Origin of the sequence: Sulfuritalea sp. (assembly GCF_031426875.1) — a bacterium.
Classification (GTDB): Bacteria; Pseudomonadota; Gammaproteobacteria; order Burkholderiales; family Rhodocyclaceae; genus Sulfuritalea.
Genome location: NZ_JASJPC010000002.1, coordinates 1 through 55102, shown reverse-complemented (window position 1 = coordinate 55102; position 55102 = coordinate 1). Strand labels below are relative to the sequence as shown.

At 62.4% G+C, this 55102-nt stretch carries 62 protein-coding genes (1 of these 62 cut by a window edge); 37 read left to right on the top strand and 25 right to left on the bottom strand.

Annotated features, from left to right (window positions below; all coding sequences use genetic code 11):
• Window positions 1-34 carry the 5' end (the start) of a hypothetical protein gene (locus RMO95_RS00930; protein WP_310448704.1) on the bottom strand. Its footprint begins 743 nt before the window's first position, so the window shows 34 of its 777 coding nt (coding positions 1-34); it begins with the start codon at window positions 32-34; its stop codon lies beyond the left edge, outside the window.
• Between RMO95_RS00930 and RMO95_RS00925 the strand changes: the two genes are divergently transcribed.
• Together RMO95_RS00925 and RMO95_RS00920 are read left to right on the top strand one after the other, a co-directional pair.
• Window positions 27-2084, top strand: a complete 2058-nt coding sequence (locus tag RMO95_RS00925; RefSeq protein ID WP_310448703.1) for an AAA family ATPase — start codon at window positions 27-29, stop codon at window positions 2082-2084. The genes RMO95_RS00930 and RMO95_RS00925 overlap by 8 nt on opposite strands.
• Window positions 2085-2225: 141 nt before the next feature.
• On the top strand, window positions 2226-3395 hold the full coding sequence (locus RMO95_RS00920; RefSeq protein ID WP_310448702.1) for a hypothetical protein: 1170 nt from the start codon (window positions 2226-2228) through the stop codon (window positions 3393-3395).
• Window positions 3396-3757: 362 nt separating this feature from the next.
• Here the strand turns inward: RMO95_RS00920 and RMO95_RS00915 are convergent, their stop codons facing one another.
• A complete protein-coding gene (locus RMO95_RS00915) occupies window positions 3758-4834 on the bottom strand; it encodes a hypothetical protein (protein ID WP_310448701.1) in 1077 nt (358 codons plus the stop codon).
• Window positions 4835-4878: 44 nt separating this feature from the next.
• Here RMO95_RS00915 and RMO95_RS00910 point away from each other — a divergent pair, with 44 nt between their 5' ends.
• The 15 genes from RMO95_RS00910 (at window position 4879) to RMO95_RS00840 (ending at window position 18283) form a co-directional block, all read left to right on the top strand.
• The gene (locus RMO95_RS00910; RefSeq protein WP_310448700.1) at window positions 4879-5769 is read left to right on the top strand and encodes a DMT family transporter; all 891 of its coding nucleotides are present in this window, start codon (window positions 4879-4881) and stop codon (window positions 5767-5769) included.
• Window positions 5766-6413: a cytochrome c biogenesis heme-transporting ATPase CcmA gene (ccmA, locus tag RMO95_RS00905; RefSeq protein ID WP_310448699.1), complete on the top strand. Its 648-nt coding sequence runs from the start codon at window positions 5766-5768 to the stop codon at window positions 6411-6413. The genes RMO95_RS00910 and ccmA overlap by 4 nt, the downstream gene beginning before the upstream one ends.
• A complete protein-coding gene (gene ccmB / locus RMO95_RS00900) occupies window positions 6410-7075 on the top strand; it encodes a heme exporter protein CcmB (protein ID WP_310448698.1) in 666 nt (221 codons plus the stop codon). Before ccmA ends, ccmB begins: the two co-directional genes overlap by 4 nt.
• A 65-nt stretch (window positions 7076-7140) precedes the next feature.
• Window positions 7141-7812: a heme ABC transporter permease CcmC gene (gene ccmC / locus RMO95_RS00895; protein WP_310448697.1), complete on the top strand. Its 672-nt coding sequence runs from the start codon at window positions 7141-7143 to the stop codon at window positions 7810-7812.
• On the top strand, window positions 7799-7993 hold the full coding sequence (gene ccmD, locus RMO95_RS00890; RefSeq protein WP_310448696.1) for a heme exporter protein CcmD: 195 nt from the start codon (window positions 7799-7801) through the stop codon (window positions 7991-7993). Before ccmC ends, ccmD begins: the two co-directional genes overlap by 14 nt.
• Window positions 7990-8457 (top strand): cytochrome c maturation protein CcmE, encoded by a 468-nt coding sequence (gene ccmE, locus RMO95_RS00885; RefSeq protein ID WP_310448695.1) that lies wholly within the window; start codon window positions 7990-7992, stop codon window positions 8455-8457. The genes ccmD and ccmE overlap by 4 nt, the downstream gene beginning before the upstream one ends.
• A 123-nt stretch (window positions 8458-8580) precedes the next feature.
• A complete protein-coding gene (locus tag RMO95_RS00880) occupies window positions 8581-10530 on the top strand; it encodes a heme lyase CcmF/NrfE family subunit (protein WP_310448694.1) in 1950 nt (649 codons plus the stop codon).
• Window positions 10527-11051, top strand: coding sequence for a DsbE family thiol:disulfide interchange protein (locus tag RMO95_RS00875; protein WP_310448693.1), 525 nt, complete (start codon window positions 10527-10529; stop codon window positions 11049-11051). Before RMO95_RS00880 ends, RMO95_RS00875 begins: the two co-directional genes overlap by 4 nt.
• Window positions 11052-11200: 149 nt before the next feature.
• Entirely contained in the window at window positions 11201-11647 is a 447-nt protein-coding gene (locus RMO95_RS00870) for a cytochrome c-type biogenesis protein (protein ID WP_310448707.1), read from the top strand.
• Window positions 11644-12939, top strand: a complete 1296-nt coding sequence (gene ccmI / locus RMO95_RS00865) for a c-type cytochrome biogenesis protein CcmI (protein WP_310448692.1) — start codon at window positions 11644-11646, stop codon at window positions 12937-12939. The genes RMO95_RS00870 and ccmI overlap by 4 nt, the downstream gene beginning before the upstream one ends.
• Window positions 12940-13171: 232 nt before the next feature.
• Entirely contained in the window at window positions 13172-13420 is a 249-nt protein-coding gene (locus RMO95_RS00860; RefSeq protein ID WP_310448691.1) for a chaperone NapD, read from the top strand.
• Between the two features lies 1 nt (window position 13421).
• A complete protein-coding gene (napA, locus tag RMO95_RS00855; protein ID WP_310448690.1) occupies window positions 13422-15971 on the top strand; it encodes a nitrate reductase catalytic subunit NapA in 2550 nt (849 codons plus the stop codon).
• Between the two features lie 83 nt (window positions 15972-16054).
• A complete protein-coding gene (gene napG, locus RMO95_RS00850) occupies window positions 16055-16915 on the top strand; it encodes a ferredoxin-type protein NapG (protein WP_310448689.1) in 861 nt (286 codons plus the stop codon).
• Entirely contained in the window at window positions 16912-17820 is a 909-nt protein-coding gene (gene napH, locus RMO95_RS00845; protein WP_310448688.1) for a quinol dehydrogenase ferredoxin subunit NapH, read from the top strand. The genes napG and napH overlap by 4 nt, the downstream gene beginning before the upstream one ends.
• A gap of 31 nt (window positions 17821-17851) precedes the next feature.
• Window positions 17852-18283 (top strand): nitrate reductase cytochrome c-type subunit, encoded by a 432-nt coding sequence (locus RMO95_RS00840; protein ID WP_310448687.1) that lies wholly within the window; start codon window positions 17852-17854, stop codon window positions 18281-18283.
• On the opposite strand, the gene napF is transcribed toward RMO95_RS00840, so the two are convergent.
• Window positions 18276-18749, bottom strand: a complete 474-nt coding sequence (gene napF / locus RMO95_RS00835; RefSeq protein ID WP_310448686.1) for a ferredoxin-type protein NapF — start codon at window positions 18747-18749, stop codon at window positions 18276-18278. The two genes, RMO95_RS00840 and napF, sit on opposite strands and share 8 nt — an antisense overlap.
• A gap of 175 nt (window positions 18750-18924) precedes the next feature.
• Between napF and RMO95_RS00830 the strand changes: the two genes are divergently transcribed.
• Together RMO95_RS00830 and glcF are read left to right on the top strand one after the other, a co-directional pair.
• The gene (locus RMO95_RS00830; RefSeq protein WP_310448685.1) at window positions 18925-19368 is read left to right on the top strand and encodes a hypothetical protein; all 444 of its coding nucleotides are present in this window, start codon (window positions 18925-18927) and stop codon (window positions 19366-19368) included.
• 121 nt (window positions 19369-19489) lie between these two features.
• The gene (gene glcF, locus RMO95_RS00825) at window positions 19490-20761 is read left to right on the top strand and encodes a glycolate oxidase subunit GlcF (protein ID WP_310448684.1); all 1272 of its coding nucleotides are present in this window, start codon (window positions 19490-19492) and stop codon (window positions 20759-20761) included.
• Window positions 20762-20818: 57 nt separating this feature from the next.
• Here glcF and RMO95_RS00820 read toward each other — a convergent pair whose 3' ends face one another.
• Entirely contained in the window at window positions 20819-21406 is a 588-nt protein-coding gene (locus RMO95_RS00820; RefSeq protein ID WP_310448683.1) for a TetR/AcrR family transcriptional regulator, read from the bottom strand.
• 128 nt (window positions 21407-21534) lie between these two features.
• Here RMO95_RS00820 and RMO95_RS00815 point away from each other — a divergent pair, with 128 nt between their 5' ends.
• Complete coding sequence (locus RMO95_RS00815) at window positions 21535-22002, top strand: nuclear transport factor 2 family protein (protein ID WP_310448682.1); 468 nt, start codon at window positions 21535-21537, stop codon at window positions 22000-22002.
• Between the two features lie 172 nt (window positions 22003-22174).
• On the opposite strand, the gene RMO95_RS00810 is transcribed toward RMO95_RS00815, so the two are convergent.
• The 12 genes from RMO95_RS00810 to RMO95_RS00755 all read right to left on the bottom strand — a co-directional run bounded on the left by RMO95_RS00810 (window position 22175) and on the right by RMO95_RS00755 (window position 31010).
• On the bottom strand, window positions 22175-22600 hold the full coding sequence (locus RMO95_RS00810; protein WP_310448681.1) for a hypothetical protein: 426 nt from the start codon (window positions 22598-22600) through the stop codon (window positions 22175-22177).
• Window positions 22601-22612: 12 nt separating this feature from the next.
• The gene (locus tag RMO95_RS00805) at window positions 22613-23746 is read right to left on the bottom strand and encodes an FAD/NAD(P)-binding oxidoreductase (RefSeq protein ID WP_310448680.1); all 1134 of its coding nucleotides are present in this window, start codon (window positions 23744-23746) and stop codon (window positions 22613-22615) included.
• 11 nt (window positions 23747-23757) lie between these two features.
• Window positions 23758-23988 (bottom strand): sulfurtransferase TusA family protein, encoded by a 231-nt coding sequence (locus tag RMO95_RS00800; protein WP_310448679.1) that lies wholly within the window; start codon window positions 23986-23988, stop codon window positions 23758-23760.
• A gap of 41 nt (window positions 23989-24029) precedes the next feature.
• Window positions 24030-24419, bottom strand: a complete 390-nt coding sequence (locus RMO95_RS00795; protein WP_310448678.1) for a DsrE family protein — start codon at window positions 24417-24419, stop codon at window positions 24030-24032.
• A 69-nt stretch (window positions 24420-24488) separates the two neighbouring features.
• Window positions 24489-25280, bottom strand: coding sequence for an ABC transporter permease (locus RMO95_RS00790; RefSeq protein WP_310448677.1), 792 nt, complete (start codon window positions 25278-25280; stop codon window positions 24489-24491).
• Between the two features lie 51 nt (window positions 25281-25331).
• Complete coding sequence (locus RMO95_RS00785; protein WP_310448676.1) at window positions 25332-26177, bottom strand: ABC transporter permease; 846 nt, start codon at window positions 26175-26177, stop codon at window positions 25332-25334.
• 181 nt (window positions 26178-26358) lie between these two features.
• On the bottom strand, window positions 26359-27696 hold the full coding sequence (locus RMO95_RS00780) for an ABC transporter substrate-binding protein (RefSeq protein ID WP_310448675.1): 1338 nt from the start codon (window positions 27694-27696) through the stop codon (window positions 26359-26361).
• Between the two features lie 167 nt (window positions 27697-27863).
• Window positions 27864-28787 carry an ABC transporter ATP-binding protein gene (locus RMO95_RS00775; protein ID WP_310448674.1) on the bottom strand — a complete coding sequence of 308 codons (924 nt, stop codon included), beginning with the start codon at window positions 28785-28787 and terminating at the stop codon, window positions 27864-27866.
• Window positions 28788-29007: 220 nt separating this feature from the next.
• Window positions 29008-29451 carry a hypothetical protein gene (locus RMO95_RS00770; RefSeq protein WP_310448673.1) on the bottom strand — a complete coding sequence of 148 codons (444 nt, stop codon included), beginning with the start codon at window positions 29449-29451 and terminating at the stop codon, window positions 29008-29010.
• Window positions 29452-29460: 9 nt separating this feature from the next.
• Window positions 29461-30183 (bottom strand): thiocyanate hydrolase subunit gamma, encoded by a 723-nt coding sequence (gene scnC, locus RMO95_RS00765; RefSeq protein WP_310448672.1) that lies wholly within the window; start codon window positions 30181-30183, stop codon window positions 29461-29463.
• Between the two features lie 40 nt (window positions 30184-30223).
• The gene (locus RMO95_RS00760) at window positions 30224-30586 is read right to left on the bottom strand and encodes an SH3-like domain-containing protein (RefSeq protein ID WP_310448671.1); all 363 of its coding nucleotides are present in this window, start codon (window positions 30584-30586) and stop codon (window positions 30224-30226) included.
• The gene (locus RMO95_RS00755; protein ID WP_310448670.1) at window positions 30570-31010 is read right to left on the bottom strand and encodes an SH3-like domain-containing protein; all 441 of its coding nucleotides are present in this window, start codon (window positions 31008-31010) and stop codon (window positions 30570-30572) included. Before RMO95_RS00755 ends, RMO95_RS00760 begins: the two co-directional genes overlap by 17 nt.
• A gap of 274 nt (window positions 31011-31284) precedes the next feature.
• On the opposite strand from RMO95_RS00755, the gene cynR reads away from it, so the two are divergent.
• The gene (gene cynR / locus RMO95_RS00750) at window positions 31285-32286 is read left to right on the top strand and encodes a transcriptional regulator CynR (protein WP_310448669.1); all 1002 of its coding nucleotides are present in this window, start codon (window positions 31285-31287) and stop codon (window positions 32284-32286) included.
• Between the two features lie 73 nt (window positions 32287-32359).
• Here cynR and RMO95_RS00745 read toward each other — a convergent pair whose 3' ends face one another.
• From RMO95_RS00745 to RMO95_RS00720, 6 genes are all read right to left on the bottom strand, one after another.
• Window positions 32360-33244, bottom strand: coding sequence for a PhzF family phenazine biosynthesis protein (locus tag RMO95_RS00745; protein ID WP_310448668.1), 885 nt, complete (start codon window positions 33242-33244; stop codon window positions 32360-32362).
• Window positions 33245-33287: 43 nt separating this feature from the next.
• A complete protein-coding gene (locus tag RMO95_RS00740) occupies window positions 33288-34436 on the bottom strand; it encodes a hypothetical protein (RefSeq protein WP_310448667.1) in 1149 nt (382 codons plus the stop codon).
• Window positions 34437-34484: 48 nt separating this feature from the next.
• A complete protein-coding gene (locus RMO95_RS00735; RefSeq protein WP_310448666.1) occupies window positions 34485-35306 on the bottom strand; it encodes a methyltransferase domain-containing protein in 822 nt (273 codons plus the stop codon).
• An 88-nt stretch (window positions 35307-35394) separates the two neighbouring features.
• Window positions 35395-35835 (bottom strand): cyanase, encoded by a 441-nt coding sequence (cynS, locus tag RMO95_RS00730; RefSeq protein ID WP_310448665.1) that lies wholly within the window; start codon window positions 35833-35835, stop codon window positions 35395-35397.
• Between the two features lie 277 nt (window positions 35836-36112).
• Complete coding sequence (locus RMO95_RS00725; RefSeq protein WP_310448664.1) at window positions 36113-36994, bottom strand: CbtA family protein; 882 nt, start codon at window positions 36992-36994, stop codon at window positions 36113-36115.
• Window positions 36995-37001: 7 nt separating this feature from the next.
• Window positions 37002-37187, bottom strand: a complete 186-nt coding sequence (locus tag RMO95_RS00720) for a CbtB domain-containing protein (protein WP_310448663.1) — start codon at window positions 37185-37187, stop codon at window positions 37002-37004.
• A gap of 579 nt (window positions 37188-37766) precedes the next feature.
• On the opposite strand from RMO95_RS00720, the gene RMO95_RS00715 reads away from it, so the two are divergent.
• From RMO95_RS00715 to RMO95_RS00640, 16 genes are all read left to right on the top strand, one after another.
• Window positions 37767-37901, top strand: a complete 135-nt coding sequence (locus RMO95_RS00715) for a hypothetical protein (protein ID WP_310448662.1) — start codon at window positions 37767-37769, stop codon at window positions 37899-37901.
• A gap of 94 nt (window positions 37902-37995) precedes the next feature.
• The gene (locus RMO95_RS00710; RefSeq protein WP_310448661.1) at window positions 37996-38229 is read left to right on the top strand and encodes a hypothetical protein; all 234 of its coding nucleotides are present in this window, start codon (window positions 37996-37998) and stop codon (window positions 38227-38229) included.
• A gap of 54 nt (window positions 38230-38283) precedes the next feature.
• Window positions 38284-38628 carry a hypothetical protein gene (locus RMO95_RS00705; protein WP_310448660.1) on the top strand — a complete coding sequence of 115 codons (345 nt, stop codon included), beginning with the start codon at window positions 38284-38286 and terminating at the stop codon, window positions 38626-38628.
• A gap of 40 nt (window positions 38629-38668) precedes the next feature.
• Window positions 38669-39577 (top strand): cation diffusion facilitator family transporter, encoded by a 909-nt coding sequence (locus RMO95_RS00700; RefSeq protein ID WP_310448659.1) that lies wholly within the window; start codon window positions 38669-38671, stop codon window positions 39575-39577.
• Window positions 39578-39864: 287 nt separating this feature from the next.
• Window positions 39865-40482 carry a TetR/AcrR family transcriptional regulator gene (locus RMO95_RS00695; RefSeq protein WP_310448658.1) on the top strand — a complete coding sequence of 206 codons (618 nt, stop codon included), beginning with the start codon at window positions 39865-39867 and terminating at the stop codon, window positions 40480-40482.
• Window positions 40479-40877 carry a hypothetical protein gene (locus RMO95_RS00690; RefSeq protein WP_310448657.1) on the top strand — a complete coding sequence of 133 codons (399 nt, stop codon included), beginning with the start codon at window positions 40479-40481 and terminating at the stop codon, window positions 40875-40877. The genes RMO95_RS00695 and RMO95_RS00690 overlap by 4 nt, the downstream gene beginning before the upstream one ends.
• Before the next feature lie 5 nt (window positions 40878-40882).
• A complete protein-coding gene (locus RMO95_RS00685; protein ID WP_310448656.1) occupies window positions 40883-42067 on the top strand; it encodes an efflux RND transporter periplasmic adaptor subunit in 1185 nt (394 codons plus the stop codon).
• A gap of 7 nt (window positions 42068-42074) precedes the next feature.
• The gene (locus RMO95_RS00680; protein WP_310448655.1) at window positions 42075-43268 is read left to right on the top strand and encodes an ABC transporter permease; all 1194 of its coding nucleotides are present in this window, start codon (window positions 42075-42077) and stop codon (window positions 43266-43268) included.
• 1 nt (window position 43269) lies between these two features.
• A complete protein-coding gene (locus RMO95_RS00675) occupies window positions 43270-43986 on the top strand; it encodes an ABC transporter ATP-binding protein (RefSeq protein WP_310448654.1) in 717 nt (238 codons plus the stop codon).
• A 105-nt stretch (window positions 43987-44091) separates the two neighbouring features.
• Window positions 44092-44427, top strand: a complete 336-nt coding sequence (locus RMO95_RS00670; RefSeq protein ID WP_310448653.1) for a metalloregulator ArsR/SmtB family transcription factor — start codon at window positions 44092-44094, stop codon at window positions 44425-44427.
• 14 nt (window positions 44428-44441) lie between these two features.
• Complete coding sequence (locus RMO95_RS00665; RefSeq protein ID WP_310448652.1) at window positions 44442-45374, top strand: sulfurtransferase; 933 nt, start codon at window positions 44442-44444, stop codon at window positions 45372-45374.
• Between the two features lie 13 nt (window positions 45375-45387).
• Window positions 45388-45879 (top strand): arsenate reductase ArsC, encoded by a 492-nt coding sequence (locus tag RMO95_RS00660; RefSeq protein WP_310448651.1) that lies wholly within the window; start codon window positions 45388-45390, stop codon window positions 45877-45879.
• A gap of 3 nt (window positions 45880-45882) precedes the next feature.
• Complete coding sequence (arsB, locus tag RMO95_RS00655; protein ID WP_310448650.1) at window positions 45883-46968, top strand: ACR3 family arsenite efflux transporter; 1086 nt, start codon at window positions 45883-45885, stop codon at window positions 46966-46968.
• 3 nt (window positions 46969-46971) lie between these two features.
• Entirely contained in the window at window positions 46972-47508 is a 537-nt protein-coding gene (gene sigZ, locus RMO95_RS00650; protein ID WP_310448649.1) for an RNA polymerase sigma factor SigZ, read from the top strand.
• 341 nt (window positions 47509-47849) lie between these two features.
• The gene (locus RMO95_RS00645; protein ID WP_310448648.1) at window positions 47850-48899 is read left to right on the top strand and encodes a Fic family protein; all 1050 of its coding nucleotides are present in this window, start codon (window positions 47850-47852) and stop codon (window positions 48897-48899) included.
• Between the two features lie 208 nt (window positions 48900-49107).
• On the top strand, window positions 49108-49302 hold the full coding sequence (locus RMO95_RS00640; RefSeq protein ID WP_310448647.1) for a hypothetical protein: 195 nt from the start codon (window positions 49108-49110) through the stop codon (window positions 49300-49302).
• Between the two features lie 190 nt (window positions 49303-49492).
• Here the strand turns inward: RMO95_RS00640 and RMO95_RS00635 are convergent, their stop codons facing one another.
• Genes RMO95_RS00635 through RMO95_RS00625 form a run of 3 tightly spaced genes read right to left on the bottom strand, consistent with a single transcriptional unit; the run spans window position 49493 to window position 54986 of the window.
• Window positions 49493-52180 carry a DEAD/DEAH box helicase gene (locus tag RMO95_RS00635; RefSeq protein WP_310448646.1) on the bottom strand — a complete coding sequence of 896 codons (2688 nt, stop codon included), beginning with the start codon at window positions 52178-52180 and terminating at the stop codon, window positions 49493-49495.
• Window positions 52177-53430 carry a YhcG family protein gene (locus tag RMO95_RS00630; RefSeq protein WP_310448645.1) on the bottom strand — a complete coding sequence of 418 codons (1254 nt, stop codon included), beginning with the start codon at window positions 53428-53430 and terminating at the stop codon, window positions 52177-52179. The genes RMO95_RS00635 and RMO95_RS00630 overlap by 4 nt, the downstream gene beginning before the upstream one ends.
• A gap of 2 nt (window positions 53431-53432) precedes the next feature.
• The gene (locus RMO95_RS00625; protein WP_409574915.1) at window positions 53433-54986 is read right to left on the bottom strand and encodes a site-specific DNA-methyltransferase; all 1554 of its coding nucleotides are present in this window, start codon (window positions 54984-54986) and stop codon (window positions 53433-53435) included.
• Window positions 54987-55102 lie beyond the last annotated feature (116 nt).

The window sequence follows — 55102 nt, the reverse complement described above, 5'->3', positions numbered from 1 at the left end:
CCTGGAACAGCAACGGCACCAGAGCAATGAGCATGGACAGGTCAGCGGAGGATAGTTTTCCAAGTTGCATAAGATGTCTAAGGTATAGAATTGGCCGACAAGGCTTGTTGAGCCTGGCGGGCTCAACAAATGCTGGCTGCGCTACAGCAACGGGCGAGGGAATAATGCTACTGACAAAAATTCAAATTGCAAACTTTCGGTCTATCAAAGATCTAACTCTTACTCCTAATGGGTACTCCACTCATGTGTTAGTTGGCATGAATGAGTCCGGTAAGTCTAGCGTCTTGCGCGCGTTATCAATGCTGTCCCCAGAGTACCCTGTCTCACCAAGTGATGTCCGGATTGAGCGTCCCGACGACGACCCAATTAGTGACGCTTATGTAAGATTTGTCTTCAAACTTGATGAAGATAGCAAACAGGCTATTTACGAACACGTCGCCAGTAAATTCCACCCCGACCAGTTAGCAATCCCGCTTTTTACTGACGGCAAGAAGTCGTACACGCTCAGTCAGTTTTGCAATAGCAGGAACGAGGGGCTGTACATCGCTGACCTAACAAATAGCAGTAAGAGCGCCTCATATTGGGGGCTCCCAGCGACATGGACAGTATTGCCAAATTGGTACATGGTTCCTGCACCTCAACAAGTCTTGCCGATCTCATCAACTAACGTTGACGGCGCCTCGATTACGATTACTGGAGCCGACTTTATCTATTCGACATCTTCTCAATCTGCGCTGTCAGCGCCAAAGCCTGCTGAGCTTCTAAAGTTGGTTGGAACTCAGATCATGGACGTTGTAAACAGAATGTTGCCTAAATGCATATTCTGGCAATACAAAGAAGCGAATCTTTTACCTGGACAGGTTAACGTGACGACTTTTGCCGCCAATCCGGACACCTGTATTCCGCTTCGCAGCATGTTCGAGTTGGCTGGCTACTCGGTTAGCGAGATCGCGGGTGTAATTGCCAATGCACGAAGTAAAGCACCTCACTATTACACCAACCTGCTCAACAGAGTCGCCGCAGCTGCAACAGCGCACATACGAGATATCTGGAGCGAATACGCTACGCTGACCATAGACTTGACGAAAAACGGAGACCTTATTGAGCCAACTGTAAAAGACAAGCAGCTTCCAGTTGCTTTTAGCAATCGCAGTGACGGTTTCAAACGTTTCGTTAGCTTCCTTTTACTTATATCGGCGAAAGTTCGCACTGATGACCTACGAGACACTCTCATTCTTGTAGATGAACCGGAGATCGCGTTACATCCTTCCGGAGCACGAAACCTGCGAGATGAATTAATTGAGGTAGGTAAGTCGAACTATGTTTTCTTCTCTACTCACTCAATCTTCATGATCGATCGGGAACAGATTGACCGGCACATAATCGTCGAAAAGAAGAATGAAATCACCGAATGCCGAACCGCGTCAAAATCGCTGATCCAAGATGAAGAGGTGTTATTCAATGCCATAGGATTCTCGATGTTTGAAGTTCTTCATCCACGAAACGTCATCTTTGAGGGTTGGAGAGACAAGCTTCTTTTCAAGGTGGCTATTGCGAAACGCGGTCCAGCTCATAAGGAACTGAGAGAAAGCTTGGGGTTAACCCATGCTGAGGGTGTTAAAGATGTAAAGCATCTAACGAGATTTTTGGAGCTTGGGAATCGGGGATGCTTGATCATCACAGATGCAGACAATGTCGCAAAGCAACATAAAAAGATCTATACGGAAGACCGCGGATATGGCACATGGGCTACCTACGAAGACATCCCTGGCCTTCTCAGAAAATACATTACAGCCGAAGACTTCCTAGTGAATAATTATCTCGTCGAGACAGCAAACTCAGTAAGGACTGACTACCCTGCGCTCCCAATTTTCACGGCAGATCAACTCGTAAATCCAGGGGGAAAACTTAAAGCTATTCAGCAGTGGATTGACGGGGCCAATACTGACCTAACGCAACAAATCGCAGACCGTATAAAGAATGAGTTGTTCGACGAGAAGTTAAGCCATCAATTGATCATCGACGACTATAAATTTGTAGTCGATTTTGTACAAAGGCATTTTGGTCTGGGTGCAGAAGAATGATCGGCTATCCACCGCTGGAACATTTAATGACGCGCGCAGAATCGAGTTCTTAGAAACACGCCTAGCTCTAGTACCTCAACCCTTCTAGGCGGCATTCGGAGGGATCGCAATGTCACCAACTCGGCCATGCCTTTACTCAACATGAGCGCACCGACGAACCGCCATGCACAACTATTGGAGCGGGTCGCTTCGCATTGGTCATTTGCCGGGGCAACGGCAGCCATGGGTGCATTTGCCGGCCTGTTGGGGTCTGTCTATACCGCAGAGATCAAGAACGCGTTCCCGTTTGGTTGGTGGCCGGATGACCCCGTCGTTTGGGTAGCCGTTAGTTTCTGGGCTTCTCTAGTGGGATTCGGAATCATGTTTGGCTTAAACATCCGGGGCCAAGCCCGGGCGGCAGAACGCCAGATAGATAGGTTGCGTGACGAGACTCGGGTCTTGGAAGGTTTGGTCCGAACGTTGCCGCCCGAGAACTTTCTTGAGCGATTCCAGAGTGTTCTGGAAGAGACTTATACATCGGTCCTGCAATCACGACAGCAGGGCCCTGATCAGCAACGCCTCGTCGACGAGATCCAAACAAACGTTGGGGCCATAGCATTTCTAGCGAGAATGTTCGATGGCGACCACGAAGGTGCTATCTACTCCGCGAACATAATGTTGTACAAGCCAATGACTGAACTCAAGGATGATGAGCTGGCTCGGCTGGAGGGGGCCATTCAATTCTTAGGCGAGGAACATCTAGTACTTCGAGAGAGCTTGTCTGGCCTACTTGTGCTTAATCCGTCGCTAGCCATGTCTGCGAATGCAAAAACCCGCTATCAAGATGCAAATATGCCACAGCTTGTCTTGCCAGTACCCTCTCCGGACCGTCGTTGTTATGGAGCATATTCTGGAGTCCTGCCTGGGGCCCCTGAGGCTTTTTTGAATCCAGATGGACTAAGTGCGTACATGAACACGGACAGTCTTGCCGAATACTGTCGCGACCAAAAGCTCTTCCATCCGCGGGTCGCCGATGAGTTACAGACTTACTTCAACACCCCACCGGGAAACGCTGTGAAGAGCTTCTTTTCCATTAGTATTCCGAATCCTGAAACATTCCGTCTAGGCTCATCCTGTGAGCCTATGGGAGTATTAAATATTCATTCGAATAAGACTGATATGCTCGGCGAAAGAGAGATTACTATGTTCTTGCCTCTAGTTCGCCCCTTCGTACTGTGGATAGCAACCTTAGTAGAGCAACTGAAGGTGATTCAAGCAGCCTCTTTACCAAGTCCAAGTCCCGCGAACCCATCACAGGAGGCCAATAAATGAAAAAGGACTCTAAGCAAACAGCCCAACCCCTTCTTACTGTTCTGACCCGGATGGACACGAGTTCGCGCGCGCGAACTAGCGAATATTCGCTTTCCAGGAAGGGCGATCACCTTCTTGTGACCCGACGCCAGTCAGAGTCAATGCCCGATAACAAAAAGAAGGTCGCATGAAGTTTTTCCCAGCAATGAACAAGATGTAGGAGCAGTTGGCGTGTGCTGGCAAGTGAGGGCGGGCCAATACATTGATTTAACTACATTTTAGTCGAGCTCTTAATCCGTAGGTCGAGTGTTCGAGCCACTCACAACCCACCAAATCTCAGGCCGAATCAACTAATTAGTTGATTCGGCTTTTTCTTTTCCCGATCAGCCGGCGGCAATCGCCAGGCCGAGCAGCAGGAACAGCAAGCCGCGCAAGCCGCCCCAGCGGCAAAGTCGGGCGCGCAGAGCCTTATGCCACGTCCCCTGAACCCCCGGTCGCAACCAGACCGGCAGCAGGTGGGAAGCGGCGCCGCTCACCAGCGGCAGCAGAAAAGCGATGACAAAACCGGCCACGGCGGGTCGCGCCGGCAGCCAGCCGGCGCCATGTGCGGCACCGAACGCCAGCAGGGCCAGCAAGCCGAACGCCGCCGCTGCCAGCGAGGGCGCTGCACCGTGCAGTTTCAGCAAAGCAAGGCCGAACAGCGACTGCCAGGCGCGCAGCATGCGCAGTACGACAACGCCATAAAGTGCCGTACCCAGCAGCGCAAGGCCTGGTCCCGCCATCGCGACGGGCGTCGGCAGCAGTGAGGAAACGCCGAGCGCTATCAGCAGAGCCCCGGTCGCCGCCCACTTGAGGTCGCGGCGCAGACGCATCGCGGCATCGGGGTCAGGCTGCCCCAGGCAGGTCGGCAGCAGCACCTGCAAGGTGCCGAGGGCGGTAAGCCCGACAAAGCCGAGCAGATTGGCATGCAGGTGAAACAGGCGCAGGCCGCTGCGCTGGGCGGGAAACCAGGGCATCAGCACAACCGCCAGCAATGCCAGGAACAGAAAGCCGAGCGCGGCCAGATACCAGTCCAGTCCCCGATGACGCGGACCGAACATGCGGCGCGCACGGTCCAGGGTCCAGCCGCCAAGCGCCAGTGCGGCGAGCGCGCCCAGCGCTGCCGCCAGGCCGAGGCTGATCGGCGAAAAATCCGTGGCGAAAGCAAACACTGCGAGTACCCCGCCGGTCCACGCCAGCAAGGGCGGCCATGCCGCCGCAAGACCGGTCGCGCCACTGCGCGTCAGCACCGGGACAAAGTAAGTCATTGCGGCCAGGATCAGCGGCAGCACCCCCAGTGCGAAGGCCAGATGGGCCGCCAGCTGCGGCGTGCCCAGGCCGGCAATCAACATTGCGCCCGCGCCCAACAGCGCAAGCAGGGCGGCGATGGCCAGCAGTGGCAGCAGGGAGATGGCAGGCATGGGCGGATTGTAATGGCCATGGCAGCGTGCGACACTCGCGCCCCATGTCATCCACCCACATCCCACGTGCCGGGCTCGTCCTGCTCGGTCTGCTTTCCCTTGGCTGGGGCTTCAACTGGCCGATCATGAAAGTCGTCATCTCTGAGATTCCGCTGCTGATGTTCCGCGGCGACAGCATCTTGCTGGCTGCCGTCGGGCTGTTCGGCATCGCCTGGTTTTCCGGGCAGTCCCTGCAAGTTCCGGCCGGTCGCTGGCGCCAGTTGCTGGCCATGGCTTCGTGCAACATCATGGGCTGGAACATGTTCGCCATCTACGGTGTCAGCCTGCTGCCTTCCGGGCGGGCGGCAATCCTCGGTTACACCATGCCGATCTGGAGCGCCTTGCTCTCGGTCTGGTTCCTTCATGAACCTCTTACCCGGCGCCGGCTGATCGGTCTGGCGCTTGGCATGGGCGGTATGGCGCTGCTGATCGGCACGGAGTTCGAGAAACTCGGCAGCGCGCCGACCGGAGTGATCCTGATGCTGATTGCCGCGATTTTCTGGGCCGGCGGATTGGTGATCTACAAGCGGAATCCGCTGCCCATGCCCATCACTTCGCTGACAGCCTGGCAGGCCCTGCTCGGCGGGATACCCATCGCGCTGACGGGTCATGCGCTGGAAAGCGTCGAATGGGGCCGCGTCAGCTTCTGGCCGATGTTCGGCTTCTGGTACAACGTCTTCATCGGCCTGCTGTTCTGCTACTGGGCGTGGAACAAACTGGTGCAGATGGTGCCGGCCGCCGTTTCCTCGCTAGGTTCGCTGATCGTTCCGGTGGTCGGGGTTTTCAGCGGCATGGTCATCCTCGACGAAGCTCCGCGCTGGCAGGACTTCGCCGCCCTGGTGCTGGTTCTGACGGCCATCGCGACGGTGTTGTTGCCGCCGCGGCAGGGCGTTTGACCGCGCGCAAGTTGCTGCGCGCCGGTTTCGGGCACAATTACAGGATGCTCAATGTTTCGGGTCTTGCCTGTTCGCGCGGTGAACGCCGCCTGTTCACCGACGTCGGATTCTCTCTCGACCCGGGTGAGTGGCTGCATGTGCAGGGCGAAAACGGCGCCGGCAAGACCAGCCTGATGCGCCTTTTGGTCGGGCTTTCCCCGGCAGACGCAGGAGAAATACGCTGGCGCAACGAACCGACGCCCTCCGCCGAGTTCCGCCGCGACCTGATCTACCTCGGACACCATGCCGCGGTCAAGGAAGACCTGACTCCGCTGGAGAATCTGCTGCTGGCCGCGGCGCTGGACGGTGTCGGGCTCGATGAGCGCACGGCGCTGGCGGCCCTGGTCCGGCTCGGCCTGCGCGGTCGCGAGGACTTGCCGGTGCGCGTACTTTCGGCCGGCCAGAAGCGGCGCGTATTGCTGGCGCGACTGCTGACGCGCCCGGCGGTGATCTGGGTGCTCGACGAAGCCTTCAATGCGCTCGATGTGGCCGCGGTTCGCTTGCTCGGCGACCTGATCGCCGAGCATCTGGCGGCGGGCGGGATGGCGGTGCTGACCAGCCACCAGCCGCTACCCGTGCCGGGCGGCAAGGCTCTGGTGCTATGAACGCCTTTCTCGCCACGGTGCGCCGCGATTTGCTGTTGGCGCTGCGGCGCAAGAGCGAGGTGCTGACGGCGGTGTTCTTTTTCGTCATCGTCACCAGCCTGTTTCCTCTCGGCATCGGGCCGGAACCGGTACTGCTGAAGAAAATTGCGCCAGGTATCCTGTGGGTCGCCGCGCTGCTGGCAACCCTGCTAGGTTTGCCGCGTTTGTTTTCTGCCGATCATGTGGATGGCACTCTTGAGCAGATGGCCTTGTCGCCGTCTCCCTTGGGGCTGCTGGTTGCCGGTAAAATACTGGCGCACTGGCTATTGTGCGGTTTGCCGCTGGTGTTGCTGGCACCGATACTTGGCCTGCAGTTCGATCTCGATGCCTCGACTCTGGGCATCCTGACCTTGGCGCTGCTGTTGGGGACGCCGTTGCTGTCGCTGATCGGCGCGATAGGCGCCGCGCTGACGCTGGGCGTGCGTGGCGGCGGCGTGCTGCTGGCGCTGCTGGTACTGCCGCTGTACATTCCGGCCCTGATCTTCGGCGCCGGCGCGGTGGAAGCGCATAGTGCCGGACTTGGCGCGGGAGGGCATCTGTCCCTGCTGGCGGCGATGCTGGCGCTGGCTGGTTTTTTTGCGCCGTGGGCGACCACGGCCGCTTTGAGGGTTGCATTGGAGTGAGACAGTCGATTATTCAGTGGTTCAGGTTTGCCAGTCCGCAGAGTTTCTATCCTCTGGCGGGACGCATGATTCCATGGTTCTGGGCCGCGGCAATCATCTTCGGCATTGGCGGACTTTGGATCTCCTTCTTCGTCGCACCGACCGATGCGCAACAGGGCGAAGGCTATCGGATCATCTTCGTGCATGTGCCGGCCTCATGGATGTCGATGTTCATCTACCTGGTCATGGCCTTCTGGGCCGGTCTCGGATTGGCGCTCAACACGCGGGTGTCGGGCATGATGGCGCAGGCACTGGCGCCTACCGGGGCCCTGATGGCAGCACTGTCCCTATGGACCGGCGTCCTTTGGGGCAAGCCGATGTGGGGCGCCTGGTGGGTATGGGATGCGCGCCTGACCTCGGAACTGATCCTGTTCTTCCTCTATCTGGGCTTCATGGCGCTGCAGGCGGCGATCGATGATCCGCGCCGCGCCGACAAGGCCGGGGCGATCCTGGCACTGGTCGGCGTGGTCAATATCCCCATCATTTATTTCTCGGTGAAGTGGTGGAATACCCTGCACCAGGGGTCCACGATCAATCTCAACAAGGCGCCGTCGATGGCGCAGACCATGCTCTGGGGCATGCTGTTGATGGCCCTGGCTTTCTGGATGTATTCGATTGCCGTGGCGCTGATGCGGGTGCGCGCCATCATCCTCGAACGCGAGCGACACACGGAATGGGTCAAGCATGCAGTGGAATAGCGTCGGTGAATTCTTCGCCATGGGCGGTTACGCCCTGTATGTCTGGGGCAGCTTCGGTGCCTGCGCGCTGTTGATGATCGCGGAACCTTTTCTGGCCAAGCGGCGTCTTAGCGACGTTCGCAAGAGTTTGGCCCGCGAACGACTCGCCGACGAACTCGAACTCCAACAGAAAAATTCATGAAACCCAGACAAAAACGCATCGCCCTGATCTTGGGCGGCCTTGCCTCGCTGGCCGTCGCCGCCGTGCTGACGCTGAACGCGCTCGACAGCAACATCGCGCTCTACGTCACGCCGACCGAGGTGATCGCCGGCAAGGTGCCACAGGGCAAGGCCTTCCGCATCGGCGGCCTGGTCAAGGAAGGCTCGATCAAGCGCCAGGACATGACGGTGCATTTCGTCATTACCGACACGGCCAAGGAGATTCCGGTGGCTTACACCGGCATCCTTCCCGACCTGTTCCGTGACGGCAAGGGTGCGGTGGTGCAGGGCAGGCTGGGCGGCGACGGCATCTTTGCCGCCACCGAAGTCCTGGCCAAGCATGATGAAAATTACATGCCGCCGGAAGCCCAGCACGCGCTCGACCAGGCGCAGAAAGCCCAGAATCCGACGGTAGCCCCGACGGCAGCCCAGACGGCTGCCAAGTGAGCTCGGTAGTTTCGCTGCCGGCTCTTCGGGAGCGCTGTGAAAACCGGGTTGCGACGCGGCGGGCGCAAGCAAATCACTTGTCGCCGGGGTTCCGGCAGGCCATAAACCAGGTACAGAAAAGTCATGACTCCTGAGCTCGGACACTTCGCCCTCATCCTCGCCTTCGTGGTTTCGATCGTGCAAGGAGTGCTGCCGCTGGTCGGCGCCCAGCGCGGGCAGCAGCACTGGATCGCGCTGGCGCGACCGGCGGCGCAGACGCAGTTCGCGCTGATCGCCATCTCTTTCGCCTGTCTGGCGCAGAGCTTTCTCGCCAATGATTTCTCGGTGAGTTATGTCGCCGGCCATTCCAACAGCCAGTTGCCGACCCTCTATCGTTTCTCGGCCGTCTGGGGCGGCCACGAAGGTTCCCTGCTGCTGTGGGTGCTGATGCTGGCAGGATGGGGCGCCGCGGTCTCGCTGGCCTCGCGTCAGTTGCCGGAAGTCATGGTGGCGCGCGTGCTGGCGGTGCTGGGCCTGGTCGGCATCGGCCTGCTGGCCTTTGTCCTGTTCACCTCGAATCCCTTCGAACGCCTGTTACCGGCGGCTGCGGAAGGCCGCGACCTCAACCCGCTGTTGCAGGACCCGGGCCTGGTGTTTCATCCGCCGATGCTCTACATGGGCTACGTCGGATTTTCGGTCGCCTTTGCCTTCGCCATCGCGGCGCTGATTTCGGGCCGGCTGGATGCGGCCTGGGCGCGCTGGTCGCGGCCGTGGACCACCGCAGCCTGGGTCTTCCTCACGCTGGGCATCGCGCTCGGCAGCTGGTGGGCCTATTACGAACTGGGCTGGGGCGGCTGGTGGTTCTGGGACCCCGTGGAGAATGCCTCCTTCATGCCCTGGCTGGTGGGTACGGCGCTGATTCATTCGCTGGCCGTGACCGAAAAGCGCGGCGCCTTCAAGAACTGGACGGTGCTGCTGGCGATCGCGGCGTTTTCGCTGTCCCTGCTCGGCACCTTCCTGGTCCGCTCCGGCGTGCTGACCTCGGTCCATGCCTTCGCTTCCGACCCGCGCCGCGGTATCTTCATCCTGGCCCTGCTGGTGGTGGTGGTCGGCAGTTCGCTGGCGCTGTTCGCCTGGCGCGCGCCCAAGGTCAGCGCCGGCGGCAGTTTCGGGCTGGTGTCGCGCGAAACCATGCTGCTGATGAACAACGTGCTGCTGCTGGTGGCCACCGGCAGCGTGCTGCTCGGCACGCTGTACCCGCTGCTGATCGATGCACTCGGCATGGGCAAGCTGTCGGTCGGCCCGCCTTATTTCAACGCGGTCTTCGTGCCGGTCATGGTGCCGCTGCTGCTGCTGATGGCGGTGGGTCCCCTGGCAAACTGGAAGCATGCCGATCTCAAGGCGATTGCGCGCCGGCTGCGGGTCAGCATGGCGTTGGCCGTGATCGCCGGCATCGCCCTGCCGCTGCTGATGGGGGTGTGGACGCCGCTCACCGCGCTGAGCTCCCTGCTGGCAGTCTGGATCACCGCCAGCGGCGTGTTCCAGATTCTCGACCGCGTCAAGACCGGCAGGCCGCCGGCGGCGTTCTGGGGCATGCAGATCGCACACCTGGGCATCGCCGTGTTCGTGATCGGGGTCGCCATGGTCGGCGGCTATCAGGAGGAGAAGGACGTGCGCATGGAGCCGGGCGATACGGTCCAGGTGGGCGGCTACGGCTTCCGCCTGATCGGCGTGAAGGCCGCTCCCGGCCCGAACTACCGCGCCTCGGTAGGCACCGTGGAATTGTCCAAGGACGGCCGCGTACTGAAGACCATGCATCCGGAGAAGCGCCAGTATTTCTCGTCGCAGATGCCGATGACCGAAGCCGCCATCGACGCCGGCTTCACGCGCGACGTGTATGTCTCGCTCGGCGAGCCGCTCGACAATACGGGCGCCTGGAGCGTGCGGGTCTATTACAAGCCCTTCGTCGACTGGGTCTGGGGCGGTTGCCTGCTGATGGGCCTGGGCGGTGTCATCGCCATGCTCGATCGGCGTTACCGCCTGCGCCTCAAGGTCGGGGCCGCTGCAGGCATTCCGGCCGGAGTCGCGGCATGAAGCGCTTCCTGATTCCGCTGGGGGTGTTCGTGGTGCTGGTGGTCTTCCTCGCCGTCGGCCTGACCCTGAACCCGCGCGACGTGCCCTCGCCGCTGAAGGACAAGCCGGCGCCCGCGTTCACGCTGCCGCAACTGGCGGCGGCCGGCAAGATTTTTTCGCCGGCCGACATGAAGGGCAGGGTCTGGTTGTTCAACGTCTGGGCCTCGTGGTGCGTTTCCTGCCGCCAGGAACATCCGCTGCTGGTGGCGTTCGCGAAAGAAGGCAAGGTGCCCGTGGTCGGCCTGAACTACAAGGACCAGGAGACCGACGCGAAAGGCTGGCTGGCGCAGTTCGGCGATCCCTATGTCCTGTCGGCGGTCGACGCCGACGGCCGCGTCGGCATCGATTACGGCGTCTATGGCGTGCCGGAAACCTATGTGATCGACAAGGCCGGCATGATCCGCATGAAGCACACCGGTCCGATCACCCCGGAATCGCTGCAGAAGCAGATCCTGCCCCTGGTCGCGGAGTTGTCGAAATGAAGCCCGTGGCATCGTTGGCGATGAAGCTCCTTCGAGGCGGAGGGCGCAGAGGCGCAGGGAACGCAGAGGAAAGGCCTGGCCGGAAAGAAGCGGGTTTTCTCCGCGCCCTCCGCGCCTCTGCGCACTCTGCGTTGCAAACGTTTGGTCTCGTGGCCTGTTGCGCCATCATTTCCGCGGGCGCGGCGATGGCCAAGGAGGCGGCGCCGATGGCAGCCGACCTCGAAGTGGAAAAGCGCATGGTGGCGATCAGCGAGGAGTTGCGCTGCCTGGTTTGCCAGAACGAATCGCTGTCCGGCTCGCATGCCGAACTGGCGCAGGACCTGCGCCGCGAGATTCGCAAAATGATCGCCGAAGGCAAGACCGACAAGGAAATCCTCGACTTCATGGTCGACCGCTACGGCGATTTCGTGCGCTACCGGCCGCCGATGAAACCGACCACCTGGCTGTTGTGGGGCGGGCCTTTCCTGTTCCTGGCGGGCGGCCTCGCCGCACTGATTGCATTCCTGCGGCGCCGCGCCAAGGATAATGCCGCGCCAGCACTTTCCGATGAAGAGCGTCGCCGCGCCGCGACCTTGCTGGACCAAACCAAACCATGAGCTACTTTTACCTTGCCGCGGCGACGCTGGTCGTCGTCGCCCTCGTGTTGCTGTTGCGGCCGTGGTGGCCGGTTTCCCGCCGTATCGCCAGCGCCAACTCTCTGCCGGCGCTGAATGCCGCCATCCACCGCGACCGCCTGGCCGAACTCGAGCGCGACCGCAACAATGGCGTGCTGTCGGCTGACGATCTCGCCGAGGCGCGCGAGGAATTGCAGCGGCAACTGCTCGACGATACCGCCGCCACCGAAGTTTCGGCGGTCGATGGCTTCAGCCGCCGGAGCGGTATCGCGCTGGCCATCGTGCTGCCGCTGCTCGCCGGCGGACTCTATGCCCTGCTCGGCAGCCCGGCGGCGGTGCTGCCCGTGGCGGTGCAGACGCAGCGCGCCTCGGCCGACATGGAACAGCTCGCCGCCAAGCTGGCGCAGAAACTGGAGCAGAACCCCGACAATCCCGAGGGTTGGGCCATGCTGGCGCGCTCCTACAAGGCGCTGGGCCGCTGGGACGATGCCGAGCGCGCCTTCGGCCGCGTCGGACCCGAGCTCAACAAGAATGCCGATCTGCTCGCCGAAGTGGCGGAACTGCTGGTGCAGAAGAACAATGGCTTCAATCCGCGTTCGCGCGAGTTGATTCAACAGTCCCTGCGCCTTGAGCCGGACAACATGCTGGCCCTGTTCCTTGGCGGCGGTGAGGCGCTCGACGGCGGACGCCACGCCGAGGCCGCGGCGCTCTGGGAGCGGCTGCTGCCCCAGCTCGAACCCGGCAGCGAAGATGCGCGCATGGTCGAATCCAGCATCGCCATGGCGCGCGGGCGCAGCGGCGGCGCTCCGTCCAGGCCTGCCAAGGCGGATGTCGTGGCGGGCGCCGTGATGCCGCAGGACGAGGTGCATAAGGGTGTGGCCAAGGCAGCAACCGGCGCGGCCCCCGGCAAGCCGCCGGCGAGTGCGGCGGCGAGCGCCGTCAGCGGTCGCGTCGAGCTCGCCGCCGCCTTGAAGGGCAAGGCGAATCCGGAAGACGTGGTGTTCATTTTTGCCCGCGCCGTCGATGGCCCGCGCATGCCGCTCGCGGCCAAGCGCGTGCGCGCAGCCGATTTGCCGCTGGATTTCACTCTTGACGACAGTCAAGCGGTGATGCCGGGGGCCAATCTCTCGTCGGCCCAGCAGGTGCGCATCGAAGTGCGCATCTCGAAATCCGGCATGGCCACGCCGGGCAAGGGTGACCTCAGCGGCAAGAGTGCCGCGGTGAAGCCTGGGGCCAAGGGTTTGCGCATCGTGATCGACCAGATCGATTCCTGACCGGCCTGCCCGCAGGCGGCAGGCCTGCCTGATCAGTTCAATGAATTGCCATAGGCGAAAGCTCTATGGCAATTTTTATTTGGACGTCTTTCCGGTTGATACGAATCAAGGTAACTGCACCCCGCAGGCCTAGGATGCTGCGTGTGCACAAGACCTTATCAATTTGGTGGTTATTGAGGCACGGCGTCCAAATCGGCAGCGCCAGGCTGTGCCGACCGTCCGGAGTCATGCAATGAATATTTCCAGCGCCATCATCCACGCCCGTCCCGGCGACGTGGCGATCGTTCAGGCGGGCCTGACCTCGCTGGCCGGGGTAGAGATACATGCCGTCTCGCCGGAAGGCAAATTGATCGTGACTATCGTCACCGAGGATGACGGCAGCAATGTCGCCACCTATGAGCTTATCGGCCAGCTCGACGGCGTGATGTCGGCGGCCATGGTCTATCACCAAACCGAATCTGAGCCAGACAAGGAGATCTGAAATGAAATTGACGCGACGTGAATTCATCAAGACCAATGCCATCGCAGCGGCAGCCACCACGGCGGGCATCAGCATCCCCGGCGTGGCGATGGCCGCAATGCCGCAGAGCCAGGACGGCGTGCGCTGGGACAAAGGGGTCTGCCGCTACTGCGGCACCGGCTGCGGCGTGCTGGTCGGCGTCAAGGACGGCCGCGTGGTGGCCACCCAGGGCGATCCCGATGCGCCGGTCAACAAGGGTCTCAACTGCGTCAAGGGCTATTTCCTGTCGAAAATCATGTACGGCAAGGACCGCCTGACCCAGCCGCTGCTGCGCATGAAGGACGGCAAGTTCGACAAGAACGGCGAATTCGCCCCGATCTCCTGGGACGCCGCTTTCGACATCATGGCGGAGAAGGTCAAGGCCACGCTGAAGGAACCCACTCAGGGCGCGCGCGGCGTCGCCATGTTCGGCTCCGGCCAATGGACCGTGTTCGAGGGCTACGCCGCCGTCAAGCTGATGAAAGCCGGCTTCCGCTCCAACAGCATCGACCCGAATGCGCGCCACTGCATGGCCTCGGCCGTGGTCGGCTTCATGCGCAGCTTCGGTATCGACGAACCGATGGGCTGCTACGACGACTTCGAGCACGCCGACGCCTTCGTGCTGTGGGGCTCGAACATGGCCGAGATGCACCCGATCCTCTGGTCGCGCATCACCAACCGCCGCCTCACCGCGCCGCACGTCAAGATCCACGTGTTGTCGACCTTCTCGCATCGCACCTGCGAACTGGCCGACAACGAGCTGATCTTCAAGCCGCAGTCGGACCTGGCGATCCTCAACTACATCTGCAACTACATCATCCAGAACAACGCGGTGAACAAGGACTTCGTCGCCAAGCACGTCAATTTCGCCAAGGGCGTCACCGACATCGGCTACGGCCTGCGGCCGAACCACCCGCTGGAACAGGCAGCGGGCAACAATGGCTACCCCGGCCCGGACGGCAAGCCCAAGGGCAATCCGATGGCGGCCAAGCCGATCACCTTCGACGAGTTCGCCAAGTTCGTTTCCGAATACACGCTGGACAAGGCGCACGAGATTTCCGGTGTGCCGAAGGACAAGCTGGAGGCGCTGGCCAAGGCCTATGCCGATCCGAAGACCAAGGTGACCTCCACCTGGACCATGGGCTTCAACCAGCACACGCGCGGCTCCTGGGCCAACAACATGATCTACAACGTGCACCTGCTGGTGGGCAAGATCTCCGAGCCGGGCAACAGCCCGTTCTCGCTGACCGGCCAGCCCTCCGCCTGCGGCACGGCGCGCGAAGTCGGCACTTTCGCCCATCGCCTGCCGGCCGACATGGTGGTGATGAATCCGAAGCACCGCGAACTCAGCGAGAAGCTCTGGAAGCTGCCTGCCGGCGTGATTCCGGACTGGGTCGGCTACCACGCCGTACTGCAAAGCCGCATGCTCAAGGACGGTAAGATCGGCTTCTACTGGACCTCGACCACCAACAACATGCAGGCCGGTCCCAACATCAATGGCGAAATCTATCCGGGCTGGCGCAATCCCAAGGCCTTTGTCGTCGTCTCCGATGTCTATCCGACGGTGTCGGCCATGGCGGCCGACCTGATCCTGCCCAGCGCGATGTGGATGGAGAAGGAAGGCATGTACGGCAATGCCGAACGGCGCGGCCAGATGTGGCGCCAGCAGGTCAAGGCGCCGGGCGATTCCAAGTCGGACCTCTGGCAGTACATGGAGTTTTCCAAGCGCTTCAAGGTCGAGGAGGTGTGGCCGGCCGAAATCATCGCCAAGCAGCCTGACCTGAAGGGCAAGACGCTGTACGACGTGCTCTATGCCAATGGCCAGGTCAACAAGTTCGCCAAGACCGAGACCGCGACGGTCAATGCCCACGCCTGGGCCGGCTACACCAATGACGAGTCCGACACTTTCGGCTACTACGTGCAGAAAGGCCTGTTCGAGGAGTATGCGAGTTTTGGCCGCGGCCATGCCCACGACCTGGCGTCCTTCGACACCTATCACAAGGCGCGCGGCCTGCGCTGGCCGGTGGTCGATGGCAAGGAGACCCTGTGGCGTTTCCGCGAGGGCTACGATCCCTATGTGAAGAAGGGCGAGAGCGTGCGCTTCTATGGCCACCCGGACGGCAAGGCGAAGATATTCGCACTGCCCTATCAACCGGCGGCCGAAATGCCGGACAAGGAATATGACCTCTGGCTGTGCACCGGCCGCGTGCTGGAGCACTGGCATACCGGTTCGATGACGCGCCGCGCGCCCGAGCTGTACAAGGCCTTCCCCGATGCCGTGGTGTTCATGCATCCGAAGGACGCCGAAAAGCGCGGCCTCAAGCGCAACGACGTGGTCAAGGTCAGCAGCCGTCGCGGCGAAATCCAGTTGCGGGTGGACACCAAGGGCCGCAACAAGCCGCCGGAGGGGCTGATCTTCATTCCCTTCTTCGACGAGAGCCGCCTGGTCAACAAGCTCACCCTGGATGCCACTTGTCCGCTGTCGAAAGAGACGGACTTCAAGAAGTGCGCGGCCAAGGTGGTCAAGGCCTGAATGCGCTGACGGATGAGTTGAGAGATGAGTTGAGAGAGATGCGCGGGGAGTGACAAGCGTTTTGCGCTCCCCGCCTAGGGATCATGGACAACGAGACCAAGCCCAGTGCCGCGGCGCGGCGCCAGTTCCTCGCCGACACCGCGCGCATGGCCTGTGGCGTCGGCCTGCTGGGGCTCGGCGTCGGACTCTACGCACGGCATGCCAAGGCACTGCCGCCGGCGGCCATCCGGCCGCCGGGTGCGCTGCCGGAAGCCGAGTTCTCGGCCGCCTGCATCCGTTGCGGCATGTGCGTGCGCGACTGTCCCTTCGACATCCTGCATCTGGCCAAACCCGAAGAACCGATGTCCACCGGCACGCCCTACTTCGTCGCGCGCCAACTGCCTTGCGAAATGTGCGAGGACATTCCCTGCGTGAAGGCCTGTCCGACCGGCGCGCTGGACCACTCCTTGAAGGACATCAACAAGTCGAAGATGGGGCTCGCGGTGCTGGTCGACCACGAGACCTGCCTGAATTTCCTCGGCCTGCGCTGCGACATCTGCTACCGCGTCTGTCCGGTGATCGACAAGGCGATCACGCTCGACCCGCAATCCAACGCCCGCACCGGCAAGCACACGCTGTTCATTCCGACGGTGCATTCCGAGCACTGCACGGGTTGCGGCAAGTGCGAAAAAGCCTGTCCCACCGAGGTGGCATCGATCAAGGTGTTGCCGCTCTACATGGCCAAGGGGCAACTGAGTTCGCACTACCGCCTGGGTTGGGTGGAAAAGGAAAAAGCCGGCGGCAGCCTGGTGGCGCCGGAAGTCGAACACAAGTACAACATGCCCGAGGGCATGCAATATGAGCACGGCAAGGGCCTTTCGGCGAATCCCGGCGCCGTACCGCCAGCGCCAACTCCTGCCAAACCCGTCGCATTGCCCAAGGCATTGCAGGGGAACAAGCTGTGAACGCTGTTCTGAAAACCTCGCCCGCTCGTCCCGGTGCCGAAGCCACCGCCGTGAAAGGCTGGCTGGCCGCACACAAATGGCTGATCCTGCGTCGCGGCAGCCAGTTCGGCATCCTGCTGCTGTTCCTGGTCGGGCCGTGGTTCGGTCTCTGGATCGTCAAGGGCAACCTCAACTTCAGCTACACGCTGAACGTCCTGCCGCTCGCCGATCCCTATGTCATCCTGCAGTCGCTGCTGGCGCGCCAGGTGCCGGAAAAACTCGCATTGACCGGGGCGGCCATCGTACTGCTGTTCTACCTGCTGGTCGGCGGACGCGCTTACTGCTCCTGGGTCTGCCCGGTGAACCTGCTGACCGATTTCGCTTATTGGCTGCGCGTGCGGCTCGGGCTCAAGGGCAGCGCGCACATCAGCCGGCCGACCCGCTACTGGATGCTGGGCATGACCCTGGTGGTCGCCGCGGCGACCGGCAGCATCGCCTGGGAAATGCTCAATCCGGTATCGATGCTGCATCGCGGACTGTTCTTCGGTCTCGGCCTGGCCTGGGCGGTGCTGCTCGCCGTGTTCCTGTTCGATCTGTTCGTCATGCGCCACGGCTGGTGCGGTCACCTCTGCCCGGTCGGCGCGTTCTACAGCCTGATCGGCAAGTTCTCGCTGACACGAATCAAATTGCCGGCCCGCGCCGCCTGCAACGACTGCATGGACTGCTTCGCCGTCTGTCCGGAGCCGCAGGTGATTCGTCCTGCGCTGAAGGCCATCGCCGGCGCGCCGCCGGTGATTCTCGAAGCCAACTGCACCAACTGCGGCCGCTGCATCGATGTCTGCTCGAAGGATGTGTTCGCCTTCGGCACCCGCTTCAACACTACCGTCGCACCCGTAAGCGGCGTCGCTCAAGCGGCGCCGAAGTGATCAACCATCAATCTCGTCTGGGGAGTCCATCATGAAGAAAACCGTCACCATCCTTCTCGCATCGCTGCTGACCGTCATCGTGGGTTGCGCCAGCTACGAGCCCCTGGTTTCCATGCGCGGGGCCGATGTTGCCGCGCCTGACGCGGCACCCGAGGCCAAGGCCTACGCCGGCAAGCGGCCGGGCACGCAACCGGTCGTGGCGCGCACCTTCAGCACCCAGCCGCCGGTGATCCCGCATGCGGTGGATAACTTCGACGAGGTGACGCTCACCGAAAACCAGTGCCTGGACTGCCACGGCCCGGCCAACTACGTGAAGAAGAATTCGCCGAAGCTGGGCGACAGCCATTTCGTCGCCGCGACCAAGGCTTTCGATTCATCGCGCCATGTCTGCACCAGTTGCCATGTCGCCCAGATCGATGCGCCGGCGCTGGTCGAGAACCGTTTCATCGGCAACATCAAGTAAGGCTGATCGCAGCAACCGGGCAGGGCGCCACGCAGGCGCCGCAACCCGTGCATAAAGCAGTATTGACCTCGGCGATCGGCGGCCCGCCGAGGCGCGGGCTGAAGCGTATCGCCGCCACCGGGCAGTGATCGCCGCAGATCCGGCACTCCACGCCGCGCTGCGCCAGGCAGGTGCTCGCCACTTGCGCCTTGATCGCCCAGGGCCAGATCTGGATGTCGCTGTTCAACAAGGCCTTGTCCTTGCAGGCGGCGGCACAGGCGCCGCAGAAAGTGCATTCGCCGCGCTTGAAATCCACTTCCGGGAATCCGCCGACGATCACGATGATCCGTGTCGGACAAACCGGAACGCATTCGCCGCAGCGGCTGCAGGCATTGACAAACAGCGGCTCGGCCAGCGCCCATGGCGGGCGCTGCGGGGCGGGAGCGGCCTTGAAATTACCGCGCAGGAATTGTCGGCGATTGACCATGCTGGATAGTAGGCTTGTCGAGGGAGCAATTCTGCCTTTGCAAAGCGGGTTGCGCCAGATGGCCGGGCACAAATACACTTGCGCTCATCCTCGCGGCTTGCGGGCCTTGCGCCCGCATGCCGGAACTCCTTGCCCTGCGTCCGGCGCAGCGCCGCGTGCTACCGGAGAACCCCGCATGAATCGCGTTTTGGTCCTGTTCCATCTGCTGGCTGTCATTGTCTGGATCGGCGGCATGTTCTTCGCCCACGTCTGCCTGCGTCCCGTGGCCGCCGCACAGTTGCCGCCGCCGCAGCGCCTGCCGCTGCTGGCTGCGATCCTCGGACGCTTCTTTGTGGTCGTCGGCTGGGCGCTGGCGCTGCTGTGGGGCAGCGGCGTCATCCGTTTTGCGCAGGTCGGCGCGGCGATTCCCGCAAGCTGGCTGGCCATGGCCGGCATTGCCGCTGTCATGACCGTGATCCTGATGCTGATCGTGTTCCGCTTCCACCGCCCGATGGTCGCTGCCGTGGCTGCAAGCGATTGGCCGAAGGCCGGGGCAGCGATGAACGCGATACGCGGATTGGTACTGACGAATCTGCTGCTTGGCGTGCTCACTGTCGCGATCGCGGCGCTGCGCGCCTGACAGTCAGGACCTTCCCGGACGCGGGATACCGGCGCTGCAGTCCGGACCCGAGGCCGGGAACGTTTAGACTTTCCATCCGTCGGACAAATAATTCCCTGACAGCCTTGACTGGAGTTCTGCAATGCCACTGGTACTGGGTGAAAACCTGCGCAACAACGATCTGGCGCGCGAAGCGGCAGCGATCATAGACACCTGCGTGTCATGCGGGCAATGCATGGTCAATTGCCCGACTTTCCGTTTGCTGCAGGACGACTGGGACAGCCCGCGCGGACGCATCAATCTGATGAAGGAAATGCTCGCGGAACAGGCGCCCAGCGCCGACCTCCAGTTGCACCTCGACCGTTGCCTGACCTGCCGCTCCTGCGAGGCCATGTGTCCCGAGGGTGTACGCTTCGGCCGCCTGCTCGACGTCACCCGCGAACTGATCGAACCGGCCGCGCGGCGCCCGCTGCGGGAGCGCCTGCTGCGCCGTGCGCTGCGCGCCGTGGTTCCCTACCGGAGCCGCTTTACCGCGCTGCTGCGCCTCGGCCAGGCGCTGCGTGGTTTTCTGCCTGCCACGCTGCAGGTGAAAGTTCCGCGACCGCGTGCGGCCGGCATATGGCCCGAGCGGACCCACGCGCGGACCATGCTGGTCTGGCAGGGTTGTGTGCAGCCGGCGCTGGCACCGGACATCAATGCGGCGGCGGCGCGCGTGCTGGATCGCTGTGGCATCCGGCTGATTCCGGCACGCGCCAGCTGCTGCGGCGCCCTCAGCCACCACATGGCCGAGCCCGACGAAGCGCTCGCCTTCATGCGCCGCAATATCGACGCCTGCTGGCCGCAGATCGAGGCCGGCGCCGAGGCGATTGTCATGACCGCCAGCGGCTGCGGCGCGCATGTGCGCGACTACGGCGAATTGCTGCGCGACGATCCTGAGTACCGCGACAAGGCACAGCGCTTTTCGGCACTGAGCAAGGATATCGCCGAGGTGGTCGCCGCCGAACGAAACGCAGGCCGCTTGCCGCCGTTGCCACCACAGGCGCCCTCAGCGGACCGGCGCATCGCCTACCAGGCGCCGTGCAGCCTGCAACACGCGCAGAAGCTCAAGGGTGTCGTCGAAGGCTTGCTCAAGCATGCCGGCTACAAGCTGACGCCCGTTGCCTATCCTTTCCTGTGCTGCGGGTCGGCGGGCAGCTATTCGATCCTGCAGCCGGAACTGGCAGCCGGCCTGCGCGCAGCCAAGCTGGAAACCATTTTGTCGACCCGGCCGAAACTCATCGTCACGGCCAACATCGGTTGTCTGACGCACTTGGCGGAAGTATCACCGCTGCCGGTCAAGCACTGGATCGAACTCTTCGACGAAACGCTGGCCGCTGTCGAGGCTACGCAAGCCGCAAGCCGCGCCAACGCTTGAGCGACGCACCATCGAGCAGCAAGTATCCGGCGGCCTCGCCAGTTCAGTCGCGACGATTCACGAGCGCATCGGGCGTACTGCAGGCGGCGGCGCACTCCTGCCCGATCCCAGCAGCGACTTGCGGATTCGCTCCAGCGAGGCCAGCGCGGCCTCCGGGCTCTCATCGAACTGGGCGCGGACGATCGCGCCATCGACGGCCAACGCCAGATCCATTGCCTGCCGCTTGCGTTGCCGCGATGCCGGCAGCAGCTTGCCGATCGCGTCCGCCATGTCCTGTTTGTGGCGTCGCGTGATTTCCATGACTTCGGGCAGGGTTTCGCCGAGTTCGCCGACGCTGTTGATGAAGGCGCAGCCGCGATAATCGCCGTTGCCGAACCATTCGGCCAGGGCGGGTACCAGTGCCTTGCTGTTGCCGCCGTGGCGCTGCAGGGCATCTACGAACCAGGCCATCCAGCGCCGGTGGCGATACTCGAGGAATTCGCGGACGAGTTCGTTCTTGCTCGGGAAGTGGCGGTAAAAGGTCAGCTTGGCAACGCCGGACTCCGCGATCACCCGGTCGATGCCCGTGGCGCGGATGCCGTCGCGATAGAACAACTCATGCGCGGTCAGCAGGATGCGCGCGCGCGCCGGGAACGGTGGGGCCAATGGTCGGTTTAGTCGGTTTGGTCGGTTTGGCGGCGCGCATGCGTGCATTGTAGACAGATCTGTCTACCCTGTATAGACTTCGTGGTGTAGCCGGAACCATCTACCCGAATATCTGCGAGGAGCCGATCATGGAAAGCAAACCCCCCGTGCCGCCGTTCACGCCGGAAAGCGCCGCGCAGAAGGTGCGCATGGCCGAGGATGCCTGGAATACCCGCGACCCGGATCGTGTCGTGCTGGTCTACACCGAGGACACCCGCTGGCGCAACCGCTCCGAATTCCCCGTCGGGCGCGAAGCGGTGCGCCAGTTCCTGGTGCGCAAATGGGCGAAGGAACTCGACTATCGCCTGATCAAGGAACTCTGGGCCTGCGCCGGCAATCGCATCGGTGTGCGTTTCGCCTATGAATGCCACGACGACTCCGGCAACTGGTACCGTGCCTACGGCAACGAGAACTGGGAGTTCAACGAGCAGGGCTTCATGATGCGGCGCTTTGCCAGCATCAACGATCTGCCGATCAAGGAGTCCGAACGGAAATTCTTCTGGCCCCTGGGCCGGCGGCCGGACGATCATCCGGGCTTGAGCGATCTGGGACTTTAGGACCGACAGGCGGGGCCGGATTCAAACCGCGCTGATCGGCGCCTGCGGGAGGGGGTGACGCAGGCGCCGTAGCGCCAGCGCCAACTTTTGTCCCGGCTTCAGGCGCGATCGTACCCGCAAAAGACACAGGGCGTCCCGAGGCCGGGACGCCCTGTGCTTTTCCTTTGGCTAACTACAGGCCGTGCCGGTGCACCTCGCGCAGGCTGTTGCTCATGCGTGCACCGACGAATGCGAGCAGGCGCAGTCCTTCCTGGACGCCGGGATCGCTGATCAGTTTCAGCAAGCCGCCGAGTCCGCCACCCAGGGGAGGGGCAGTCGCCAGTTCGCGGCTTGCCTGGGTGAAAGCATTCGACATGCAGATGATGAAGCGTTGGTTCTCCGGCCGATCGATTTCCCGCAGCAGGTGTGTCAAGCCGTCGTTGCGGGTCAGGCGGTCGAGCAATGAAATACCTTCGGACATGGTCGACGCCAGCCGGTTGACCATGTCGTCCGACATCGCGTCCTGGACCGACGTGACGAGCTGCGCAAACTCGACGAGCCGCTGCAGGTCGTTGTCGTTGAAGGGCGAGGCGGAAGCTGTGGGTGTCTGGGTAGTCATGGTGTGATCTCTTCAGAGTAAGCCGCGGACGCTGGTCCAGTACATGTGGTTGTATGAAATCTTGAACCAGTGCATGGGTTTGGATGGCGGCTTCAGGTCGGGCGGGTTCAGGTAGTTGAACATCGCGTAGGTCGCCTTCTCATGCCCGGCTTCGATGAAGCAGTACACCTTGCCGTCGTAATCCCGCACCGGCTCGCCGATCTTGATGATCGAGGCGATGTTCTCGCAGATGGCTTCCGCCTGGAAATGCGCGGCGGACCCGGTCTTGCTGACCGGCAGGTTGGTGGTGTCGCCCACCACGTAGACGTCGTCGTGGCCGTTCATCTTGAGGCTGTAGCGGTCGGTCGGGATCCAGCCGCCTGATCCAAGATTGTCCCGTTCGATCACTTCCATGCCGCGGTGCGCCGGAATGACGATCAGCAGGTCATATTCGACCTCGGTGCCTTCCTCGCTCTTCATGATCTTGTTCTTGGCGTCGATCTCCTTGATGTTGAACAGCGTCTCGGTGTCGACGCCGATGCGCTCGAACTCGGGCTTGGCCCACTTGGCGACGTTCTCGATGGTATGCAGGCGACCGATCGGGTAGTGGTACTTGAGCTGGACCTTGTCACGTATGCCGCGCGCCTTGAAAAAATCGTCCAGCGAGAACATGACCTCGACCGGGGCGATCGGGCACTTGTGCGGCACGCCGACCGCAACCATGACCCTGCCGCCCTTGAATTCCCTGAGCTTCTTGTACATCTTGACGGCGGACGCCTCGGTATAGAAGAACTCGGCGCCCTCGGTCATGCCGGGAGTCTCCTCGGGCACCATGCGCGATCCGGTGGCAATCACCAGGATGTCATACTCGTGCGTCTTGCCGCTTTCGGTCTTGACCTGCTTTTTGTCGAGCAGGAATTGCTTGACCGGGTCGACATGAAATTCGATGGTCGGTTCGAGCAGGCTGGCCTGGTCGCGATAGAGCTGATCCGGCGTCATTTGCCCGAACGCGACGTAGAGCAGTCCGGGTTGATACATGTGCCGATCGGAGGCCGACAGCATCGTGATTCGCACCTTGCCGGCGCGTATTTCGCCCGTGAGCCGGCGCGAGAGGTTGTTGGCGACGATGGTGCCGGCAGTGCCGCCACCCACGACTAGGATTCTCATTGCATTCTCCTCTATTTGGCCTTGCGGACCTTGATGTGCCAGACATTGCCGATCTGCTCGCTGCCGACGATCTCGTGCCCGACCTTCTTCACCCACTCGGGGATATCGGCCGCCGAGCCCTGATCGGTCGACAGCAACTCGATCACATCGCCGACACCGACATGCTTGATGTGGGAAATCAGTTCCATCAGCGGTCCGGGGCAGAACGTATCGCGCGCATCGATTACCTTGGTTTCACTCATTTTGCTTCACTCCTTCTGGTTTTCTGGGTCGGCTCCGCCGCTTAGAACGTGAGCAATTGCGCGCCGTCGGCGTCGCTCAGGAAGCGGGTCAAGCCGGTCGGCGGGCCGAACGCGGGGTCGAGGTCGTCCTTGGTGATTTTCAGCAGGTCCAGCGCCATCGAGCACGGTAGCAGTGTGGCATCGCCCAGTTCGGCCGCCATCCCGAACAATTGCCTGAAGGGCGGTACGCCCTTGCCCTGCAGCAGCGTGCCGAACTCGCCTTCCGCCGGCGGTTCCGCGCTGCTTCCCGTGACGAAATACTGCATCGCATTCATCGAAAAGAAGACCGAAACCTCGTCGCCCGACGCTGCCGCCACCGAAGCGATCATCGCGGCCATCTGCAGCTTCTCGCGCGTGCCCGAAACGCAAACTATGTGTATCTTCCTTGACATTGAGCTTTCGTCTCCGTTATGGCCGCAAAGCCTTTGCTATGCGGGATTGCTTCTGGCCGACCGCGCCTGTTATTTATGCCAGCTGTAGCGTTTGATCAGCGCCAGGCAGGCGGTGTCGAGAAGATAGCCGAAGGCTCCGATGACCAGCAGCATGGCCATGAGCTTCTCGTACTCCAGTGATTCGCGCGCATCTTCGATCGTGTAGCCGAAACCGGAAGTCACACCGAGAAACTCGGCCGGTACCAGCACGATCCAGCTCACGCCCAACGCGAGCCGGATGCCGGTAAGGACGTCAAAGGCGATAGCCGGAATGATGATCTGCGTCACGACATGCCAGGGCTTTGCACCCAGATTGCGGGCCACCTTGAACCAGGCCGGATCGACCTTGGACAAGCCTGCTGCGGTGGAGAACATCACCGGCCAGACCGCCGCGATGGCAATCAGGAAGACGATTGCCTGATCCCAACCTGCAAACACAATGACGGCGATCGGCTCCCAGGAGAGCGGGCTGATCATGCGCATCAACTGGAAAGGTGAGTTGCTCAGTTCGCGAAAACGCCTGCTGCGGCCGATCAGGATGCCGATCGGCACGCCGATCGCTATGGCAATGGCCAGGCCGGCACCCAGGCGAGCACCGCTGGTCTGCAGGGCCTTGGGGATCAGGCCGTTGCTCCAGAGGTGCCCGATTTCCTTGAAAGCCGAGCCGGGACCGAAGCTGGCGAAGTGCGACATCGCCGGGTTCAGGGTGGTCACGTAGATGGCCAGCCACCACAGGGCAAACAGGACGGCGAGGCCGCCAAAGAAATTCCACGCCCAATATACGGTGCCGTTGAAAGCGGCGGAGGATCGCGACTGTCTCACAGCGGCCGTCGCTGCGTTTCCCCCGGCAATTGCGGTGTTCTGACTCATCGTTCAAGCATCCCCGCGATGCCAGCTGAAGCGCTTGATCAGCAGTGCGCAAATGGTGTCGAGTGAATAACCGATGACGCCAATGGTGAGCACCATGGCCGTCAGGTGGTCATAGGACAAGGTCTCCCGTGCGTCCTTGATGGCGTAGCCGAGACCGGAGGTCACGCCCAGCAGTTCGGCCGGGACCAGCACGACCCAGGCCACGCCGAGAGCGAGGCGGATGCCGGTGAAAATGTCGAAACTGATCGCCGGCAGGATGATTCGGGTCAGCATTTGTATTGTTGTGGCGCCCAGGTTGCGCGCCACCTTGAACCAGGCCGGATCGACTTTGGACAGCCCGGCTGCGGTGGAAAACATCACCGGCCAGACCGAGGCGATGGCGATCAGGAAAATGATCGAATCGTCCCAGGCCTTGAATACGAATACGGCGATCGGCATCCACGATAGCGGGCTGATCATGCGCAGGAACTGGAATGCCGAATTGCTCAGGTCGCGGAAGCGCTTGCTGCGACCCATGATGATGCCGATCGGCACGCCGATAATTATCGCGATGACGAGCCCGCCGCCGAGGCGATACATGCTGGCGGCAATCGCCTTTTGCAGCTTGCCCAGGTTCCACAATTCGGGAAAGCTCTGGAGCGTCTGGACCAGGCCGAAGCCTGCAAAACTCTGGGTCTTCGGGTTCATGGCGATCAGGTAACCACCCAACCACCAGAATGCGGCAAGGATAAGCAGGCCCAGGGAAAAATTCACCACCCCCCGCCCCGCCGCCTCGGCGGCGCGGGAGGTCCGGGTGCCAGTCAAACCGGCAGCCGCAGCGGCTCCGCCGGATGCGGCGTGATTGCTCATAGGACTACACTCCCCCCGTTCCACGGCCGGCACTGCATTGCCGGCCGGCTGCGGCGGCGCGGAGCAGTGCTCCGCGAAACCCCGCCTTCGCCCCCCTCGCCAAGCGAGGGGGTGACGGGGGTTCTCCGCTGCGCGGTTCCGGGTTGTGGTTGGCGCGCCTTCGGGCGGCCGTGCGGCGCGCTCATAGATCGACGACTTCCGTGCGGACGAAGGGATCGCCGGTCTTCGGCACGCTATGGTCGTTCTTCCACTTCGGATTGGCGTCGAGCGCCTTCTTGATGAAGCTGTAATTGACCAGGTCGTTGGCGACGAACTTCGCATCGAGCTTTTCGAGGAAGGCCGAATCGCCGGTGATGACGGTCTTCTTCATGTCGTTGACGACAAGCTCGGTAGCGGAGCGGTACGGCCAACCCTGGAAGTTGATGCGTTCCATGCCCCAGTCCTTGTGCCTGATCGCGGCCGCGTTGCCGGGATAGGGGATGTCGTAGAGCATCATGGCGCGCTTGACCACTTCCTTCGGGAAGGGCAGGTAGCCCTTGCCGTCCTTGGACAGCATCTCGGCCATCGCTTCGCGGTGCTCGACCAGATGGATCTGCGCGGCGACGATGGCGTTGTGCACACCCTGCGCCCAGGCAGCGCGAGCCGGATCCATGGTATCGGCTTCGTGCATCACGACGACGCAGCAGGGATGGCCCTTCCAGACGTCACCGGTCATGCGCAGCATCTTGGCGCCGGCGCGAACTTCGCCGAGGGCATTGAAGGGCTCGGCCACGCAATAGCCGTCGATCGACTTGGCCGCCAGTGCGGGCGGCATGTCGGGCGGGTTCAAAACGATGAAGTTGCACTCGTTGGGCGCCAGTTTGGCGTCCTGCGGACGAATCACAGGCGTAATCCCGGCGTCCTTCATGATCTTCTGCGAAATGATGTTGTGGATCGAATACCAGAAGGGCACGGCGAACTGCTTGCCGCCGAAGTCCTTGGGCGAGTTGATGCCGGAGTCCTTGCCGACGACGATGCCCGAGCCATTGGTATGGTTCCAGGCCGTGATCTTGATCGGGAACTTGTTGTTGTAGCGCATCCAGATCGGCACCGGAATCAGCAGGTGCGCAAGGTTGAGCTTGTGCGACGAAAATGCTTCGACCAGCGGCGACCAACCGCGGATCAGCGTCGGCGGCGCGGAGTCGATCCCTTCTTTCTTGAAGAAACCCATTTCATGGGCGACCAGCAGCGCCGACGCATCGGTGATCGGCAGGTAGCCGATGCGGACCGTCGGATCCCATTTCTTTTCCTGGGCGAAGGTGGCGGATGTCGGCATCAGGCTGCTCAAGGCACCGAGGCCACCCCACTTGAGCAACTCGCGGCGATTGACGCCGGTACCGAGGACGCTGCTGAACAGCGGGTCGTATTCGATCGCAAGCCCGTGATCTTCGATTCCATCGCCGTGTTTCTTGTAATCGAGGTGCGGCGTTTCGGACGGGTGGTGATTCCCAACGATTTTAAGATCGCAAAGTATGCACATGCTCGGTGTCCTCCTGTGGCGGTGGTGTTGTCCTGATCTAGGCTCGGTCAGGCATTTTGTAAAACAATGTCAGAGTACTGATGCGCCGTGGCAAGCGCGCTGCCAGGGCAACCGGCTCGAGACAGGCTTCGTCATCGATCATCCAATGCTCCGTGCATTACGGGTCCCTAGCGCGCGGGACAGTCTTCCGGCCGCTGCCCGGTCGGTCCGATCGGGCAGACTTTGGCCGTGGGCGCGGGACATTCAGCGGGGCGCTCGCCTACAGGGCCCGGACAGACGATGCCCTCGCCGGCATCTTCACTATCCGCGCCTTCTCCGGCCGGAGCCCCGGCTACTTGCGCCGCGCTGTGGAAGGCGTCCATCAGCCGCGCGCGCATGGCCTGAACCGCCGGATCCTGGCGTTGCCGGGGATCGTCGAGCGGAACTTCGAATTCGTGGACGATCTTGCCGGGAGCGCCGGCCATGATCAGCGCGCGATCGGCCATCAGAACCGCCTCGTCGATGTCGTGGGTGACGATGATCAGGTTGAAGCCGAGGCGCTTGGCGATGGAGCGGACATCGCGCTGCAAGGATGCGCGGGTGAAGGCATCCAGCGCGGAAAAGGGTTCGTCCAGCAACAGCAGTTCGGGCTCCATGACCAGCGACCGGGCAAGGGCGACGCGCTGCTGCTGCCCGCCGGAGAGGTCCTGAACATTGGTGTCGGCGTAGTCCTGCAACTCGACCAGGCGCAGCGCCTCATCCACCCGCTCGCGCTTTTCCTTTTCGGGCCAGCCGGCGAAGCCCAGGCCGACGCCGACATTCTGGGAAACCTTCATCCAGGGAAAAAGATGCGGCGCCTGGAACATCATGACCCAGCGCGACGACGGACCTTCGATCTTCTTGTCGTCGAAGTGCATCGTGCCTTCGGTGGGCCGGTTCAGTCCGGCGATGATGTGCAGCAGCGTCGACTTGCCGCAGCCGGAGCGGCCGATGATGGCCAGCGCTTCGCCGCGTTTCGACTCCAGCATGAGGTTGCTGAAAGTCGGCTTGCCGCGCGAACTGTAGCGGTAGCCCAGGCCCTGGATGTTGATGTTTACACCGCGAATCGCCACCGATCACTTCTCCGTAAACAAGTTTCGACAAGAATTCCGGGCAAGGGTCACGACACTACTCTTGCGCGTGACCGCACGCCCTGCGCATGACCGTACGCGCGGCCGGTTTTGTTTGCCGATCAAGATATCATTTCCATGTTGCGAGGACGACGAACCGGTGATTGCTGTCAATCTCCCGGTCTGTCGCATCGCGCGGTGTCAATCAGCGGTCGTTCCGGATTTACTCGGCTGTGAGCCGTTCATGGACCTGCTTCATTCGCCGCGCGAGATCCTCTTCGCTCACCAGGCCGCGCTTGATCAGGGAATGAGTCAGGGCCAGAAGCTGCCGCTCGGGAAAGGGCACGTCCTGATACAGGGTCTCGGACAATTCATCCTCTTCCCAGCGCCGCTCGAGCAAAGGCAGCGGAACAGCGCCACCGACGTCCTTGCGGTCGATGCTGCCGTCCAGCCAGCGCTTCTCGACCGCCATCGCCGGAGAACAGGAAGTAGTGCCCAGCGCCTCGCACATGCCGTCCAGACTGGTTTTCCATGGCGGGTCGGGGTTGGTCACGCCATACTGATTCGCGAGATCCTCCCACACCCGGCCGTTCTCCTTGATGTCCTCCAGCAGGGAAACCGGCGTCCATTCCGTCTTCGCCGCTTCCGGCTTGACTGATTCAGTCATGGCGTACTCCTAGTGATGCGCGGGGTTGACCGCTTTGTGCACAGGCAGTTTGATGTTGGACGTCTTGCCCGGCTTCGGCAGCGCAACGCCGATCAGGCAATCCCGCGTCACGATTTCGGTGAGTTGGTCCTCGGTCCAGCCGTCGGTACCGGCGGGCCGCACCGGCATCACGATGAAGCGGCATTTCTGGTTCGAGTCTTCGACGCGGATTTCCACTTCCGATGGGAGCTGCAGGCCGAATTCGGCGAGCACCTGGCGCGGCCAGCGGACCAGACGGCGACGATAGTTCGGGGTGCGATACCACTCCGGCTGGAAGCCGAGGATGGGGCGCGGATAGCAGGAACACAGGGTGCACACCACCACATGGTGCCTGGTCGGCGTGTCCTCGAGGACGCGCAGGTCGGTATAGTCGCTCGGCGTGCCGAAACCCGTCGGGTTCAGCCAGTCGACGCCTACCGCCAGGCTCGCCTTGATGCCGTCGGTCAGGCATTGCTTCTTGTACTCGGGATCCAGCCAGGCCTTGGCAACCATGCGCGCGGCCGGTGTCGGTCCGATGTGCTCGGCAAACTCGGTGAAGCGGCGATGGTCTTCCGCGGTGAAAAGGCCTTTCTCGATGGAGAGTTCGCGAACGGCTATTTCGAGTGCCTCGAAGTCGCTGATTTCCTCGACCATCGGCGCCGGTGGCTTATGACCGTGCCCGTGCCCGTGATCGTGATCGTGGTCGTTTGACATTTGCTCTTACCTTTCTGTTCTGTACGATTTGTCGGTCCGCTTACACGGACTCCAGCCAGCGTTCCGAAAACTCGGTCTGCAGCGTGTCGTTGGGAAAATCGTCGGGATACTCCGGCCACAGATCCTTCTGCTTGAAGCGCACGATGTAGAACCATTCGGAATGGTCGACGTGGCCCCAGGCTTCGTCCTCCGGCGCCGGACTCTCATGGGTGACGACTGCGACTTCACCGACAGCGCCGCGCGAGTACACCTGGCAACGGGTATAGAAAATGTCGGGCAGGTTCTTGATGCGCACACGGTCGCCAACCTTGAACTTGGCGGGACCGGCTGTGCCAATGAAGCATTGGGGATCGCCCTTGCCGGTCGCGATCTTGGCGTGATGGGTTCTATCGTGCTGGCTCATGGCGCTTTTTCACCTCGTCAATTTTGTTGATCAGTTCGGTCAGGGTGACGTGATGCCCGTCAACCAGGACTCGTGCCGCGGACAGCAGCCACCGCCCGTAGTAGGGCAGGCCCAGGTACTGAGTCGTACCCACGTCGACATTCTGCATGCGACGCCTTTCCTCGGCACACCAGACACCGCGCCAGGCCAGGCACTCGGTGGTGACGTAGGCCCTGCTTCCCCATGCCTCATGTTCCTCCTCGCTCCAATCGCACGGGATATCGTGCTCGCCCCCGACGTCATGGGGCGATCTGGTATAGGCCCTGAACAATTCGTGCGTAATTTCGGTGGGATATGGCGCCTTGCCTGTCTTCTGTACCGGCGGCTGCAACTCGGCGACCGCGGTCAGATGCCGCAATATCTCTTCTCTGGTAGTCGATGACATAGCTGGACTTCTCCTTAAATTGTTGTCTTGCTGCAGGTCCACGCGCACAAAAGCGAAAGAACCTTTACGGATGCATATGCCGCAGATTTCTCAAGCATCGCCGACTGCAATTCCGCGCCTTCCGGACAGCGATCAACGACTCGAGGCAATCTCGTACAATTACCGGTCTCGTGCGTTTCCCCGAGAACCCCGCAAGTAGTTGATGGTTAAATTGTGTGCGCTTCAAATAGGCCTGTCCATGACTATTTTCCGATTCGTTCCATAGGAATTGACTATGCAATCGAAGCTCATGTTTCCTCGTTCAATCCGCTACCTGCTCGCGGTCGCCGAACATCAAAGCTTTACCCGGGCGGCGGAAGCACTGTATGTCTCGCAACCGACGCTGTCGCAACAGATCAAGCAGCTGGAGGAAGCGCTGGGCGTACTGCTGCTGGACCGCTCGGGACGGTCAATACAACTGACTGACGCAGGCCAGGTCTATTTGACGCATGCGCGCCGCGCCCTGGAGGAGCTCGATGCGGGAATACGGGCGGTCAGCGAGGTCGAGGACCTGAGTCGCGGCTTTCTGCGTGTCGGCATGACCCCCATCACCGAGTACCTGACCACTTCCCTGCTGGATGACTTCAGCGCGCGTTATCCCGGCATCACGGTGAGCGCCATGGAAATGTCCCAGGATCAGATCGAGTCTGGCGTGGCCGAAAACAGCATCGACGTCGGCATCGCGTTTACTCATACTCCGGCGACCGAGATCTGGTCGGGCAAGATCGAGATGCACACGATGTTCAAGGAGCCGCTGAGCCTTGCCGTCGGCGAAAGCCATCCTTTGTGCGGACAGCAGATGCCGGTGACCGCCGCTGTCCTGGAGAAGGAGGCGCTGGTGCTGCTCAGCCCGAATTTCGCGCTGCGGCGCCACTTCGACTTGTACTGCCTGGAACAGGGCATCACGCCGCACATCGTGATCGAGACCAACTCATTGAGCATGATCGTGCAATCCGTCGGCCTGGGCCGGCTGGTGACCGTGCTGCCGACCACCATCGCCTGCACCCACTCCGGGCTGTATGCCGTTCCAATGCTGCCGGAACTGCCCAACCACACGATCGCCCTGATCTGTTCCAGGGGTGCCTACAAGAGTCCGGCCTGCCGGGCTTTTGGCGTCCTGGCATCGGAGTGGAATTTTGGCCGCTGTCCCGTCACGCTGAAGCCGGACGCGCGGCCCTGTCCGCGGCCGGAGGTGTGCGCGCGGGAAAAGACGAGCTTTGTTACCGATGAACTTTAGGCTGTCGCGTCCGCGACAGCCCTGGTGAAACGGACATTCGGCATCGTCTGCGGCTCCCCGCTGATACAGGCTCTTAAAGCAGCTCGCCGCTGACGGTCGCGATTACCTTGCCGCCGACATGAATTTCGCGGCTGCTGCCGGCCATTCGCGCGCGCAATCTGACCACTGAAGGCCGGCGTACCTCGTGGCCCTGCTCGATCCGCAAGGACAGTTCGGCCGCGGCAAAGAACTTGTGCTGCAGCAGGTAGGCGCCGAGAAAGGCCGCGCCGTTTCCGGTGGCCGGATCCTCGCGCACCCCGTGGGCCTCGAAGAAGAACCTGGCGCTGAGGTGATTGCCCGGTTCCCGGGTCTCAGTGCAGAAAAGGTAGGTCAGCGGCGGGAATCCTTCGCCCGCCAGATCAGCGTAAGTCGCGAGGTCGAGCCGGCTGCGCCGCAAGGCGTCAAGGCTGCGCAAGGGCACGATCATGGCCGAGGTGCCGGCCGCGAACTGCTGAACCGGCGCCCGGGTCTCGATGTCATCCGGCGCCAGGCCCAGCGCCGCCGCGATGCGTTCCCGGGCACAGGTCGGCCCCGCAGTCACGGGCGGCGCAAGAAACCACGCGACTTCGCCGTCAGCCGCGGTGGATTCGAAAGTGACCGGCACCGGCCCTACGGCAAGCTTGAGCTGTATGTCGCCGGCAGGCTCCGGCGCAAGGTGATGGCGTATTACCCAGGCCGTGCCCAGGATCGGGTGTCCGGCGAAGGCGATCTCCCGCGCCGGGGTGAAGATCCTTACCCGATAGCCGCCGTCTGGCTCGGGGGCAGAGCGCACGAAGGTGGTCTCGGAGTAGTTGGTCTCCGCCGCGATCTGCTGCATGGTCTCGTCGGTGAGGCGATCGCCGCCAAGCACCACCGCGAGCGGGTTCCCCGCATAGGGACGCTCGGCGAAGACGTCGACGATGAAAAAACGCGGCTTCATCGAGCTGCGGGCTTGCTTCCGTCAGGGGCGTGTCGCGATCGCATCAGCCCGCAAGAGTCTCGACCTCGCGCGCATTCGCAACCGGGTGGCGCGGCGGGGCGCCGTTCGCAAGAATCTCCAGAAACAGCGGCTCCGCCTGCACCCAGGCGGCATCCTGGAATTCCCGATAAAGATCGAGCACCGGCCCGATCACCTCCAGGCGCGGCTGATTGCCGGTGTAGGGGCGATTCAGCGTGACGGAAAAGTAACCGTCGCGGCGGAAAGGGTTGCCGCTGGGTCCCGGGCTGAGGAACCAGATCGTGTAATTGATTCCGCCGCCCTGGCAGGACACCGGCTCGGCCGAGAACAGGACCCGAACCACCGTGTCCAGCGACAGGTGGCAGTGGTGGTCATCGAAAGCGCCGATCTGCCACGAGACATAGCCCTGTTCGACATAGCGATGCAGGCCGTCGAGCTTCTCCGTCTTGAACTCGATCAGGGTGCGCTCGCGATAAATCACCAGCGATGCTTCGCGCAGTTGCAGGGCCTTCTGCAGCAGCGGAATGCACGGCGGTTCCGCTGCGGGAGCGGGTTCGCCCCGGTCGGCAATCGGGCACAGCGCGCGGATGAGTTCGGGCCATTGTCCTGCGGCCAGCCCGGTACTCGCGCGCAACATCTGCAACAGCTGCAGGCCTTCGGCTGTCGTGCGCACCGCCGGTTCCACCTCGAACTCCACGAGTTCGGGGCGTTGCCGGGCATGCTGCCGGGCCAGATCGAGGTAACGCTGCACCAGCGAGAAGTTGAGCGCTCCCCTGTCGTAGGGGCAGGACAGCATCAGCGACACCACCCAGTGGTCGCCCGCTGCGCCGCCCGGGCCGAGCACCAGAAGGCGCGCCTCGAACGAGGGCTTGAACTCGAAGCAGACGCTGGGCGCCACGACGTAGCGGATGCGGTGCACGCGGCCGAAATCGATATGCAGGTGGTGCGGGGCATTGTCCAGGCGCAGTTCGCGCACACCGGCGAAGCAGCCTTCGTAGATGGGCGGGAGCAGGCGGCCGTGACCGAGGGGAATCAGTTCGCTGATCGCGCCCTCGGACCAGCGCCCGCAGGCCACCGTGATGTCCGGCTCCCGCAGCCAGTCTTGCATGGCGTCGTGAAAGAAACGGCACTGCTCAAGGAGTTCGTCACCGGAATTCAGTGAATCGTTCGTCATGAGTCCTCCCGCGAATCGGTCACGCGCAGCTTGATACGAACAGGGTTCTCAGCTGCGCTGCGCAAGATAGGTGTAGTAAGTGCAGGCTGCAAAAAAAGTGCCGTCTGCCAATGACTGCCTCTGTGTGGCGAGCCAGGCTTCGACCGTGTCCGCTGGCGCCAGGCCGGCCTTGGCGATATAGGACGCATAGGTCTCGACGAAGGACTTGAAGTAGCTGCCGCTGCCGACCTCGACCACGGCGTCGCCCCATGCCGCCGTCAGCGTAAGTCCGAAGCCGGGCATCAGCCGCGGCAGATCGCGCATGATCCGCGGATTGTTGAAACTGGCCCTTACCAGCGCCGCATCCATCCGGTGCCCCAGTTCGTGATCGGGATGGCCATAGGTCATCGATGCGTAGTCGCCGTCGAAAATCGCCAGGGTGCCGCCGGGGCGCAGCATGCGCACCATCTCGCGCAGCACCGCCGCCGGATCGGTGACATGGCTGATCAGGGTATGGGCGAAAACGGCATCGAATGTGCCATCGGGGAAATCCAGGCTGTGGGCATCGCCGACCAGAAAGTCGACCTGCTGCGCGACACTTTCGTCCTGCGCGAATTGGCGCGCGGCGTCGATGAAGTGGGCGCTTTGATCGACGCCGGTCGCCTTGCCGGAAAAGTCGGTTCTGCGCGCCAGCGCTCGCGTCATCGCCCCGGTGCCGCAGCCGACTTCGAGGACCTGCCCCGCCGGACCGGGATCGATCCGGGCCGCGTATTTGTCGAACAGGCGGGTGAAGACCGCATCCTTGGCGCGACTTTCCAGCCGCGCTATGAGGCGGTCGATGGCCCCCTTGTCGAGTTCATTGACAAATCGGTGCGGATCACGGGCAACCATGCTTGACCTTTTGGCTTCGATACGACTGCTGGCTTGGCGCCTCAGGATGCCGGCAAGCTTGAGGCTTACCGCACCGGCACTGCGGTGCTTACCAGGCCTTGTAAGGCAGGAACTTGCCGTTGAGCGTGACGACCACGCGGTCGCCCTTCGGGTCCGCCTGCTTCTGGATGTCCATGCTGAAGTCGATCGCGCTCATGATGCCGTCGCCGAACTTCTCGTTGATGATTTCCTTGATGGTTTCGCCGTATACGCCGACGATCTCGTACCAGCGGTAAATCAGGGGATCGGTGGGGATCGCCTGGGTCCAGGTCTTTTTCGGAAAGCGTTGCAGCGCGGCCGAAACTTCCTTGCCCAGGCCGAGAACCTTGGCCACGGCATCGGCCGGTTTCTTGTCCAGGTGGTTCATGCCCAGGCATGCCGAGCAGACATACTCCGGGGCAAGGCCGGCGGCCTTGGCGATGTCGCTCCACTTCAGGCCCTTTGCGTCCTTGGCCGCGAGCAGGGCATCCTTCATTTCGTCTTTGTTCATGGTCTTGTCCATTCGTGTTCAATAAGGCGGAATGGGGCCGGAGGCTGAATCAAGGCCCCCCTTCCCAGGTCCGTGCCGGGAAACCGGGGGCGGCAAACCGTCAGGCAACTGACAATCGACTTCGGCTGGGACCGCGCCCGACAGCAGCCCCAGCGTCGTCGCCCGTGCCGCGGTGGCGGAACGCGCCCCGGTGGTAAAACCGGTACGGTTGCCTTGCTCCCGCAGGGCGGTCGACTTGCGAATTTCCCCGGGATCCCTCACGGTGACGATCTGATCATCAACGCGCGGGAAAACCGTTCGGCACCGTCGCGCGCTCCCGCAGGAGGCCGGCAATCCAGCGCCGGCAGGCCCAGGCGGACAGGCTGCCCAATACCAGCCAGTAAAGGGCATTGGCAATCGCGGTGGCGACGAAGAACTGCCGGGCGATGGCCGTCAACTGTGCCGCTTCGGCCGGCGCGTGTTCGGCAAACGGCAAGCCGGCATGCGGCGCACCGAGCAGATGCGGCACGGCGAGCAGCAGCACACCGACCCAGCGCCACGGACCACGGCCAAACGCCAGCAAGGCCAGGCCGCCTGCCGTAGCACCCACGGCGAGCAGCCACCAGGCCTGACGTGCTGCCAGTGCGGCACCTTGCGCACCGGGAATTTCGGGCGGCAAGCCCATGGCCGGGGCGACATAGAAGCTCAGATAGCCGGCCAAGCCCCAGAGCAGCCCATGAACCGGCGACAGCCGAACCGCGCCGCGCCAGCGCTGAACGCCGGCCATCATCGCCAGCGCCAGCAAGCCGAAGCCGAACGCGGTCAGGACATTCGCCAGGGCGGTAAAGGCGGTCCGCTCGAAACCTGCGGCCGGCGACCATTCGGCCGCGCCGTGATCATGATCGCCATGAGCATCGGCTGGCGCGGCCGTGGCGATTCCATCGGCGTGTGAATGTGCGGAGGTCGGCGAACTGGCGTGATGCAGCGCGTGATCATGACCGGGTGCCCCGTGCGGTGGCGGTGCAACGGCCACCACCGCCGGCATCCCGGCGGCAGTCGCTTCAAAGCGTTCCGCCGCCGCGATCAGCGGCACCACCTGCCAGCGTTGCACCGCCGACAGGAATAGGCCGGCCAATGCGCCGACGAGCAGCGCGCACAGCACCAAACGTCGAAACAGCATGGGCGGCTCAGTGGCAGGGGAAGGAGTGCGAATGACGACCGTCGTGGGCGGCGTTATGCACCGACGCCGAGGTCGCGAATCCGGCAGCGTAGATCATCACCAGACCGAGCACCGCGGCAGCGGCGATCTGCATGACGGCGGAAATGGCGCGACGGCCGGTGGCGTTGTGGATTAGAACTTGCGCTTGTTGCATGACGACTCCTTGGCGTGGTTAAAGCGACAGCAGTCTTTCCTGCTTGCGTGAGATCGAATCGCCCGACCGAGCCGGACGACGGTTGATAACAGTTATGACACGTCCGGGCCTGAGCCCGCTTCCGAGTACTGCTTATGCCATCCACGACCCGAGGCGCTTTGCGGCGGTTGCGAGCCGCATCCCTGAAGCATCGAAGACCCTGCAGGTAGTTGATGATTAAATTGTGTGCGCTTCAAATAAGGCTGTCCATGATTATTTTCCGATGCCTTCCATAGGAATTGGCTATGTTCCGGAAGCTTGCCGCGACTTCTCCGGCAGATGGCCCAATGGCTGGGTTCCGCGCGTAGCGGTGTCGCATTGCACATCCGGCCAATCCGGCGTCGATCAAGGAATACCGTCAAATGTTCCTTGACGCATATATTATGCATAGGCATATATTAGAAAATATGAATACTCAGCTTATGTTCGACGCCGTCGCCGATGCCGCGCGCCGCCGCATTCAAGGCGGATCTCAAACGGCTGCACGTCATGAACGGACGCCCGGAGCGTTGCGCGGCCTGAACGAGAGAAAGGGACACCGTGACTGCCTTGACTGAAGCCGGCCGCAGTCCGCGCCGCCCACCCTGGGTTTGGCTGGGATTCGGCTTTGTCACGTGGATCGCGGCCTACGCCAGCCAGCCGGCCGGCTACGTCGGCGCCGTCATCCACGGTTAGGTGCCGCAGGATTTCATGGCCTCGATCCTGGGCAGGGGTGCGCCGTGGTGGTCGCTACCTGTTGCGGTGCTGCTCGGCGTGCCGCTGTACAGCAATGCTGCAGGCATCCTGCCGCACGTCGACCGCCAAAGACGCTGCGGTCCAACTGGAAAAGGTCGAAGACCTGCAGCAGATCATGATCCATGGCGTGATGAGCAGTGGTGATCGACGGCAGGGTGGTCCACGCCGGGGCGTGCCGACGCGGGCCAAGGTGGAAAGCTGGTTCTGGGCCTTGTCACAAATCCTCACAATCGGCCGCTTGAATCTCGAAAGGATTAGGCTACGCTGATATTGAAGTTGGATAGATATTCACGCACTGCTAAATTGACCAAAGGAGATTTTCATGAAACTACGACACATTGCGCTGCTGGCTGTTCTGGGCGCATCGCTTGCATCCCCCGCTTTTGCGCAACCCGCCGGCGGTCCGGGCATGGGGCCGGGCGGCGGCATGGGCATGCGTTTCAACTTCGACAAGGACAACACGCCCGGCTGGGCGCTGATGAATGCCGAAGAGCGCGCGGCTCATGGCACCAAGATGCGCAACGCCAAGACCTACGACGAATGCAAGTCTCTGCAGACCGAGCATCACCAGGCCATGGAAGCCCGCGCCAAGGAGAAGGGCGTGACGCTGCCGGCGCCGCGCTACAACGGTTGCGACCGTATGAAGGTTCGCGGCTTCTTCAAGTAATCGACAGCGTGCCGCATGCCATGGCGGGTTCCGCCGCCCGATGAGCGAGCATACACATCACCACGGCCCGGCCAGCTTCAGCCGGGCCTTTGCCATTGGCATCGCGCTGAACATCGCCTTCGTGGCGACGGAGGCTTTCTACGGCTGGCGGGTGGGCTCCCTGGCGCTGCTGGCCGATGCCGGACACAACCTGTCGGATGTCGCCGGGCTGGTGCTGGCCTGGGGGGCCGCACTGGCAGCGGGCCGGCTGCCCGACCACCGCCACACCTATGGCTGGCAGCGTGCCTCGATCCTCGCCGCTTTCGCCAATGCCGTGCTGTTGCTGGTGGCCATGGGCTCGCTGCTGTGGGAAGCCGGCCATCGGCTGCAGGCGCCGCACCCGACCGACGGCATCACCATCATGATCGTCGCCGCCGTCGGTGTGCTGGTCAATGGCGCCACCGCCGCGCTGTTCATGGCGGGCGGCAAATCCGACATGAATATTCGCGGCGCCTTCCTGCACATGGCCGCCGACGCCCTGGTCTCGCTCGGCGTGGTCGCCGCCGGCGCGCTCTATCTATGGACCGGCTGGGCCTGGCTCGATCCGGTCACCAGCATGGCGATTGCATTGGTGATCATCGCCGGCACCTGGAGCCTGTTTCGTCAGTCGCTGCACCTGCTGTTCGACGGCGTGCCGGAAAGTGTCGCCCTCGTCGAGGTGGATGCGCTGCTGCGCGCCCTGCCTGGGGTCAAAGGCGTGCATGATCTGCATGTCTGGGCCATGAGTACCACCGAAATCGCTCTGACGGCGCACCTGGTCATGCCCGGCGGACACCCGGGCGACGCCTTCCTCGAAAAAATTGCCCACGACTTGCACGATCATTTTCACATCACGCATCCGACGATACAGATCGAATTCGACGATCCGAATCACGGTTGCGCCCAACCCCTCGATATCCCCTCGCCATGACTGCAGCCAACGGCAAGCTGTTTCAGCCGCATCCCTAGTAGTCAGTCAACAAGGGAAAGGCGCAAGGAAAAGGCGCAAGGAAAAGGCGCATTCCCTGTAGGAGCGAGCTTGCTCGCGATAAGCCGTTGTCGCGAGCAAGCCCGCTCCTGCATCCATCGGTTTCAACATGTCTGCGTACTAGCCGCGGCCGGCAGACCGACAAGGAATCAGCCGGGGCGAATCCCGCTTGACGCACCTCGCTGCCGCCGATAAGATAGTAACCAATTACTATCTTATCGAACTGAACCATGGTGCACAACGAATCCAGACCGCGCAACCTTCCGGCAGACCAGCGGCGGGCGGTCACCGTCGAAGCCGTCATCGAACTGACGGCCGAGCGGAATCCGGGCGACATCACCACGGCGGCGATTGCGCAGCACATGAATCTCACGCAGGGTGCGCTGTTCCGCCACTTCCCGAGCAAGGATGCGATCTGGCAGGCGGTCATGGAATGGGTCGCCGAGCGACTGCTGCAGCGCGTGGATAAGGCCATGCAGGACGCGGAATCGCCGCTGCGGGCGCTGGAAGCGGTGTTCATGACCCATATCGAGTTCGTCGTCGCGCATCCCGGCGTGCCGCGGCTTTTGTTCGGCGAGTTGCAGCGGGCCGAGGACACGCCCGCCAAGCGCATGGCGCGCACCTTGATCGGTGCCTACAGGAAGCGCCTGAGCGGCCTGATCGAAGAGGGAAAGGCCTGCGGCGAAGTGGCATCGGAAGTCGATACCGCGGCGGCCGTCGTCGCCTTCATCGGCAGCATCCAGGGCCTGGTGATGCAATCGCTGCTGAGCGGCAAGGCCCGGCAGATGCGCGCCGACGCGCCGGGTGCCTTTGCCATTTACCGCCGCGGCATCGGGAGCGTCGAATGAAGCCGAATCGCCTGCTGCAATGGCTGGCCGTCGCCGCCCTGATTTTCGGCCTCCTGACCATCGTCAGCGGCGGCCGGGTCCTGTTCGGCGGAGCCCAGGCGCGCGACGAAGCGGGCAACATCGTGCCCTTCGTGCTCTGGTTCAACTTCGTCGCCGGTTTTGTCTATGTCGCCGCCGGCGCCGCCTTGCTGTCGGCCTGGCGCGGCGGTGCCCGGCTGGCGCTGTTTCTGGCCGTGTCCACCGTTCTGGTGTGCCTCGCCTTCATGGCACATGTCGTGTCCGGCGGCGCCTACGAAATGCGCACCGTCGGCGCCCTGTCGATCCGCGCGTTGTTCTGGATCGTGATCGCCGCGCTTGCGCTGCGCGCAGCCAAAGCAACTTCAGTCTGGAGCTGACCCTGATGAAATCCCTGCTCAGCCGACGTTCCGCTTTCATCCTCGCCGGCATCGCGCTGGTGGCCGGCTTTGTCTGGGTCATCGCGCGCAGCGGGCCGCTGGCTCCGCTGCGGGTCACCGTGGCGCAGGTGGCGCGCGCCGACCTTTCTCCGGCGCTGTTCGGCATCGGCGTGGTCGAAGCGCGCCGCAGCTACCTGGTCGGTCCGACCAGCGCCGGCCGCGTGCGCCGGGTTGCGGTCGATGTCGGCGAAGCGGTCACCGCCGGCCAGTTGTTGGCCGAGATGGATCCGGTCGACCTCGATCAGCGTCTGTCCGCCACCGGTGCCGCCGCCGCGCGCGCGGCGAAGGCGATCGACACCGCGGCGGCACAGTTGAGCGACAGCGTCGCGCGGCGCGAAGTGGCGGCCGCCAATGCGCGCCGCTATGACGACCTGGGCAAGAAAGGCTTCGTCAGTTCCAGCGTCACCGAAGGCAAGTCGCAGGAACTGAAATCCGCGGCCGCGCAAGTGACGGCAGCCGAAGCCGGCCTGTCCGGCGCGCGCCAGGATCTGGCGCGGCTCAATGCCGAACGCGAAGGCGCGCAGCAGCAGCGCGCCAACCTGCGCCTGCTGGCGCCTGCCGACGGCGTGGTGACGGCGCGCGATGCCGAGCCCGGTTCGACCGTCGTCGCCGGCCAGGGCGTGCTGCGGATGGTCGCGGCGGACAGCCTGTGGATCAAGCTACGCCTCGACCAGCAGCGCTCGGCGGGCCTGCAAGTCGGCTTGCCGGCCGAGATCGTGCTGCGTTCCCAGCCGGGCAGGGTGCTGGCCGGCAAGGTCGCGCGCATCGAAATGCTGAGCGACAGCGTGACCGAGGAGCGCATCGCGCAAGTGAGCTTCGATGCATTGCCGAAGGATGTTTCGATCGGCGAAATGAGCGAAATCACCCTGCGCCTGCCGGGCATCAGGCAGGCTCTGGTGGTGCCCAGCGCCGCCCTGCGCCAGCGCGACGGCAAGACCGGCGTCTGGGTCCATGTGGGCGACTCATTGCGCTTCGTCGCGGTCAAGCCGGGAAGCAGCGGCGCCGACGGCAGGGTGCAGATACTCGAAGGCCTCAAGGAAGGCGATGCGGTGATCGTGCATAGCGAGCGCGAGATCGGCGAAGACAGCCGGATTCGTGTCGTTCCGGCGATCGCCGCCAGCGGCTCCTGAGTCCGCCATGATCAGCCTCGCCGGTCGCGACATCCTGCATTCCTGGGGCAAGTTCGTCCTCACCGGGATCGGCCTCGGCCTGCTGATCGGCGCCACGCTGACCATGGCCGGCGTCTATCGCGGCATGGTCGATGACGCGCAGGTATTGCTGACCAACAGCGGGGCCGACATCTGGGTGGTGCAGAAGGACACGCAGGGACCCTACGCCGAAGCCTCGAACATCAGGGACGACGTTTACCGCGGCGTGCTCGGCTTGCCCGGCGTGGCCCAGGCCGCCAACGTCACCTACCTGACCATGCAGGTGCTGCATGGCGACCGCGAGAGCCGCAGCATGGTGGTCGGCTTCGAGCCGGGCCAGCCCGGCGAGCCGACCTATCTGGTGGCCGGGCGGCGCCTGCTGCGCGGTCATTACGAGGCCATCGCCGACGTCAAGGCCGGCTTCCGTCTCGGCGAGCGCATCCGCATCCGGCGCCACGACTACGAGGTGGTCGGACTCACGCAGCGTACCGTGTCCTCCGGCGGCGACCCGATGGTCTTCATCCCGATCAAGGATGCGCAGGAGGCGCAGTTCCTCAAGGACAACGACGCCATCATCGCCGACCGCGCCCGCACGGCGGCCAACCCGGCGCTGAACCGTCCCGGCGTGCCCGGCCTGCTCGACGCCGTGAATGCCGCGCAGACCGTCAATCACAGCGTCAACGCGGTACTGGTGAAAGTTGGCGCTGGCAGCACGGCGGAAAGCGTGGCGCAGGAGATCCGTCGCTGGAAGCATCTGCAGGCCTACACCCGCGTGCAGATGGAAGAGATCCTGGTGGCCAAGCTGATCGCCACCTCGGCCAAACAGATCGCCATGTTCCTCGCAATCCTGACTGTCGTCAGTGCCGCGATCGTCGCCTTCATCATCTACACCATGACCCTGGGCAAGATCCGCGAAATCGCGGTGCTCAAGCTGATCGGCACGCGCAACCGCAGCATCGCCGGCATGATCCTGCAGCAGGCGCTGGGCCTCGGCCTGATCGGCTTCATCGTCGGCAAGATCGCGGCCACGCTGTGGGCGCCGGCCTTCCCCAAATACGTGCTGCTGGAAAGCGGCGACGCCCTGCGTGCCTTCATCGTCGTCATGCTGGTGTGCACGCTGGCCAGCACGCTGGCGATCCGCGCCGCGCTCAAGGTCGATCCGGCCGAAGCGATCGGGGGCTGAGATGGATGCAGGCATCCACATCGAAGGCCTCAGCAAGCGTTACGGCGCGGGCGATACCGCCGTCGATGCGCTGAAGGAGGTGAACATGAGCATCGCGCCGGGCGAGGTGGTCGGCCTGGTCGGTCCCAGCGGCTCGGGCAAGACCACGCTGCTCAAGTGCCTCGGTGCGGTGATCGAACCCACGCGCGGCCGCATGACCCTGGGCGGCGAAGTGATCTACGACAGCGAGCAGGGCGGCTGGAAAACCAAAGACCTGCGCGCCTTGCGGCGCGACCGCATCGGCTTCATCTTCCAGGCGCCCTACCTGATTCCCTTTCTCGACGTCACCGACAACGTGGCCCTGCTGCCGATGCTGGCCGGCCGTGCCAACGGGGTTTCGCGTGCGCGTGCGCAGGAACTGCTGCAGGCGCTCGACGTCGCCCATCGCGCCAGGGCGCAGCCGAGCGAACTCTCGGGCGGCGAGCAGCAGCGCGTGTCGATCGCGCGCGCCCTGGCCAACCAGCCGCCGGTGATCCTCGCCGACGAACCCACGGCGCCGCTCGACAGCCAGCGCGCGCTGGCCGTGATGCGCATCCTCAACCAGATGGCCAGCCAGTACCAGACCGCGATCATCGTCGTCACCCACGACGAGAAGATCATCCCCATCTTCAAGCGCATTTATCACATCCGCGATGGCAGGACAGTCGAGGAGGCGGGCGAAGGACGGCAGATTTCCTGAGCAAGCTGGATCGCGGCGCCCCGCGGCATGGGTCGTGGCCGAAACCGGCGACGATCCTGTTCCATCTGTTTGCGCGTATATACGCCGTCGTGTATATTTAACGCGATGGAAGCCCAAGCCCTGTTCGACACCCTCGCCGACCCGACGCGGCGGCGCATTCTGGCCCTGCTGCTGGCGCGGGACGAACTTTGCGTCTGCGAGCTGACCACCGCGCTCGAAGAAATCCAGCCCAAGATCTCGCGCCACCTGGGCGTCATGAAGGGCGCGGGCCTGGTCACGTCCCGCCGCGAAGGCACCTGGATGCATTACCGGATGGCGAAGCTGCCGTCCTGGACCGCGGCGCTGCTCGGCCCGCTGGCGACGGGGGCCGTGCCCGAATTCAAGGCTGACATGAAGCGCCTCAAGATCGTATCCGGTCGCACCGAACGCTGCGCCGACTGAACCTGGAGACCTGGATGAACAAGCTGTATTTCCTGCTGCTCGCTGTCGTGCTGAACCTGATCGTTCCCGCCGCTTTCGCCGCCGACAAGCCCGACTTCCTGGTCGATGCCGACTGGGTCGCGGAGCGACTCAAGGACCCCAAGCTGGTGGTGCTCGAAGTGCGCTACCACCCGCATCGCCACGCCACCGTCGGCCACATTGCCGGCGCCGTGCAGGTGCAGCGCTTCGCCGATCTCGGCGCCAACGACGAAGCGCCGATCATGCGTTTTCCTTCCCGCGCCGCCTTCCAGGCCACGTTGCGGCGCTGGGGCGTCGACGACGATTCCACCGTCGTGGTCTATGACGATTCCTCGACCGCGCTGGCCTCGCGCGTGATGTTCCTGCTCGACCTCTACGGCTTCGACATGCAGCGCGTCAAGCTGCTCGACGGCGGCACCATCGGCTGGACCGGCTTCAACGAGCTGAGCAAGACGCCGACGCCAAAGCGCGCGCCGGGCAAGGTGAGGCTGAAAGCCGCGCCGGCCGCCGCGATGGTCGGCTGGACAGATGTCTATCGCCGCGTCGTCGCCGGCCGCGAGCTGGGCATCACGCTGCTCGACGCCCGCCCGGCCGACATGTACGAGGGCAGCCGGATCCAGCATTCGGTGCAGGGCGGCCACATACCCGGCGCCATCAACATCGTCAGCCTGCAGGGCGTCGATGACCAGTCGCAGCAGTGGAAAACCCTCGCCGAGCTGGCCGCGATCTACAAGGACCTGCCGCGCACCGGCACCGTCATCGCCTACTGCCATGACGGCTTCCGCTCCACTTTGGCCTGGCTGCAACTCAAGGCGCTGGGCTACCCGGACGTACGCGTCTACAACGGCGGCTGGAGCGACTGGGACCGCACCCTGACCCTACCCGTAGTAAAAGGCGGCAAGCCCTTCGACGCCGATTTCGAACTTTGAGGAGCGCAAGTCGATGAGCAGGACCTTCAAAGTGCTGGTGCTGTGCACCGGCAATTCGGCGCGCAGCATCCTCGGCGAGATGCTGTTCAGGCATCTGGGCCGCGGCCGCATCGAGGCGTATTCGGCCGGCAGCAAGCCGGGCGGCGCGGTCAATCCGGTGGCGATCGAAACGCTGCAAAAGCACGGCGTGCCCTGCGCGGGCGCGCGCAGTAAGTCCTGGGATGAGTTTGCCGTAGCGTCAGCGCCAACTCTTGATTTCATCTTCACGGTCTGCGGCAATGCCGCGCAGGAGACCTGCCCGGTCTGGCCCGGCCACCCGGCCACCGCGCACTGGGCCATACCCGACCCGGCGCGCGTCGAACCCATGGCAGCGCGCCGCGCGGCTTTCGAGCAGGCCTACCAGTCGCTCAGGCAGCGCATCGAAGCCTTCCTCGCCCTGCCGCTGGAATCCATGAGTCGCGAAGAAGCGCTCGCCGCGGCACGGCGCATTCATACGGAAGAGTAAGCCATGTCCGCCCAATGTGAAGTCGCCATCAAGCAGTCGGCCGGAAAGGAAGGCAACGGCGCGATGTCCAGCTTCGAGCGCTACCTGACGGTCTGGGTTTTTCTCTGCATCGTGGTCGGCATCGCGCTCGGCCAGTGGTTGCCGGCGCCTTTCCAGATGCTGGGCAAGCTCGAAGTGGCGCGCGTCAATTTGCCGGTCGGCCTGCTGATCTGGGTCATGATCATCCCGATGCTGGTCAAGGTGGATTTCGGTGCGCTGCACGAAGTCCGCAACCATGTCAAAGGCATCGGCGTGACGCTGTTCGTGAACTGGCTGGTGAAGCCTTTCTCGATGGCCTTCCTGGCCTGGCTGTTCATCCGCAACGTCTTCGCGCCCTACCTGCCGGCCGACCAGCTCGACAGCTACATCGCCGGCCTGATCCTGCTCGCCGTCGCGCCCTGCACCGCGATGGTCTTCGTCTGGAGCCGGCTGACCAATGGCGACCCGCTGTTTACATTGTCACAAGTCGCGCTCAACGACAGCATCATGATCGTCGCCTTCGCCCCGCTGGTGGCCTTCCTGCTTGGCATCTCGGCCATCACCGTGCCCTGGGACACGCTGTTCACCTCGGTCGTGCTCTACATCGTGATCCCGGTGATCCTGGCCCAGGTTTGGCGCAAGTCGCTGCTCAAGCAAGGACAAGCGCATTTCGACGCGACCATGGAAAAAATCGGCCCCTGGTCGATCGGCGCGCTGCTGGCCACCCTGGTGCTGCTGTTCGCCTTCCAGGGCAAGGCCATCATCGAGCAGCCGCTGATCATCGCGCTCCTGGCGGTACCTATCCTGATCCAGGTCTTCTTCAATTCGGCGCTGGCCTACTGGCTCAACCGCGCCGTCGGCGAAAAACACAACGTCGCCTGCCCCTCGGCCCTGATCGGCGCCAGTAACTTCTTCGAACTCGCGGTGGCCGCCGCCATCAGCCTGTTCGGTTTCGAATCCGGCGCCGCGCTGGCCACCGTGGTCGGCGTGTTGATCGAAGTGCCGGTAATGCTGCTGGTGGTCAGGGTGGTCAATGCCAGCAAGGGCTGGTACGAACGCAGCGATCAATGAGCCATGCGCTGCCTGACCGACGCCTGGAACGCCCACGAAGCCGAGCTGCGCCGCTTCCTGCGCCATCGTGCGCGCAGCGAGGCCGAGGGCGACGATCTGCTGCAGGAAGTTTTTCTGCGCGCGATGCGCCGGCCCAACGGCCTGTGCGGCCTCGATAGCCCGCGCGCCTGGCTGTTCCATGCCGCACGCAACCTGCTGATCGACCGCCTGCGATTGGCCCGCGACCAGGTGCCGCTGCCCGAGGATCTGGCCGCCGAACCCGCAGCCGTGCTGGCGCCGGTCGATGGCCTGGCGCAGTGCCTGCCGCGCGTGCTGGCCGAACTGGCGCCCGAAGACCGTGACGCGATCACCTGCTGCGACATCGAAGGCATGAGCCAGAAAGATTACGCCGCCCGCCTCGGGCTCAGCCTGCCGGGCGCCAAATCGCGCGTGCAGCGGGCTCGCGCCCGGCTCAAGGCGCGCCTGACGGTCGCCTGCCAGGTCAAGTTCGACACCGACGGCGCTGTCTGCTGCTTCGTCCCGCGCCCGCCCGAAGCCTGACCACGCGGCGCCGTTCTGTGCGGATTGTGTGGCGGACCGTGGGGCGAACCGTAGGGCGGACTGTAGGGCGGACTTCAGTCCGCCATCGTAGGTCGGCCGACTGAAGTCGGCCCTACAAAGGTCGCAGCACTTGCGAAGCGGACCACGAGTGCAGCGCTCAACTGGCATCGCCCGTCCATGAGCCCAGGACGCCGAGGCGTCTGGATTGAAACCTCGACTCCAATCCCTGTCCCCTTGGTCAAATACAAGCAAAATGGGTGTAAATGGCTTGATCAATGCGCCGATCGCCCATGACAGAAGCTCTGGAAGAATGGGTGTAAATGGTTGTAGTATTGGTGCCCATGATCCGATCCCATGCTGTCCAGATAACTCCAGAGATCCTGAGCCTCATCGCCGGCATCGATGAGTTCAAGGGGGCTTGGCGCGCGCTTGGCTCACTCGCGCCCGATCGACTTTCGGCTTTGCTGCGGGTCGCCACCATCGAAAGCATCGGATCGTCGACGCGCATCGAGGGCAGCAAACTGTCGGACCGCGAGGTCGAGCGCCTGCTGTCCAGGCTGCAGATCAAGTCCTTCGAAACGCGCGACGAGCAGGAGGTGGCCGGCTACGCCGGGGTCATGGAACTGGTCTTCACGTCCTGGCCGGACATTGCGCTGACCGAGAACCACATCAAGCAACTGCACCGCGACCTGCTGAACTACAGCGAAAAGGATGCCTGGCACCGGGGCAACTACAAGACCTCCACCAACAGCGTGGTCGCCTTCGACGAAGACGGCAAACAACTCGGCGTGGTGTTCGAAACCGCAACGCCCTTCGACACACCACGCCTGATGACCGAGCTGGTCACCTGGTTCAACGCAGAGCGCAGCGCGGCAAGGCTCCACCCGCTGCTGCTGATCGGCATTTGGGGCGTGGTGTTTTTGGAGATACACCCCTTCCAGGACGGCAACGGCCGCCTGAGCCGGGTATTGACCACGCTGCTGTTGCTGCAGGGCGGTTATGCCTACGTGCCCTATAGTTCGCTGGAAAGCGTGATCGAGCAGAGCAAGGAAGCCTACTACCTCGCGCTGCGGCAGACGCAAGGGACGATCCGGACCGAGTCGCCGAACTGGCAACCCTGGCTGGTCTTCTTCCTGCGTGCGCTGGCCGAGCAGGTACGACGCCTGAATCGCAAGGTGGAGCGCGAAAAAATCGTGCTGGCCGCATTGCCCGAACTCTCGCTGCAGATCGTCGAGTTCGCGCGGGAGCATGGACGCATCACCATGGGCGATGCGATTCGGCTGACCGGCGGCAATCGCAACACGCTCAAGCAACATTTCCGGGCCCTGGTGGAGCAAGGCCACCTCGGTCAGCACGGCGCCGGCAGGGGCGTCTGGTACGAGTTGCGATAGGGGGAAGTTCATGCCCAGTACTCGCCAACAAAGCAATTTTTCGCAACTCAAGGCCCACGACGAGCAGTTGGGCGATTGGGCTTGTTCGCCCGTCGCCGACATTCCGCATTAGCCCTCGCATAGTGGGGCGGACCGGCCGGACCGTAGGGCGGTCTGTAGGGCGGACCGTAGGGCGGACTTCAGTCCGCCAACCACCCCGGCCAACTGAATGAAGTCGGCCCTACAACGGTCGCAGCACCTGCGAAGCGGAGCAGGTAAGGGGCGGCTGATGTCTCCGCATCCGGAGCACGCAATCGACAAGCGGATTGCGGCAATCGCCGCGATTCACGACTTGACGGTGGTCATTCGCAATGTCGATGATTTTCGCGGCACGGGCGCAAGACTTCAAAACCCCTTCATGTGATCGCGGCGATGACCTGGACGTCGACCTCAATAGCTGTTTTGTTCAATACTGAAAGTTGGCGCTGGCGACACGGCGGCCAGTCGGCCTGAACGGACGCTGGCTACTGAAAGCGGTTTAGGCTGCTATGAATTGCTTGGCGGACACTCCACGATCAACCGGCTTGCCGTCATGCCGGTGCCAACTCTTGGCTTCAGTAACCAAACCGCGCTGCCAACCCCTCAAGCGTCATGTTCTCCACAATCTCGTCATGCGGAATCAGCACATAGCGCCACGGCTTGCCGCCATAACTCGCCGCATGGTCTGAAGCATTCGCGCACCACTTGACGGCGGCTTCCTTCTTGGCAATGACAATGGAGTCTTTCAGCTCTGCTCGCTTCTTGGGTTCCAGCATGTAGATCGTTGCAACGGTTTCAGCAACGAAGTCAGGCTGGTATTCCGGATGATCCGCCCCGTTCTGGTAGTAAATCTGGAACTGGCCCTTGGCGGGCTTAAACCACTTGAGTGAATCGCGCTCCAGAATCACCGCCAGCTCGCGCTCCGAGTTGGAATTGAACTTCTGTACCGCATAGAGACAGCGCTGGAAGCCGCCGAACAGGTACTTCGCCATGTTGCTCTTGTCGGCCGGCTCCACCCGGTAGTTAGCAGTCGGTTCCTGGACGGAATGCGAGTAGGCGCTCTGCTTCAGCTCGGTATAGCCCTTGCTGATTTTCACCTCATAGCCGGCCACCTCCTCCCAGTAATGCGCCTGCATCTGGGAGTGAATATATTTCGCAATAGGCTGCTGGTAACAGCGCAGTACCTTGCGGGTGTCCTCCTCGGACAAGTAAGTCTTGAAATGCTGCACGGTCTGGGTGGCCAAGTCATAGAGCAGATCGGCGTGTTCGTCGTAGGAAACATCGTCGAAATCCACCAGGCCGCTGACGACATAGTTTTCCAGCCGCGCTTCGTCGATGCCGCCACGGCCGACCGACACCACTTCCAGTTGATTGGTGCGCAGGTGCTGTATCCAGAGCTCGTCGGACACCGCCGGGTACTTCAAGGTATCCAGCTTCAGCACGAAGGCTTTGAAGCCCGACTTCACTTCGCCCTTGGGCACCACCAGAATGCGCGGTATGTCGATCGTCTGCTGCGTGACCAGTTCGACCGTCTTCGCCACCACGGCGGCAAAGTCCGGCTTCTCCGTCACCCCGTCCAGTTCCAGTTGAGTCGGCTGATGCTGCTCCTCGACCGCCTTGACAATGGCGGCCTGAATTTCGGGCTTCTTCAGGTACTCGATGGTAGGCAATGTCAGCGGCTGGTTTTCCAGCTTGCGGATGACCTCGTAGGTGATCTGAGCGACCTTCTGCTCTTCCGGCTTGGTGAAGACCGGCGCCTGATCCTGCCCGGCCACCGTTGTGCTGCTGGTCGCGTGGTCAGGCGTCAAGCCCAGCTTGGTCGCCAGTTGCGATTGCGACACGACCGTGGTCGTTTTCTGACCAAGATCATCCGCATCCAGCACCAGGGTCTGCAAATGAATTGTCGACTCCGGCTTGTTGGCCTCGGCGATGATTTCCTGAAACTTGTCATGGGCGACGATGTTCAGCCGATCCACGGCCGTCACGCCCGTGCGCTTGCCGTAGGGCAGGCGCAGGCCGCGCCCGATGGACTGCTCGATGAGAATGCGGGCATTGGCCGCCCGCAGCGGCACGATGGTGTAGAGGTTGGTCACGTCCCAGCCTTCCTTGAGCATGTTGACGTGAATCACGATCTCCGTCGGCTCGTCGGTGTGCTCCACCTTGAGCAGGCGGCCGATCATCTCTTCTTCTTCTGCGCCGGTCTTGCTCGAATCCACCTGGATAACTTTGTCGCGATAGCGCCCTTCGAAGAATTTGTCCGACTTGATCCACTCGGATAGCTGCCCGGCATGAGTGGTGTCGCGGGCAATCACCAGCAGGAAGGGCTTGACGATGGGGTTCTCGCTCTCGCGGGCGTAGGTCTCCAGTTCCACCTTCACGCTTTCATGCAGGCGCACGCCGTCTTCCAGCTTCAGGCGCTCGATTTCCTCCGCCGACATGCCGGCCGGGTTGAAGTTCTTGCGCGTGACCACGGCCGGTTCCTTGACGAAGCCATCGGCCATCGCCTTGCCCAGCGGATAGTCGACGATCACGTTCTTGAACGCCACCGCGCCGCGCGGAGTTTCCACAAACGGTGTGGCGGTCAGCTCCAGCCCCAGGATCGGCTTCAGTTCGTTGATGGCACGAATGCCGGCGCTGGCGCGGTAGCGATGCGACTCGTCCATCAGCATCACCAGATCGGGCAAGCCGGCCAGATAGTCGAAGTAGCTCTCGCCGATGTATTCCGAAAGCCGCTTAATGCGCGGCGACTTGCCGCCGCGCACCTCGGAATTGATCTTGGAAATGTTGAAGATGTTGATCCGCACGCCGCCAAAAAGCGTGCCGCTGCGCGGGTCATGCTGATCGTAGTTATCGCCGGTGATGATGGAAGGCGCATTGATGGCGAATTCGGCGATACCCCGAAACACGTACTTGGGATGATTGCGGTCGCTGAAATCGACTTTCAGCTTGTTGTAGATGGTCAGGTTCGGCGCCAGCACGAAGAAGTTGTCGATGCCGTGCGCCAGGTGCAGATAGCTGATGAAGGCGCCCATCAGCCGCGTCTTGCCCACGCCGGTGGCGAGCGCGAAGCACAGCGAGGGAAAGTCACGCTCGAAATCCGTCACCGACGGGAACTCACTGCGGATCGCCTCCAGCATGGCCGTAACATCCGCCCCCTTTCCCGGTGGGGCAATCTCCGTAATGCGGTCTAAGATTTCCAGCGAGCGGCGCTGCGGATGACGCAGGCTCAGGCGGCCGGCGATGGCGTTGACGTGGCGGTTCATGACTGCTCCCTGTTTTTTTTGGGCTTCGCGGGAGCCTTCGAATCCTTCTTGATCTTAGCCTTGTCTGGCAGCGGCGACAAAAACCGCAGTTCCCGCCGCAACTCGTCTTCAAGCTCCTCGACCGTCGGCAAGTAAAGCTGATAGCGGCTGGTGAAAATGTTGCGCTCCTGCTGCTCACCCAGCGTGTACTTCACCACGGCGTCATTCTTGTCCGGGCAGAGAATCAGGCCAATCGTCGGGTTGTCGCCCTCCGTGCGCCGTTCGCGGTCGTAGTAATTCACGTAGAACTGAATCTGGCCGAGGTCGGCATGGGTCAGCTTGCCAACCTTCAGGTCGATCAGCACGAAGCACTTCAGCACCGTGTGATAGAAGACCAGATCGATATAGAAGTGGTCGCCGTCGAGTGTGATGCGCTCCTGCCGGGAGACGAAGGCGAAACCCTTGCCCAGTTCCAGCAGGAAGGTTTCCAGCTTGCCGATCAAGGCCTGTTCCAGCTTCGACTCCACCAACTGGGGCGATTCCGGTAGATCGAGAAATTCCAGCACTACCGGGTCCTTGAGTGCATCGATGGGTCGCGTGATCTCGTGGCCCTGAACGGCCAATCGCATCAATCCTGCCTTGTCCCTACTCTTTGCCAGGCGGTCAAACAGCAGGCTGTTGATCTGTCGCTCCAACTCACGCGCCGACCAGGCATTGCGGATCGCCTCGATTTCGTAGAAGTCCCGCGCTTCGCTGCGGCTGACGCGCAGCAGCGTGCGGTAATGCGTCCAGGAAAGATTTGCGCTGAGTTGCCCCGGCGGCAAAGGGACACCCGATGCCAGTCCATGCGACGAGGGAAGGGGGAATTGCTGAAGGGCTTCCGAATTCCGACGCACTGTCTCGGAATTTGCTGCAGTGCCGGCGAGGTGGCCAGATTTCCGACGCGCCGCGTCGGAAATCTGCTCCGGGAGCAAGCGCGGATACTCCAGATAAAATCGCCGGAACAGTTCCAGATTGTCCACGCCGTAGCCCGCTTCGAACTCCGCCTTGAGACGAGCAGCCAGATCGGCAAGCAGTTCAGCGCCATATCCGGCCCGCTTCTTTCCTTGCTGTTCCTCCTCGACGATCTCTCGCCCGACCAGCCAGTTGGCGATCACCTGCGTCGTATTGACGGTGCGCGCGATGTTGCCGCGCGCCGCATCCAAAATTTCGCGCACCCGGCCATAGAGCGGGGGAATGGTCGTTGTGGCGGCAGCGATTTTCTTAGCCATGCTCAAGCCTCTCCATCGAAAAGGCCCTGCTGGCCAGGCTTCGGCGGCTCCTTGGGCAGATTTTCCACCTGCAGCGAGTAATCGTCGTGCCCCCACTCGCAGCGCGACAGTACCTGTTTGGGAATCTTCTTCACCGTCAGGTTCGAATAGGCATCGGCCTTGGCGCGGAAAGCGGTGCATAGCACCAGCAGCGACCGATCCGGCCCGACCTCGTCGGCGAGTTGCTGCAACTGCTCATGGGTCAGGCTGGCGGTGGTCACATAGACGAAATCGCGCTCGGTGGAATGGCCGTGCTGCCAATAGACCGCATCCGAAGGCGCGTAGCTGAAACCTTCCAGCTTGCATAACGCCTCGGCCAGCATGGCGGGGTTGTAGTCGTGGTTGATGACCCAGTTGCCCCACTTGTCCTTTTCCAGCAGCGAGGGCGCGAGTTTGTAATAGCGAAACCCGCCGCCGCCCTTCCAGTCCACCGCCTTGCTGATACCACCTTGATCTTCGCCGTCGATGACCTTTTGCAGGCGCGGAATGATGTGGGTATGGCAGTGCTCGCCCAGCTCGATCATGATCCAGCGTCGGCCCATTTTGTGGGCGACTGCGCCGGTGGTGCCGGAGCCGGCGAAGGAGTCGAGAACGAGGTCGCCGGGGTTAGAAGCAGCCTCCAGAATCCGCTTGATCAACCGCTCCGGCTTCGGAGTAATAAACATCTCGTCTGCGTCGGCTGAAACCGCACGCAGTTCATTCTTTGCCTCAGCATTGTGCCCCGCCTCATCGTGTGACCACCAGGTCGATGGAACAACACCTCCTTGAACTTCCGAAAGAAACCGCTTTTGTGCTGGTGTGTTGTCGCCCTTCTCGCCCCACCAGATGCGGTTATCGGTCTGCATTCCAAGAAACTTGTCTTCCGAGATACGCCAGTACGTTCCCTTTGGCGGGCCTTCAATTACTCGGCCAGAGGGGGATTTGATCGAATACAAACCTTTGCTGTAGTAATTTCGAGCTTGTATCGGGGTCGCCTTCCAAGGCCCACGAGGGTCGCTATCTGGATTCTTGTAGGCGTCGTCCTGTTTCGCCGTTCTCGGAAGATCATTTCGCCGCCACTTCTCTACATCTTTTGCATAAACAAGGATGTAATCATGCATTCCAGAAAAGTGTTTGGCTGTGTTCTTCGTCGTGTAAATTTTTTGCCAGACCACAGAGGTAATGAAGTTCGCCCGCCCAAACACCTCGTCACACATAACCTTCAGGTAGTGCGCCTCGTTGTCGTCAATCGTGATCCACAGCGATCCATCATCTGACAACAACCGCTTGATGATCTCCAACCGATCGCGCATCAGCGACAGCCAGATCGAATGCTCCACGCCGTCGTCGTAATGGGTAAAGGCGCTGCCGGTGTTGTAAGGCGGGTCGATGAAGACGCATTTCACCTTGCCGGAAAACTCCCCCTCCAGCGCCTTCAACGCCAGCAGGTTGTCGCCGAAGATCAGCCTGTTGTCGAATAAGTCGGCGCTGGCGACACGGTGCTTCGCGTGATAGCTCTTCGCCGGATCTTCCAGCAAAATGCGCGGCTCCAGCTTCGGCCGGTTCTCTTTGCCGATCCAGGTGAGTTCTAATTTTTGCTCACTGCTGTCCGGCTAAATCGCGAACAGATTCAATTGGTTGTTGATGATACTGC

Excerpts from the sequence above, each read along its gene's own strand:
- RMO95_RS00925 (WP_310448703.1), top strand. The coding sequence starts at position 27 with ATGAGCATGGACAGGTCAGCGGAGGATAGTTTTCCAAGTTGCATAAGA.
- RMO95_RS00920 (WP_310448702.1), top strand. The coding sequence starts at position 2,226 with ATGAGCGCACCGACGAACCGCCATGCACAACTATTGGAGCGGGTCGCT.
- RMO95_RS00915 (WP_310448701.1), bottom strand. The coding sequence starts at position 4,834 with ATGCCTGCCATCTCCCTGCTGCCACTGCTGGCCATCGCCGCCCTGCTT.
- RMO95_RS00910 (WP_310448700.1), top strand. The coding sequence starts at position 4,879 with ATGTCATCCACCCACATCCCACGTGCCGGGCTCGTCCTGCTCGGTCTG.
- ccmB (WP_310448698.1), top strand. The coding sequence starts at position 6,410 with ATGAACGCCTTTCTCGCCACGGTGCGCCGCGATTTGCTGTTGGCGCTG.
- ccmC (WP_310448697.1), top strand. The coding sequence starts at position 7,141 with ATGATTCCATGGTTCTGGGCCGCGGCAATCATCTTCGGCATTGGCGGA.
- ccmD (WP_310448696.1), top strand. The coding sequence starts at position 7,799 with ATGCAGTGGAATAGCGTCGGTGAATTCTTCGCCATGGGCGGTTACGCC.
- ccmE (WP_310448695.1), top strand. The coding sequence starts at position 7,990 with ATGAAACCCAGACAAAAACGCATCGCCCTGATCTTGGGCGGCCTTGCC.
- RMO95_RS00880 (WP_310448694.1), top strand. The coding sequence starts at position 8,581 with ATGACTCCTGAGCTCGGACACTTCGCCCTCATCCTCGCCTTCGTGGTT.
- RMO95_RS00875 (WP_310448693.1), top strand. The coding sequence starts at position 10,527 with ATGAAGCGCTTCCTGATTCCGCTGGGGGTGTTCGTGGTGCTGGTGGTC.
- ccmI (WP_310448692.1), top strand. The coding sequence starts at position 11,644 with ATGAGCTACTTTTACCTTGCCGCGGCGACGCTGGTCGTCGTCGCCCTC.
- RMO95_RS00860 (WP_310448691.1), top strand. The coding sequence starts at position 13,172 with ATGAATATTTCCAGCGCCATCATCCACGCCCGTCCCGGCGACGTGGCG.
- napA (WP_310448690.1), top strand. The coding sequence starts at position 13,422 with ATGAAATTGACGCGACGTGAATTCATCAAGACCAATGCCATCGCAGCG.
- napG (WP_310448689.1), top strand. The coding sequence starts at position 16,055 with ATGGACAACGAGACCAAGCCCAGTGCCGCGGCGCGGCGCCAGTTCCTC.
- RMO95_RS00840 (WP_310448687.1), top strand. The coding sequence starts at position 17,852 with ATGAAGAAAACCGTCACCATCCTTCTCGCATCGCTGCTGACCGTCATC.
- napF (WP_310448686.1), bottom strand. The coding sequence starts at position 18,749 with ATGGTCAATCGCCGACAATTCCTGCGCGGTAATTTCAAGGCCGCTCCC.
- RMO95_RS00830 (WP_310448685.1), top strand. The coding sequence starts at position 18,925 with ATGAATCGCGTTTTGGTCCTGTTCCATCTGCTGGCTGTCATTGTCTGG.
- glcF (WP_310448684.1), top strand. The coding sequence starts at position 19,490 with ATGCCACTGGTACTGGGTGAAAACCTGCGCAACAACGATCTGGCGCGC.
- RMO95_RS00815 (WP_310448682.1), top strand. The coding sequence starts at position 21,535 with ATGGAAAGCAAACCCCCCGTGCCGCCGTTCACGCCGGAAAGCGCCGCG.
- RMO95_RS00810 (WP_310448681.1), bottom strand. The coding sequence starts at position 22,600 with ATGACTACCCAGACACCCACAGCTTCCGCCTCGCCCTTCAACGACAAC.
- RMO95_RS00805 (WP_310448680.1), bottom strand. The coding sequence starts at position 23,746 with ATGAGAATCCTAGTCGTGGGTGGCGGCACTGCCGGCACCATCGTCGCC.
- RMO95_RS00800 (WP_310448679.1), bottom strand. The coding sequence starts at position 23,988 with ATGAGTGAAACCAAGGTAATCGATGCGCGCGATACGTTCTGCCCCGGA.
- RMO95_RS00795 (WP_310448678.1), bottom strand. The coding sequence starts at position 24,419 with ATGTCAAGGAAGATACACATAGTTTGCGTTTCGGGCACGCGCGAGAAG.
- RMO95_RS00785 (WP_310448676.1), bottom strand. The coding sequence starts at position 26,177 with ATGAGCAATCACGCCGCATCCGGCGGAGCCGCTGCGGCTGCCGGTTTG.
- RMO95_RS00780 (WP_310448675.1), bottom strand. The coding sequence starts at position 27,696 with ATGTGCATACTTTGCGATCTTAAAATCGTTGGGAATCACCACCCGTCC.
- RMO95_RS00770 (WP_310448673.1), bottom strand. The coding sequence starts at position 29,451 with ATGACTGAATCAGTCAAGCCGGAAGCGGCGAAGACGGAATGGACGCCG.
- scnC (WP_310448672.1), bottom strand. The coding sequence starts at position 30,183 with ATGTCAAACGACCACGATCACGATCACGGGCACGGGCACGGTCATAAG.
- RMO95_RS00760 (WP_310448671.1), bottom strand. The coding sequence starts at position 30,586 with ATGAGCCAGCACGATAGAACCCATCACGCCAAGATCGCGACCGGCAAG.
- RMO95_RS00755 (WP_310448670.1), bottom strand. The coding sequence starts at position 31,010 with ATGTCATCGACTACCAGAGAAGAGATATTGCGGCATCTGACCGCGGTC.
- cynR (WP_310448669.1), top strand. The coding sequence starts at position 31,285 with ATGCAATCGAAGCTCATGTTTCCTCGTTCAATCCGCTACCTGCTCGCG.
- RMO95_RS00745 (WP_310448668.1), bottom strand. The coding sequence starts at position 33,244 with ATGAAGCCGCGTTTTTTCATCGTCGACGTCTTCGCCGAGCGTCCCTAT.
- RMO95_RS00740 (WP_310448667.1), bottom strand. The coding sequence starts at position 34,436 with ATGACGAACGATTCACTGAATTCCGGTGACGAACTCCTTGAGCAGTGC.
- RMO95_RS00735 (WP_310448666.1), bottom strand. The coding sequence starts at position 35,306 with ATGGTTGCCCGTGATCCGCACCGATTTGTCAATGAACTCGACAAGGGG.
- cynS (WP_310448665.1), bottom strand. The coding sequence starts at position 35,835 with ATGAACAAAGACGAAATGAAGGATGCCCTGCTCGCGGCCAAGGACGCA.
- RMO95_RS00725 (WP_310448664.1), bottom strand. The coding sequence starts at position 36,994 with ATGCTGTTTCGACGTTTGGTGCTGTGCGCGCTGCTCGTCGGCGCATTG.
- RMO95_RS00720 (WP_310448663.1), bottom strand. The coding sequence starts at position 37,187 with ATGCAACAAGCGCAAGTTCTAATCCACAACGCCACCGGCCGTCGCGCC.
- RMO95_RS00710 (WP_310448661.1), top strand. The coding sequence starts at position 37,996 with ATGCTGCAGGCATCCTGCCGCACGTCGACCGCCAAAGACGCTGCGGTC.
- RMO95_RS00705 (WP_310448660.1), top strand. The coding sequence starts at position 38,284 with ATGAAACTACGACACATTGCGCTGCTGGCTGTTCTGGGCGCATCGCTT.
- RMO95_RS00700 (WP_310448659.1), top strand. The coding sequence starts at position 38,669 with ATGAGCGAGCATACACATCACCACGGCCCGGCCAGCTTCAGCCGGGCC.
- RMO95_RS00695 (WP_310448658.1), top strand. The coding sequence starts at position 39,865 with ATGGTGCACAACGAATCCAGACCGCGCAACCTTCCGGCAGACCAGCGG.
- RMO95_RS00690 (WP_310448657.1), top strand. The coding sequence starts at position 40,479 with ATGAAGCCGAATCGCCTGCTGCAATGGCTGGCCGTCGCCGCCCTGATT.
- RMO95_RS00685 (WP_310448656.1), top strand. The coding sequence starts at position 40,883 with ATGAAATCCCTGCTCAGCCGACGTTCCGCTTTCATCCTCGCCGGCATC.
- RMO95_RS00680 (WP_310448655.1), top strand. The coding sequence starts at position 42,075 with ATGATCAGCCTCGCCGGTCGCGACATCCTGCATTCCTGGGGCAAGTTC.
- RMO95_RS00675 (WP_310448654.1), top strand. The coding sequence starts at position 43,270 with ATGGATGCAGGCATCCACATCGAAGGCCTCAGCAAGCGTTACGGCGCG.
- RMO95_RS00670 (WP_310448653.1), top strand. The coding sequence starts at position 44,092 with ATGGAAGCCCAAGCCCTGTTCGACACCCTCGCCGACCCGACGCGGCGG.
- RMO95_RS00665 (WP_310448652.1), top strand. The coding sequence starts at position 44,442 with ATGAACAAGCTGTATTTCCTGCTGCTCGCTGTCGTGCTGAACCTGATC.
- RMO95_RS00660 (WP_310448651.1), top strand. The coding sequence starts at position 45,388 with ATGAGCAGGACCTTCAAAGTGCTGGTGCTGTGCACCGGCAATTCGGCG.
- arsB (WP_310448650.1), top strand. The coding sequence starts at position 45,883 with ATGTCCGCCCAATGTGAAGTCGCCATCAAGCAGTCGGCCGGAAAGGAA.
- sigZ (WP_310448649.1), top strand. The coding sequence starts at position 46,972 with ATGCGCTGCCTGACCGACGCCTGGAACGCCCACGAAGCCGAGCTGCGC.
- RMO95_RS00645 (WP_310448648.1), top strand. The coding sequence starts at position 47,850 with ATGATCCGATCCCATGCTGTCCAGATAACTCCAGAGATCCTGAGCCTC.
- RMO95_RS00640 (WP_310448647.1), top strand. The coding sequence starts at position 49,108 with ATGAAGTCGGCCCTACAACGGTCGCAGCACCTGCGAAGCGGAGCAGGT.
- RMO95_RS00635 (WP_310448646.1), bottom strand. The coding sequence starts at position 52,180 with ATGAACCGCCACGTCAACGCCATCGCCGGCCGCCTGAGCCTGCGTCAT.
- RMO95_RS00630 (WP_310448645.1), bottom strand. The coding sequence starts at position 53,430 with ATGGCTAAGAAAATCGCTGCCGCCACAACGACCATTCCCCCGCTCTAT.